46 protein-coding genes and 4 tRNA genes (2 of these 50 only partly in view) are annotated in these 57,671 nt (G+C 59.5%); 23 read left to right on the forward strand and 27 right to left on the reverse strand.

Annotated elements, in window-relative coordinates:
* A protein-coding gene (locus V8J88_RS04760; protein ID WP_338848129.1) for a hypothetical protein crosses the window boundary here: on the forward strand, positions 1-330 show its end. The gene continues 612 nt to the left of window position 1, outside the view; only the last 330 of its 942 coding nucleotides appear in the window; the start codon falls outside the window, past its left edge; it ends in the stop codon at positions 328-330.
* 148 nt (positions 331-478) lie between these two features.
* The gene (locus tag V8J88_RS04765; RefSeq protein WP_338848131.1) at positions 479-4,939 is read left to right on the forward strand and encodes a CHAT domain-containing protein; all 4,461 of its coding nucleotides are present in this window, start codon (positions 479-481) and stop codon (positions 4,937-4,939) included.
* Positions 4,940-5,319: 380 nt separating this feature from the next.
* Here the strand turns inward: V8J88_RS04765 and V8J88_RS04770 are convergent, their stop codons facing one another.
* The 8 genes from V8J88_RS04770 to V8J88_RS04805 all read right to left on the reverse strand — a co-directional run bounded on the left by V8J88_RS04770 (position 5,320) and on the right by V8J88_RS04805 (position 16,796).
* Positions 5,320-7,677 (reverse strand): fibronectin type III domain-containing protein, encoded by a 2,358-nt coding sequence (locus V8J88_RS04770; RefSeq protein WP_338848133.1) that lies wholly within the window; start codon positions 7,675-7,677, stop codon positions 5,320-5,322.
* Between the two features lie 508 nt (positions 7,678-8,185).
* Positions 8,186-9,265: a TatD family hydrolase gene (locus V8J88_RS04775; protein ID WP_338848134.1), complete on the reverse strand. Its 1,080-nt coding sequence runs from the start codon at positions 9,263-9,265 to the stop codon at positions 8,186-8,188.
* A gap of 23 nt (positions 9,266-9,288) precedes the next feature.
* Complete coding sequence (locus V8J88_RS04780) at positions 9,289-10,230, reverse strand: EboA domain-containing protein (RefSeq protein ID WP_338848135.1); 942 nt, start codon at positions 10,228-10,230, stop codon at positions 9,289-9,291.
* Between the two features lies 1 nt (position 10,231).
* A complete protein-coding gene (locus tag V8J88_RS04785; RefSeq protein WP_338848136.1) occupies positions 10,232-11,182 on the reverse strand; it encodes a UbiA family prenyltransferase in 951 nt (316 codons plus the stop codon).
* Entirely contained in the window at positions 11,179-12,399 is a 1,221-nt protein-coding gene (gene eboE, locus V8J88_RS04790) for a metabolite traffic protein EboE (protein ID WP_338848138.1), read from the reverse strand. The genes V8J88_RS04785 and eboE overlap by 4 nt, the downstream gene beginning before the upstream one ends.
* Positions 12,396-13,640, reverse strand: coding sequence for a 3-dehydroquinate synthase (locus V8J88_RS04795; RefSeq protein ID WP_338848139.1), 1,245 nt, complete (start codon positions 13,638-13,640; stop codon positions 12,396-12,398). The genes eboE and V8J88_RS04795 overlap by 4 nt, the downstream gene beginning before the upstream one ends.
* A 68-nt stretch (positions 13,641-13,708) precedes the next feature.
* The gene (locus V8J88_RS04800; protein WP_338848141.1) at positions 13,709-14,800 is read right to left on the reverse strand and encodes a ferritin-like protein; all 1,092 of its coding nucleotides are present in this window, start codon (positions 14,798-14,800) and stop codon (positions 13,709-13,711) included.
* A 16-nt stretch (positions 14,801-14,816) separates the two neighbouring features.
* On the reverse strand, positions 14,817-16,796 hold the full coding sequence (locus V8J88_RS04805; protein ID WP_338848142.1) for a hypothetical protein: 1,980 nt from the start codon (positions 16,794-16,796) through the stop codon (positions 14,817-14,819).
* A gap of 297 nt (positions 16,797-17,093) precedes the next feature.
* On the opposite strand from V8J88_RS04805, the gene V8J88_RS04810 reads away from it, so the two are divergent.
* Complete coding sequence (locus V8J88_RS04810; protein ID WP_338848143.1) at positions 17,094-18,473, forward strand: nucleotide pyrophosphatase/phosphodiesterase family protein; 1,380 nt, start codon at positions 17,094-17,096, stop codon at positions 18,471-18,473.
* Between the two features lie 20 nt (positions 18,474-18,493).
* On the opposite strand, the gene V8J88_RS04815 is transcribed toward V8J88_RS04810, so the two are convergent.
* Positions 18,494-18,886 carry a hypothetical protein gene (locus V8J88_RS04815; RefSeq protein WP_338848144.1) on the reverse strand — a complete coding sequence of 131 codons (393 nt, stop codon included), beginning with the start codon at positions 18,884-18,886 and terminating at the stop codon, positions 18,494-18,496.
* A gap of 48 nt (positions 18,887-18,934) precedes the next feature.
* On the opposite strand from V8J88_RS04815, the gene V8J88_RS04820 reads away from it, so the two are divergent.
* Positions 18,935-19,108, forward strand: a complete 174-nt coding sequence (locus tag V8J88_RS04820; RefSeq protein WP_338848145.1) for a hypothetical protein — start codon at positions 18,935-18,937, stop codon at positions 19,106-19,108.
* Here V8J88_RS04820 and V8J88_RS04825 read toward each other — a convergent pair.
* Positions 19,069-21,126 (reverse strand): S8 family serine peptidase, encoded by a 2,058-nt coding sequence (locus tag V8J88_RS04825; RefSeq protein ID WP_338848146.1) that lies wholly within the window; start codon positions 21,124-21,126, stop codon positions 19,069-19,071. The genes V8J88_RS04820 and V8J88_RS04825 overlap by 40 nt on opposite strands.
* Positions 21,127-21,408: 282 nt before the next feature.
* On the opposite strand from V8J88_RS04825, the gene V8J88_RS04830 reads away from it, so the two are divergent.
* Genes V8J88_RS04830 through V8J88_RS04840 form a run of 3 tightly spaced genes read left to right on the forward strand, consistent with a single transcriptional unit; the run spans position 21,409 to position 26,002 of the window.
* A complete protein-coding gene (locus tag V8J88_RS04830; RefSeq protein WP_338848147.1) occupies positions 21,409-22,545 on the forward strand; it encodes an efflux RND transporter periplasmic adaptor subunit in 1,137 nt (378 codons plus the stop codon).
* A 15-nt stretch (positions 22,546-22,560) separates the two neighbouring features.
* Positions 22,561-25,743: an efflux RND transporter permease subunit gene (locus V8J88_RS04835; protein WP_338848148.1), complete on the forward strand. Its 3,183-nt coding sequence runs from the start codon at positions 22,561-22,563 to the stop codon at positions 25,741-25,743.
* Between the two features lies 1 nt (position 25,744).
* Positions 25,745-26,002, forward strand: coding sequence for a hypothetical protein (locus V8J88_RS04840; protein ID WP_338848150.1), 258 nt, complete (start codon positions 25,745-25,747; stop codon positions 26,000-26,002).
* A gap of 25 nt (positions 26,003-26,027) precedes the next feature.
* On the opposite strand, the gene V8J88_RS04845 is transcribed toward V8J88_RS04840, so the two are convergent.
* On the reverse strand, positions 26,028-26,345 hold the full coding sequence (locus tag V8J88_RS04845) for a hypothetical protein (protein ID WP_338848151.1): 318 nt from the start codon (positions 26,343-26,345) through the stop codon (positions 26,028-26,030).
* A gap of 376 nt (positions 26,346-26,721) precedes the next feature.
* Positions 26,722-27,477: a transporter substrate-binding domain-containing protein gene (locus V8J88_RS04850; RefSeq protein ID WP_338848152.1), complete on the reverse strand. Its 756-nt coding sequence runs from the start codon at positions 27,475-27,477 to the stop codon at positions 26,722-26,724.
* 196 nt (positions 27,478-27,673) lie between these two features.
* On the opposite strand from V8J88_RS04850, the gene cobT reads away from it, so the two are divergent.
* Genes cobT through V8J88_RS04865 form a run of 3 tightly spaced genes read left to right on the forward strand, consistent with a single transcriptional unit; the run spans position 27,674 to position 30,104 of the window.
* Entirely contained in the window at positions 27,674-28,735 is a 1,062-nt protein-coding gene (gene cobT / locus V8J88_RS04855; protein WP_338848153.1) for a nicotinate-nucleotide--dimethylbenzimidazole phosphoribosyltransferase, read from the forward strand.
* Positions 28,732-29,529 (forward strand): adenosylcobinamide-GDP ribazoletransferase, encoded by a 798-nt coding sequence (locus V8J88_RS04860; RefSeq protein WP_338848155.1) that lies wholly within the window; start codon positions 28,732-28,734, stop codon positions 29,527-29,529. Before cobT ends, V8J88_RS04860 begins: the two co-directional genes overlap by 4 nt.
* Positions 29,526-30,104 carry a histidine phosphatase family protein gene (locus V8J88_RS04865; protein ID WP_338848157.1) on the forward strand — a complete coding sequence of 193 codons (579 nt, stop codon included), beginning with the start codon at positions 29,526-29,528 and terminating at the stop codon, positions 30,102-30,104. The genes V8J88_RS04860 and V8J88_RS04865 overlap by 4 nt, the downstream gene beginning before the upstream one ends.
* Positions 30,105-30,114: 10 nt before the next feature.
* On the opposite strand, the gene metE is transcribed toward V8J88_RS04865, so the two are convergent.
* Positions 30,115-32,400, reverse strand: a complete 2,286-nt coding sequence (gene metE / locus V8J88_RS04870) for a 5-methyltetrahydropteroyltriglutamate--homocysteine S-methyltransferase (RefSeq protein WP_338848158.1) — start codon at positions 32,398-32,400, stop codon at positions 30,115-30,117.
* 99 nt (positions 32,401-32,499) lie between these two features.
* Here metE and V8J88_RS04875 point away from each other — a divergent pair, with 99 nt between their 5' ends.
* Positions 32,500-33,387, forward strand: coding sequence for a LysR family transcriptional regulator (locus V8J88_RS04875; RefSeq protein ID WP_338848160.1), 888 nt, complete (start codon positions 32,500-32,502; stop codon positions 33,385-33,387).
* Positions 33,388-33,472: 85 nt separating this feature from the next.
* Here V8J88_RS04875 and V8J88_RS04880 read toward each other — a convergent pair.
* From V8J88_RS04880 to V8J88_RS04890, 3 genes are all read right to left on the reverse strand, one after another.
* Positions 33,473-33,557 (reverse strand) — tRNA-Leu (locus tag V8J88_RS04880).
* A gap of 57 nt (positions 33,558-33,614) precedes the next feature.
* A tRNA-Leu gene (locus tag V8J88_RS04885) sits at positions 33,615-33,699 on the reverse strand.
* 50 nt (positions 33,700-33,749) lie between these two features.
* Positions 33,750-33,834, reverse strand: a tRNA-Leu gene (locus tag V8J88_RS04890).
* A gap of 216 nt (positions 33,835-34,050) precedes the next feature.
* On the opposite strand from V8J88_RS04890, the gene rnr reads away from it, so the two are divergent.
* The 5 genes from rnr to V8J88_RS04915 all read left to right on the forward strand — a co-directional run bounded on the left by rnr (position 34,051) and on the right by V8J88_RS04915 (position 41,078).
* Complete coding sequence (gene rnr / locus V8J88_RS04895) at positions 34,051-36,534, forward strand: ribonuclease R (protein WP_338848162.1); 2,484 nt, start codon at positions 34,051-34,053, stop codon at positions 36,532-36,534.
* A gap of 27 nt (positions 36,535-36,561) precedes the next feature.
* On the forward strand, positions 36,562-37,302 hold the full coding sequence (rlmB, locus tag V8J88_RS04900; protein WP_338848163.1) for a 23S rRNA (guanosine(2251)-2'-O)-methyltransferase RlmB: 741 nt from the start codon (positions 36,562-36,564) through the stop codon (positions 37,300-37,302).
* A gap of 65 nt (positions 37,303-37,367) precedes the next feature.
* On the forward strand, positions 37,368-38,099 hold the full coding sequence (gene cysE / locus V8J88_RS04905; protein WP_338848164.1) for a serine O-acetyltransferase: 732 nt from the start codon (positions 37,368-37,370) through the stop codon (positions 38,097-38,099).
* A gap of 11 nt (positions 38,100-38,110) precedes the next feature.
* Positions 38,111-38,758, forward strand: coding sequence for a YceH family protein (locus tag V8J88_RS04910; protein WP_338848165.1), 648 nt, complete (start codon positions 38,111-38,113; stop codon positions 38,756-38,758).
* Positions 38,759-38,840: 82 nt separating this feature from the next.
* Positions 38,841-41,078: a TOMM precursor leader peptide-binding protein gene (locus V8J88_RS04915; protein ID WP_338848167.1), complete on the forward strand. Its 2,238-nt coding sequence runs from the start codon at positions 38,841-38,843 to the stop codon at positions 41,076-41,078.
* A gap of 153 nt (positions 41,079-41,231) precedes the next feature.
* On the opposite strand, the gene V8J88_RS04920 is transcribed toward V8J88_RS04915, so the two are convergent.
* Together V8J88_RS04920 and V8J88_RS04925 are read right to left on the reverse strand one after the other, a co-directional pair.
* Positions 41,232-41,306: transfer RNA gene (locus V8J88_RS04920), tRNA-Arg, on the reverse strand.
* A gap of 135 nt (positions 41,307-41,441) precedes the next feature.
* Positions 41,442-41,864 carry a CopD family protein gene (locus tag V8J88_RS04925; RefSeq protein WP_338848168.1) on the reverse strand — a complete coding sequence of 141 codons (423 nt, stop codon included), beginning with the start codon at positions 41,862-41,864 and terminating at the stop codon, positions 41,442-41,444.
* Between the two features lie 129 nt (positions 41,865-41,993).
* Between V8J88_RS04925 and V8J88_RS04930 the strand changes: the two genes are divergently transcribed.
* The 6 genes from V8J88_RS04930 to V8J88_RS04955 all read left to right on the forward strand — a co-directional run bounded on the left by V8J88_RS04930 (position 41,994) and on the right by V8J88_RS04955 (position 46,395).
* Positions 41,994-43,199, forward strand: a complete 1,206-nt coding sequence (locus tag V8J88_RS04930) for an acyl-CoA dehydrogenase family protein (RefSeq protein WP_338848169.1) — start codon at positions 41,994-41,996, stop codon at positions 43,197-43,199.
* A 9-nt stretch (positions 43,200-43,208) separates the two neighbouring features.
* Positions 43,209-44,339 (forward strand): acyl-CoA dehydrogenase, encoded by a 1,131-nt coding sequence (locus V8J88_RS04935; RefSeq protein ID WP_338848170.1) that lies wholly within the window; start codon positions 43,209-43,211, stop codon positions 44,337-44,339.
* A complete protein-coding gene (locus tag V8J88_RS04940) occupies positions 44,336-44,797 on the forward strand; it encodes a MaoC family dehydratase (RefSeq protein ID WP_338848171.1) in 462 nt (153 codons plus the stop codon). Before V8J88_RS04935 ends, V8J88_RS04940 begins: the two co-directional genes overlap by 4 nt.
* Entirely contained in the window at positions 44,794-45,282 is a 489-nt protein-coding gene (locus V8J88_RS04945; RefSeq protein ID WP_338848172.1) for a MaoC family dehydratase, read from the forward strand. The genes V8J88_RS04940 and V8J88_RS04945 overlap by 4 nt, the downstream gene beginning before the upstream one ends.
* An 82-nt stretch (positions 45,283-45,364) precedes the next feature.
* On the forward strand, positions 45,365-45,871 hold the full coding sequence (locus V8J88_RS04950) for a DNA-deoxyinosine glycosylase (RefSeq protein ID WP_338848173.1): 507 nt from the start codon (positions 45,365-45,367) through the stop codon (positions 45,869-45,871).
* Complete coding sequence (locus V8J88_RS04955; protein WP_338848174.1) at positions 45,868-46,395, forward strand: hypothetical protein; 528 nt, start codon at positions 45,868-45,870, stop codon at positions 46,393-46,395. The genes V8J88_RS04950 and V8J88_RS04955 overlap by 4 nt, the downstream gene beginning before the upstream one ends.
* Before the next feature lie 51 nt (positions 46,396-46,446).
* On the opposite strand, the gene V8J88_RS04960 is transcribed toward V8J88_RS04955, so the two are convergent.
* Entirely contained in the window at positions 46,447-47,577 is a 1,131-nt protein-coding gene (locus tag V8J88_RS04960) for an IucA/IucC family C-terminal-domain containing protein (protein WP_338848175.1), read from the reverse strand.
* Between the two features lie 823 nt (positions 47,578-48,400).
* Here V8J88_RS04960 and V8J88_RS04965 point away from each other — a divergent pair.
* Entirely contained in the window at positions 48,401-49,117 is a 717-nt protein-coding gene (locus tag V8J88_RS04965; RefSeq protein ID WP_338848176.1) for a hypothetical protein, read from the forward strand.
* A 142-nt stretch (positions 49,118-49,259) separates the two neighbouring features.
* On the opposite strand, the gene V8J88_RS04970 is transcribed toward V8J88_RS04965, so the two are convergent.
* The 8 genes from V8J88_RS04970 to V8J88_RS05005 all read right to left on the reverse strand — a co-directional run.
* Complete coding sequence (locus V8J88_RS04970) at positions 49,260-50,564, reverse strand: DUF58 domain-containing protein (RefSeq protein ID WP_338848177.1); 1,305 nt, start codon at positions 50,562-50,564, stop codon at positions 49,260-49,262.
* Positions 50,561-51,601, reverse strand: a complete 1,041-nt coding sequence (locus V8J88_RS04975; RefSeq protein ID WP_338848178.1) for a MoxR family ATPase — start codon at positions 51,599-51,601, stop codon at positions 50,561-50,563. The genes V8J88_RS04970 and V8J88_RS04975 overlap by 4 nt, the downstream gene beginning before the upstream one ends.
* Positions 51,594-53,042, reverse strand: coding sequence for a DUF4350 domain-containing protein (locus tag V8J88_RS04980; protein WP_338848180.1), 1,449 nt, complete (start codon positions 53,040-53,042; stop codon positions 51,594-51,596). The genes V8J88_RS04975 and V8J88_RS04980 overlap by 8 nt, the downstream gene beginning before the upstream one ends.
* Positions 53,039-54,664, reverse strand: coding sequence for a hypothetical protein (locus V8J88_RS04985; RefSeq protein ID WP_338848181.1), 1,626 nt, complete (start codon positions 54,662-54,664; stop codon positions 53,039-53,041). Before V8J88_RS04985 ends, V8J88_RS04980 begins: the two co-directional genes overlap by 4 nt.
* A complete protein-coding gene (locus V8J88_RS04990) occupies positions 54,664-55,611 on the reverse strand; it encodes a stage II sporulation protein M (protein WP_338848182.1) in 948 nt (315 codons plus the stop codon). Before V8J88_RS04990 ends, V8J88_RS04985 begins: the two co-directional genes overlap by 1 nt.
* Positions 55,608-56,318 carry an RDD family protein gene (locus V8J88_RS04995; RefSeq protein ID WP_338848184.1) on the reverse strand — a complete coding sequence of 237 codons (711 nt, stop codon included), beginning with the start codon at positions 56,316-56,318 and terminating at the stop codon, positions 55,608-55,610. The genes V8J88_RS04990 and V8J88_RS04995 overlap by 4 nt, the downstream gene beginning before the upstream one ends.
* A 118-nt stretch (positions 56,319-56,436) precedes the next feature.
* Positions 56,437-57,069, reverse strand: a complete 633-nt coding sequence (gene ribA, locus V8J88_RS05000) for a GTP cyclohydrolase II (protein WP_338849835.1) — start codon at positions 57,067-57,069, stop codon at positions 56,437-56,439.
* A gap of 129 nt (positions 57,070-57,198) precedes the next feature.
* Positions 57,199-57,671: the end of an alkene reductase gene (locus V8J88_RS05005; RefSeq protein WP_338848186.1), read on the reverse strand. The gene runs 601 nt beyond the window's last position; the window shows 473 of its 1,074 coding nt (coding positions 602-1,074); its start codon lies beyond the right edge, outside the window; the stop codon is at positions 57,199-57,201.

The raw sequence follows: 57,671 nt of genomic DNA on the forward strand, positions 1-57,671 counted from the left end.
GGCGGCAATGGCGTGGCCTACATCGGCGCAGCCGATGGTTCCCTGTGGCAGGGACGGGACGGCAAATGGCGCCAGGTGCGCGCCGGCTGGACAGCCGCCTGGCAAGACATGCAATGGCATCTTGACCGTTTGTGGCTCGCCGCGCCGGACTGCATGCGCCAATGGGACGGCAAACGCATGACATCCGTCAACGACCCCTGGAGCGGCAAACTTTTGCGCGGCAGATTGGACGGGCGCTACGGCTGGCTGCTGCAAGCCGACGCCCAAAGCGTGCGCGCATTTGACGGCCAGCAATGGCGCTTGATTGTGGCGCCGGTGGAAGAATCGTGAATTCCAGCCGCTGCGGGCCGGGCGCGCCGCCTGCGCAGATTCTGGCCTTGCACGGCAGGCAAGACAGGCAGATTCAGCGCCGCAGCCATCGCCAGGCAGTCTATTTATGCCATACTCTTGCTTACCACAACGGCAGGCAGGAGAGCATATGGCAAGCAGCTTGTTTATCTCCCACAGCAGTCAAGATGATGATTTTGTACGGGAATTGCGCACGCAATTGGCGGCGCATGGGGTGGAGGGCTGGATAGATTCACGGCAATTGCGCGGCGGCGATGGCTTGTGGTCGGAAATTGCGGCGGCGATTGAAAACTGTGATGCTTATTTAGCTGTGGTCAGCCCTGCGGGTTTGCAATCGGCATGGCTGGGCAAAGAATTAAAGCATGCGCTTGCCGTGCAAACAGCGCGCAAAGCAGCCGGCCAGGATTGGCGCGTCGTGCCGCTGTCGCTGGATAGCACCCGCCTGGGCGTGCTGGAAGCCTTGTTCAGCGAAGAAATATTGTATGTCCCGGCATCCAGCCAAGCCGGCGGCGTCGCCGCCGCCATCAATCCCATTCTGGTCGCCCTCGGCCTGCGCCTGCCGGCTGATGGCGCCCCCGCTGCGCCCCAGGCTGAAGATGCGCTCGAAGAGCTGGTGCTGGAACTGACTGACTGCAGCATGCAAGAGCAAGACGGCAAACAGCGCGCCGTCGCGCGCGCACGGCTGCTATACAAACCGGCCAAGCCCGGCCAAGCTGAAGTGATCAGCGCCAAAGCCTGGCGCTTGCAAGCGCCAATCGGTCCGATTGAGGCTGAAGATTTGCGCTGGTATCTGGAGAAATACGCGATCTGGCCCGGCAGCGCGTTTGCAGAGCGCAAGGCGCAGATTGAAAGTAAATTGCAACACTGGGGCGGCTTGTTGTACGAGCAAGCGATGCAACAGGCGGTATGCGGCGCGGCGGACTCAGCGCTGTCCCCGCAACTGACGCAACAAGTATTGAGCGCCTGGGCCGCGCTGGGCGATCAAGTCAGCCGGCGTTTTTCCGTATGGGTGGATGGCGAAGCCGAACACGGCGCCAGCGAAACAGAGGTGCGCCAGGCGCGCGAGGCGGCCGGCGCCTTGCTGGCCCTGCCCTGGGAGTTATTGCACGATGGCCGGCGTTTTTTCTTCCAAGGCGCGCACGCCACCCGGGTGCGGCGGCGCTTGCCCGGCACGCGACAGCAAAAACCGCTGCAATTTGATTTGCCGATCAGGGTCTTAGTGCTCAGTCCCCGCCCTGAAAACGCCAGCTGCGACTATATAGACCACCGCATCAGCGCAAAGCCATTGACAGCGGCGGCGCATGCCTTGCCCGGCCAGGTGGATATCCATATTTTGCAAAATCCATCATTCACCGGTTTGGAAGCCGAATTGCGCCGCGCCAAACAGGCCGGCCAAGCCTACCATGTGCTGCATTTTGACGGCCATGGCGTGTATGACCCGCATGTCGGCTTAGGCGGCCTGTGTTTTGAGCACCCGGAAGACAGCGCCAAGTGGGAGCAACGCCGTCACGAATTGATTTACACCGACAAACTCGGCCCGCTCTTGGATCAACACCGGATTGCCCTGGTGTTTTTAGAAGCCTGCCAAAGTGCGACCGCGCAAGACGCCACCGATTCCGTCGCCACCGCCTTATTAAAATCCGGCGTCGCCTCGGTGGTGGCGATGAGCCATAGCGTATTGGTGAGCACCGCGCGGCGCTTTGTCGAAACTTTTTACCACAGCCTGGCCGCCGGTCAGCGCGTCGGCGACGCCATGCTGGCTGCGCAGCAAGACCTGGCGGCCAACACCGTGCGCGGGCGCGTGTTTGGCGAGGGCGACTTTCATTTGCAGGATTGGTTTGTGCCGGTCTTGTATCAAGAGCAGTCCGACCCCGCGCTGTTTCGCCAGCAGCCCGCAGCGCAAACCGTGGCGGATTACCAAACCACGCTCAGGCATTGGCTGGGCGAAACGCCGGCCGCCCCGCCCGGCGGCTTCATTGGCCGCAGCCGCGAATTGCTGGCGCTGCAGCGCCGCTTGCTGGGGGCCGGCATGCGCTATTGCGTGATTGTGGGACAGGGTGGCGAAGGCAAGACCGCGCTGGCGGCAGAATGTGCGCGCTGGCTGCTGCATTCGCAACAGCTGCAGCAAGTCGCCTTTGTTTCGGTGGAATTGCATGCGAATTTGCCAGCGGTGCTGGATGCCCTGGGGCGCCAGCTGGCCGGCGCAGACTATTCGGTGGCGCAATACAGCAATCTGGATGCGCAATGCGCCCCCATCGAACGCGCCCTGCGCGAGCGCCGCACCCTGCTGCTGCTGGACAATATGGAAAGCATCTTGCCGCCGCCCTGGTTAAACACCGCGCCCGCCTTGCAAGAGCAGGCCGGGCAGGAATTAGCCGCCATACTCAGTGTGATGCAGCGCCTGAATGCGGTGGGTGAGAGCCGGCTGATTTTCACCAGCCGCGAAGCCTTGCCCGCACCGTTTGCAGCAGCAGAGGCGCGCATGGATCTGGCGCATTTGGATGTGGCCGATGCGGTGGCCTTGATCGAAGCCGCGCTTGGCGGCGAGGCAGCCGGGGCCGGCGCCGCCGAGCGCGCGCGCCTGGAGCAAATCGAAGCTCTGGCGCACACCGTGCATTGCCATGCGCGCACCCTGGCCTTGCTCGGGCCTAATCTGCGCGCCTGCGGCGTGGCCCAGACTCAAGCGGCATTACAAACCTTAATGGAAAAAATGGCGCGCGACTACCCCGGCGAGCGTGAAAAATCGCTGTTCGCCAGTGTGGAATTATCATTAGCGCGCCTGTCGCCGGCAAACCGGCACAGGGCGCGGGTGTTGGGGCTGTTTCATGGCGCGGTGCAATTGAACATGCTGCGGGCGATGATGGAATGGCCCGAGGAAGAGATAGCCGATTTGGCGCAAGACTTGGTGCAAACCGGCTTGGCCAGACTGAACCCTTACCAGCACCTGAGCTTGCAGGCGGCGCTCTGTCCTTACCTGGCCAGGCAATTGTCTGGCGAAGAAAGCGCAGCATGGGCGCCACGCTGGCAGGCGGTGATGCGGGGCTATGTGGAATTTCTGGTGCAGCAACAAGCCCAAAACGCCGAACTGGCCGCCACGTTGACGGAGCTGGAATTGGCGAATCTGTTTGCCCTGCTGGCGCAGCTGGAAAAGGCTGGCGATGCGGCAGCGATCATAGGCCTTGCCACCCGTCTGCATGGTTTACTGCAAAACTCAGGCAAAACGCAATTAAGCCAGCGCGTGGGCCAGGTGCGCGATGCGGCGCAGGCGCAATTGGGCGCCGGCTGGAGTCATGCGCATTTTGAAGCGGCGCGCACCCGAATTGAACAGAGTTTGGCGGCAGGGCAGATGCCTGCGGCCCTGGCCGGGGCGCAAGCCTTGCTGCAACAAGCGCTGGCGGCCGGGGCCGAGGCTTATCCTGATGCGGATTATGATTGCGCAGGGGCGCATTTTCTGCTTGGGCAGGTGTTGCGCTTCGCCGGCCATGCGCAAGCGGCGCTGCCGTTGCTGCAAGCCGCAGGCCAAGCTTTTATGGCGGCGGCGGCGCGCAGGCCAGCCGATTCTCCCGGTAAGGCGGCAGCAGAGGGCATGGCCTCAAACTGCCTGACTGAGCAAGCGGATTGCCTGTGTGATCTGGGCCAATATGATGCCGCTGCCGCAGCTTACCAAAGCGCCATTGCGGGGGCTGAGCAGCGCGGGGCTGTGCGCAGTGTGGCCGTGGGGAAAGGCCAGCTTGCCACGGTGTATTGGCTGCAAAAACGCTACCAGCAAGCTTTAGAGGCGTATGAAGCGGCGCGCAACAGCTTTGCCGCCTTACATGAGCATGCCAGCGTGGCCACGATTTTGCACCAAATCGGCATGGTGCATGCGCATGCCGGCAAGCCGGAACGGGCGGAAGACGCTTATCGCCAGTCATTGGCGATTGAGGTGCGCTTGGGTAATGCCGCCGGGCAAGCCAGCACGCTGGGGCAATTGGGTAACTTGTACGATGACCATTTACAGCGCCCGGAACAGGCGGTGGTGTTTTATCAGCAGGCCCTGGATATATATATTGCATTGGAAGACAAAGTAAAAGAAGGCATGTTGCACAATAATTTGGCCGATACCTTATGCCGGCTTGGCAATTTACCCGCCGCCCGCGAGCATATTCGCCAGGCAATTGCCTGCAAAGCAGCATTTGGCCATGCTGCCACACCGTGGACAAGTTGGGGCATTTTATTCAAGATCGAAACCGCCGCCGGCAATCACGCCGCCGCCCGGGACGCAAGGCAGCAAGCCTGCGCCCTGTATCTGGCTTACCGCCGAGATGGGGGTGAAAACCACAGCGGGCCAGGGCGCTTGTGCGCCGCCATCCAGACCATATTGCACGCCGGGGACGCGCCGCAAGCGCAAAGCCTGTTGCAGGAATTGGCTGCAGAAAAGGATGATGCCGACAACGTCCCGTGGCAAGCCCTGCTGGCCGCCCTCTTGGCCCTGAGCCAAGGCAGCCGCGACCCCGCTGTGGCGCTGGATGCGCGTTTGGATTATGACGATGCCGCCGAACTCATGCTGCTGCTGGAAAACTTGCCGCCTGTGGCAGAGGCCGGGCAGTGATGCGGCGGCGTTTTTATCCTCAGTCCCTGAGCTGATTGCGCAGGCAGCCGGCTGCTGGCTGCGCCTGTGCGGTGGCGCAGAGGGCTGGATGCTGCTGCAGCAACAGGATTATGTCCGCCGGCTTTGCTTTGATATCCGCATCGGCTAAGTGGATGCCACCCCTCCGGAGGGGGGGAATTAAGCCCTCAGGCTGTACGTGTTATTGCGTGAAGATTGCCGCAGCTTGGTTTGCTATGGCGCGCATGCTGTCATTGCACATTCGGCCACCACATCAGCAGCAAATGTGGCGCAGGATAGGTGCTGGCATACAAATCCGCGCACTCCATAAAAAAACGCCGGCTGCTTGCGCAAGCCGGCGTTTTTCATTCCAACAGTGTTGCTTACATCATGCAGATCTTCACGTTTTGATAACGTGCAGTGCCATAGTTGGAGAAGTCGCTGCAAACCTCGCCGTTACAAGCTTTCACCCAGATGTAGCTCAGCGAGCGCACCATCACGGTTTCATACGTGGTGCTCACAGTGCGCAGCAGGGTGGCGCGGGTCGGATCGTTTACCGAGGCGCGGAACAGGCGATATGAAGTGGCGCCCGGAACAGCGTTCCAGCTGGCTTCGTTTTCACCCACGCACAGATCAACCGGGAGCACGCTCAGGGTCGGCTTGGCCGGGGCGGCTGCCACGGTTACCGGCACGGTGGACGAGAACGGGCCGCAGCCGGAGCTGTTGCAAGCACGCACACGCAGATTGTGGCTGCCCAGGGCCAGGTTCAGATTGGTGGACAGCGCGTTCAGGTTGGCCAAAGTGGTCCAGGCGCCATTGTTGAATTGACCTTGCAATTCATAGGTGGCGACGGTGCCGCTGGCGGCGCCCCAGCTCACAGTCAGGCTGCTGCCGGACATGGCCGGTGCGGAAATCGAAGCCGGTGCGCCAGGCGCCGGCAGGGCTTCCACATTGATCTGACGGGTGCTGCTGATGTTGCCGAAGTTGCGCTTGATCGCGTCCGAAGTCGCGGTCACACGCAGGGTCTTGGCGCCGGTGCTGCTCCAGTTGTGCGCTTGGTAATTCGGTTTGTTGGCGTCGCCGGCAAACGAATTGCTTGTACCATCACCCCAGTCAATCACGTAATTGACCTTGTCTTTGAACGGCACGCAGGAACGCATTTGCACGCTGTAGCCGGAAGTGGTGGCCGGGACAGTGCTGGGGCCGATGATCATCGGGGTCAGCGCGCTGGTGGCCGGGTTGGCGAATTCCTTGAAGTACAGATTGCGGCGCAGTGCGTAGAACGGGGCTTTTTCGCGCAAGGTGTAATCTTCAACCTTGAACACTTCCCAACCGAAGATGGAAATCTTCCAGTCCATCCAGCTCCAGTTTTCTTTACCCACCAGCTGCCATTTGCCGTACAGCGCCAATTGCGCATTCACGTCCAGCACCGAGCTCTTCAAGGTTTCAAGCGTGCCGTCGCCATTCGCGTCGCCGCAGTTATTGCCGCTGTAAGCCCAGTAGGTCGAAGGCAGACCGATTTCCACACCCAGACCGGCGCTCAGGAACCATTGGCTGTACAGATAGCCGATGGCTTCCACCGCCACATAAGGCTTGGCGTCCACTTTCAAGGACACCGCGCTGTTCGAGCCCGGGTTGTTGTTCTGGAATTGCACGGTCGAATTGTTCGAGCCGCTGCAGCTGCTTTGGGTACAGGTGTAATCAAAGCTGTACACACCGCTGCCGGCATTGGTCAGCGAGACCGAGCCGCCCAGGCTGGCGTCAACGTCCACGCCGTAGAACAGCGGCACATGCAGACCCAGCACCACCGGAATCGGGCCGACGAAGAAGGTCCAGGAGTTGTTATACAGCGTGGTTTTCGGCGATCTCCAGTTGTACTTGTAGTTGATCGAGCCGGACAGCGACAACATACTGCTGTTCAGGTTCAAATCACCCTTGGCGCGGATATTGTCAAACCGCACGGCATACGGGATCTTGATACAGGAATTGGCGCGGTAAGAATAGTTGAAGGTGTAATCAATCTTACCTGTCACCGGGAAATCAGCGCCGATGGTGCCGGAGAAGCCGCCGCCGATATTGAAATTTTTGGAGCGGTCTAAATTATTGACATTGAAGCTGCCGCCCTTGGAGCGGGCATACCATTTGCCGCCGCAGCCAAACAAGGTCGGTTGTGCTGCGCCATTGCTCAGCTGTTGCGCGCTCATCACGCCGCCGCTGTCGCCATCCGGCTCGACAAAGGCGCCATATTGCTGTTGCACGGTGCCGGCGGCCATCGCGTCAGCCACGCCTTTATGCACATAGATCACGGTGCCGCTGCTGGCGCTGACATTATTGACGCTGGCCATCATCTGCTTGTTGCCGCTCTTACGCAGCATGATGGCGCTGTTGGAGAATTCATTGGCCAAATCGTTTTTCAGTTCGGCGGGCAAGGGAGCGTTGCTCAAGCCGGAAGACGATTCAATCATGTACATCATGGTTTCGCCGCTCACCGAGCTGGTGCTGGCTACGCCGCTCTTGCTCAGCATTTGCTGTTGCGGCAGGGGCGCCGGCGGCGGGGTGAAAACGCCACCCGGCATGGCTTCATTGGGAACACTCACCAGCTTCCAGCCTGTGCCGGATTGCATGGTTTTGTAGCGGATATTCGGCGATGGTTCAAATTCAACTGCTTGCACTTGTGCGGCAAACAGGAGGGGCAGCACGCACAGACTGCGTTTGAGGGTGAAGACAGAATGTCTTGACATGAAAAAACTCCGTAGAGGTTTGAGGTTGACAGACATCCCGGCTGCTTTTTTCAGGCAACAATGTCCCCTTGCCGCAAAAACAGCAGCAATATGGTTTGAACAGACGTGCGTCACCATCACGCGGTTTGCGCAATGGTTAGGGCCGGCTGGCGGATTTGTTGGACTGGCTGACGGCCATTGCACGCGCCAACGCTTTGCCAGGGATGGCAAATACAGGTGGAACGGGAAATGACCGTACAGGCTGGTCAGCAGATGAGATTGTCTGATTTCGTAAAACAAACTGCCGCAGCAGTGTCGGCAGCTGTTGTATTACGCAATGAATCGTAACATGGCGAAACATATGTGTCCACATAGAAACATCATTTCTTTGTGGAAACCTTGGTGCGCCGAAAATTTCAACCTTGGCTTAATTCAGTCTGCCCCTTTTTACGCAGGCGGCATGACAGTGCAGCCCCATATCGGGCGGCAGCGCACTGGATCAGGCGATCCCGCGCGCTGCAGCTGCCTATCAGACAATCACATCCGGTTGCGCCGGATCAATGCGCGGCGCCTGTCCCCGCAACACGGAATTGCCGCCATATAAAGTGCGTTGATCAATAGGGGATGGGTTAGTCCAGTGCGCTTCACACATTTCGCCATTCAAGCCATACACCGCCAGCGCATTGCTGTAGCAAACCTGAGCGATGACTTCTGCCGGAATGCCGCGTGCGGCCATCAGGCGGGCGGATTTGGCCACCGCCAGCGGGTCGGATACGCCCCAGTCGCAAGCCGAATCGACGATGATGCGCTGCGGGCCGTGTTTTTCCACAATCGCCGCCAGACGCTCATTGCCCATTTTGGTTGAAGGGTAAATCGTGAAAGCGCACCAATAGCCGCGCGCTAACACTTCTTCCAGAGTTTCTTCATTATTGTGGTCGATCACGCAGCGCGCCGGATCAAAGCCGCAGGATTCCAGCACATCCATGGTGCGGCTGGTGCCCTGTTTTTTATCGCGGTGCGGGGTATGGATCATGATTGGCAAATCAAATTCTTTGGCCAGCTCGATTTGCGCGCGCAAGGCGCGTTCCTCTTCTGCGGTTTGTTCATCAAAGCCGATTTCGCCCAAAGCCACCACGCCTTCCTTGGCCAGATAGCGCGGCAACACATCCAGCACCGCATCGGCCAGCGCGCGGTTATTCGCTTCTTTCGGATTCAAGCCGATCGCGCAATAGTGGCGGATGCCGAATTGCCCGGCGCGGAAGCGCTCAAAGCCGGTGATGGTGGAAAAATAGTCGATAAAACTGCCGACATTGGTGCGCGCCTGTCCCAGCCAGAAGGCCGGCTCAATCACCGCCACAATCCCGGCTTTGGCCATCGCTTCATAATCGTCGGTGGTGCGCGCAATCATATGCGCATGCGGATCGATCAAGCGTGCGCCGCTGCCGGCTGGCAAGCGCGCAAATGCGCTTTGATCGGCTTGCAGCGCTTGCATCTCTTGCCACAGTTGCAGCAACATCGCCGGCGTCAGCGTGTTCTGACAACAGGGACAGGCGACGCTTCTGCCGCCAAACATTTCTTCAATCGTGCTGTGATCCACTTCGCTGCTCATATCAACTCACTTTCCAATGCGGTTCATTCCTGCCAGGGGGCGAGCGCCGGCCAATCCGCCAGACTGCCGTCTTGCATCGCGGCGCCATATTCTTGCGCCAGGCGCGCGCGCAGCGCATCCAATTCCGGCGCGCCCGACTCCAGCACCGCGCGCGCCAGCGCGGCGCGCAGGGCGCTGCCGGGCGCAGCCTGTTGCGCCAGGTCTTGCAAGACGGCGCAGATTCTGGCGTCGGGACACAAGGCCAGCATACGCCAGAGTTCTGCGCTGATGGCGCGTCCGGCGGAGCGCCGTTCGCACAATAAATCATACAGAATCGCGCTCAAGGCCGGATTTGCGCGCGCGCTCAAGCCTTGCACCGGCCACAAGGGCAGGTCAAGGAAAAACGTTTTGACCGCCATCTGATTCCAGGCCGCTTCGTCAAACATCGCCAGCGGCCAGGGATTGCGCAAAGCAAACGCGGCAAACACCGGGCGCATGCCATTGCGCACCGCTTCGCGCGCGCGCGGGAGCAAAAGCGGGTGCTGCGGGTAGAGCGCATAGCCTTGATACAGCGCGATTTGCTCTTGGATCTCGCTTTGTTCGGCGATTTGCTCAAGCAGCGCTGCGCAAGCCTCCATCGACGGCAAGTGCGCCAGTGTGCACACAATCAAGCCGCTGCGCGCGGCCTGATCCACACTCCAGCGCGAGGGGTCCCAGCCGGCGCGCGCAGTTTGCGCAGCCTGCAATTGCGCCGCACTGAGCGCCAGATCCGCTTTGCCCAGTTTGCGCGCCGCCAGCCCGAGGGCTTTAAACAGGAGATTCAAGGGACGGTCGGATGGTGTGGCGCTGGCCAGGATCTGGCATTGCGCCAGATACCAGGCCGGATCGCTGGCGCGCGCGCTGATCCATTCTTGCAAACAGCTTTGTATTTGCGGCAATTGCGCGCGCCAGTCGGCCCAGGTTTCGGCGGGGAGCAGGGGATGCATATCAGGTTCCGGGGATGGTGCGTTGGAAAAATAAGGTCAACATCCAGGCCAGGGCGCAGGCGGCGGCGGCCAGCAGCGCGCTGGCGGGCGGCAGCGCGGGCTGGCAGGCCAGCAGCGCCACCCCATCCAGCAGGCTGGTGGCGGCGATCAATTGCGCCACCACCTGGCCGATGCGGGCGCGCGGTTGGGCGCCGCGCCGGATGCTGAATAAGAGCCGCAGCGCTTTGCCCAGCGCGCCCAGCAACAGCGCCAGCATGCAGACAAACAGGCTGTCCAGAATTTGCCATTCCGCAGCGCTTTGCCGCCACCACAGCGCCAGAAAATACAGCGGCGGCAGGGCCAGCGCGGCCAGCGGCCAATTGCGCAGCAGGCGGTGTTGATCTTCCTGTTTCGCGGCGTGACTCAGGCCGACGATGTGCAGCAACAGCGCGCCAGCCGCCGGCAAAATCAGCCAGCCGCCCGGCGCATCCGGATGCAACGCGAGTGCGCTGCCGGCGCATAAATACACCAGGGCGCGGCAACTGCCCATAATCAGGGGACTGACCGGATTGTCTTTATGCCAGACGTTGTAGAGCACGATGCAGCCGGCCAGCAGCGCGCCATATAAAATGCTGGGCGCTTTGCCGGCCTGGCTCAACATCAGCCAGCCGGCCCCCAGCATGGCGAAGCCGGCGGCGAACACGGTTGTACTTTGCGCCTGGCCTGCCGGGATCGGGCGTTGCGGGCGGTCGCGCGCGTCAATCGCGCTGTCATATGCGTCATTTAAATACATGCCGCCGACATAAAACAGGGAAAGCGCCAGCATCAGCAGCAACAACAGGGACGGGTGCGGCATCGCGCCGCCGGCGATGAGCAGGGCCGCCAGCACATTGCTCCACACAGTGGGCAGATTGGAGATGCGGCCTAAGCGCAACCAGACGCTGATTTTGCCTCTTGAGCTGAGGGTGTTCATGACTGCAATTCCCGATAAACGTATTCAAATTCGCGCGCAATCGCTTCTGCTTTGTGCATGCCGCGCAAGGCCGGCGGCAGCACATCCCAGGTATATGTTTCGATTTCCAGATGCGGGCTGATGGCTTGCTCGCGCAACAGGCTTAAAGTTTGCCGTAATTCCTGTCGCGTCGGGCCGATTTGCGCCTCGCCTTCCCAGAATAGCGGGACATGGCAATGAATGCGCCATTCCTGCTGCGGCCATTCTGCGCTGGCGCTGGCCAGCGCTTGCGGCAGATCATTATCGCGCAACAGGCTGGCGTGTTGGCGGCGCACCACTTGATGCAGATACACCCCATCGTCAAAACCCTGCAACTGCGGCGCCAGCTGCGCATGCATGGCTGGAATGCGCAAGGCGTTGGAGAGCTGGATTTTGGCCACGCTCACGCCCAAATCCTGGGCTTGTTGCAAAATCTGGCGCGGTTCTTCAAATTCCACTGCGCTGTGACAGACATCAAAACACAGGCCGAGATGGCGGCGCGCAATCCGCTCGGCCTGATTGATATTGCAGTGCAGGAGTTGCGCCAGCTGTCGCAAATTGCTTGCAGCCAGCCAGTATTGGCGGAAAAAATCCAGCGCATCCGCGCCGTTTTCCAGCAGACAGCCGGGTTCCGGCTCCAGCGCCAGACAAATCCGCTGCCCGGCTTCACGTTCGACTTGCACCAGGGCAAGCACGGCAGCCTGTAATTGCGGCAGCATGGCGGCGATGCGCTCATGATCCGGGCTGGCGTTGCGCCAGCCCAGCGGCACAGTCGAAATGCTGCCGGCTTCGCCCAGGGGCGATAAGCTTGCCAGCACGCGCGCGCAATCGCTGCTGTAGCGCACCCGCTGCGAGCTGCTCCAATCCGGTTCGTACACCTGTTGTTTGACCGGCTTGCGGTGGAATTCGCCATATGGAAAGGCATTGATGCTGAACACATAGGCGCCGAGATTGTCGAGCAGGGCGGCGAATTCCTGCAGCGTGACGCTGGCTTGCAAGGCGGCTGCGGCCTGCGCCGAGAGGCGCAAACCCAGGCCCAGCGGGGCGCGCGGCGCCAGCACGCCGCTGGCTTGCAAGTGTTGTCGCAACAGGGGCAGGTGTTGGCGCAAGCCGGCTTCAATTTCCGCCAGGGTTTCGCCGGCGTGGATATTGCTGCAATAGCCCAGATGCGGTTTGCCGGGCAGCATGGATAATTTCATGACGCCAATCTCCGTTCCGCCACTCCGTTCAATGCCGGCAGGGCTTGTTCATCCTGTCCCTCTTGCCGGGCCAGCCAGTGCAAAGCGTGCAACACCTGTTGCGCATCAATCTGATCGACTTCGCAGGCCTGGCCGATGCCGCGCAACAGGGTGATGCACAGGCTGCCGCCCAGATGTTCGCGAAACTCTTCCAAGCCCTGCAGCAGACATAAGCGGCCTTGCGCATCGCAGGCCGCCAATTGCGCATGCCACAGGCTAAAGCCGAGTTGCCGCAGTAAGCGCCAGATGCGCACTTCCTCGCCTGCCGCCAGCAGGCCGCATTGCACCGCATAGCGCGCATCCAGCACCAGGCCGAGCGCCACTGCTTCGCCATGTGACAGGGCATGGCGGCTTAAGCGCTCCAGCTTGTGCGCAATCCAATGGCCATAGTCGAGCGGGCGCGCGGAGCCGTGTTCAAACGGGTCGCCGCCATGCGTGATCTGGTGTAAATGCAGGTGCGCTGAGCGTTCAATCAGGGCGCTCATGGCGCACGGCTCAAAGCGCGCCAGATGCGCCGCCTGCGCTTCCAGCCAGTGGAAAAACAGGGCGTCGCGGATCAAGGCCACTTTCACCGCTTCGGCCATGCCGGCCCGCTTTTCGCGCGGCGGCAGGCTGTCGATAAAGCAGCTGTCATTGATCACCGCCCAGGGCGGCGCAAAGCTGCCCAAGAGGTTTTTCTGACCATTCCAATTGATCGCATTTTTCACGCCGACGCCGCTGTCTGCCTGCGCCAGCACGGTGGCTGGCAGGCGGATGTGACGCACGCCGCGATGAAACAGGGACGCAGCCAGGCCAACCGCATCCAGCACTGCGCCGCCGCCTATCGCCAGGGCGTAAGAGTGGCGGTCGATGCGGCGCTCGGCCAGGGCGTCGAGCAGGCGCCAGAGTTGCTGCACATCGTTTTTACAGGCTTCGCCGCCGGGTGTGATGATGATGTCGCCGATGATTTCCATATGCTGCGCATGGCGCTGCGCATACGCCTGGATGCGTGCGCACAGCTCCGGCATGGCTTGCGCCACCCCGCTGTCGAGGAAAATGGCGAGGCGCTGGCGTTTATCCGGTTCGCGCCGGCACAAGGCTTGCAGCAAGGCCGGGTTGTCCGGCGCAAACACATCGCGCGTATTAATCAATGGAAAGCTGTATGCCAATTGCAGGGTTTGTTCGGCCTCTGCATTTTCATGTCGCCAATGGGCCAGTTGCATGCTTTCCTCCTCTTGCCAAAAACGCCGGGCGCATGGCTGATTTCCGGCCCGGCTTGCTGCTGTGTTGCTTATGCATGGGTCAACATAAACGGCGGGGCCGCCGCCACGCCAGCGCTGCCGCCGGCGGGGTATTGCGCGACTTGTGCGGCGATCAGTTTGAGCTGATACATCAAGCCCATGGCGGCGTTCAATTGATCCGGCGCGCCATTGAATACGCTGTTCAAACTGCCCAATAACATTTGATAGGTGTTGTAGAAATTTTCACCAAACACCCTTGCCCCGCTGCCTTCGGCATAGTCGGATAAAGCGGCGTTTGGCGCGAAGTTGTAAATCGTGCTGCTGTCCAGGCTCACCGGTGCGCCGCTATATGACCAGCCGGACGGCGCGGCGGCATCGCGCACCAATGTCGCGCCATAGTAAATTTCGCCGAATTTGAAATAGTGTGCATAACTGCCGTCGCAATCCGTGGGCAGCCAGGCGTCGCCGCTGGCGTCCACTCCTTCGCCCTGGTTGATGATGGTTTGCAAGGCCGCGTTGGCGCTGTTTTGATCCACCACATAGCCTTGCGCCGGCGCGCTTTTAACGGGGGGAAACCATTTGCTGATATCCACCTGCTGTGCGGTGCGCGGGCTGGCGAACAGATTCACGCCGCTGGCTTGCACTGCCGCAATCGCCGCCATGATGGCTTGGTAAAACTCGCCGATGGATGCGAATTCGCCCGGCACATGCGGGTCTGGATTGGGCGCGCTTTCGCCTGGCAGGATATCGCTGGTGTCCGGCTTTTCAATCGCCATGAACACCTTGTACACCTGCTCTTTACTGAGCGCAGCCAGGCTGACTTGCAAATTATTGTCCACTTTGCCGGGCAAGGCGCCGGGGTATTGCAATTCATTGGCCAGCGTCACAATGTCGGGATTGGCTCCAATCGCAATCAGGGTGTTGGCGGCTAAGGTCATGTGCAACATTTCTTCTGTCACCACCGATTGCACCAGCGCGGCGGCGGCGCGGTTGCTGCCGCTTTGCACGGAAAACAGCGCGGTCAGATAGGGCGGAATGGTGGAGAGTTCAAGCTGCACCGCCAAATTCAGCGCAGCGACGATGCTTGCCTGGTTTGGCGTGGTTTGCAATTGGCTGAGCAAATCGCGGTTGATGCGTAACATGGTCAGTTTCCTTTTCTCAAGCCTTGCGAGGAGGGACAGCTTGCGCGCCGCCGCTATGCGGGCAGGCAGCGCGTGCGCCGCCGCCACGGGTCGGGCAGCGCTGATTGAACATTTGCAACATGCTGGCCGGCCGGCCCTGGGCTTGCAGCACTTGATCAAAATATTGGATCAGCGCGGCGCGCTTGCTGGAAGATAAGTCGCGCGTGACCGGCATTTGATCCGGGTCGTCAATCGGCTTGTCAAACACAAAGCGCAAGATAAAAGCGTTGGCGTCGGCTTGCGCCTGCTGCGAAAAATCAAACAAGCCCTGGCTCATCACCGGATACAGATTGGCGTATTGCTGCAAAATCGGTTGCACCACTTCCCAGGTGACAGGATTGGGCGCGCTGAAGCTGGAAAACAGCAGCACCGCCAGCACATCAAATTGCTGCTGCACCGTGGTTTGCTGTCCGGCCAGGTTGTAGCTGATCATATACAGCTGGCCATCCATATATGCGCGCGGCGCGCCGAAGCTGGCCGGGCCTTGCAGCGTGATTTGAATTTTGCCCTTGGCGTCGCTTGGCCCGCTGGCGCTGCAGCTGATCGCCCCGACCGGCTGATTATTCACCGGTACGGCGGCTTTCGGCGTGGTTTGCGGCGGGCTGTCGGTTGGTGTGTCGCCATTGTCAGGCAACGGGCCGGTGGGACAGAACACCACTTCCTGTCCTGCCAGCGGCTGGCCGTATTGCGCCACATACACCGTGCTTTGCACTTGATTTTGCGTTGCGTCGTTGGGATCGAGACGGAAGGTGATTTGGTCGGAGCGGATCTCCAGGCCACCGGCCCCCTCGCGCACCACAATGAAGGCGTCGCCGCTGGCGTCCAGCACATTCAAGAGGGCAAATGGTTGATTCGCACAGGCCGCCAACGCAGCGGCTGGCAAGGGCACGCTTTGGATGCCGGAGCCGGCCAATTGCCGGCTTTGCGAATAATCCAGCGCCGCCAGTTTGATATATGCGCTTTTTTCAATCACCGTGTTTTGCTGCGCATTGGCGTCATTCAACAGCGCGAACACCATGTTTTCGCCCATGCTGCTGACCCGGAATTGATTCGGCAGGCTGGTTTGGGACGGATCATAATACAGCGGCATGGCGTTGCTCAAATCAACCTGCAGGGTATTGCCTGTCACCACGCTGGAAAAACAGGTGATCGCCGGCGTACTCGGCGGAATATTTGTGCCGTTGGTGTTGATGTTGGGATTATTGCCATTGGTGGCCCCGCCATTGCCATACGGCATGAAGCGCCGTCCCAGGATGAAGGAGTGCGGCTCATCCGCATACGCCGGGCCAATCGCGCCCAGCAGCACGCCATAGCTGAAATAAGGATCGCCCAGAGTGGCGTCAAAGCCATATGTGGTGAGGCGGATCGAGAGGGTGTTGTTTTGCCCTTGCGAAATCTGCATCAGTGCTTGCAGCACCGCGCTGTTGCTGGCAGCGATTGCCGCCGCATTCCATTGCACATCAGTCAAAATCGACTGAAACATGGCGGAGGCGGCGCTGTCGGCGCTTTCGCCGGAAGTGCGCGAAAACCACAAATCGCGGAAGGCGTTGGCTTCATACTCGCCGGCGAATAACACTTCGCCACTCGCATTGCACAGGGTGATGCCCTGACCATAGATGGAGGAGGCGAGCTGCCAATCCGGATCCAGATCAACCATTTTGCCGGAGGGGCGGTTCAAGGCGTTGCCGACGATCAGACCGATCGCGCCATCCTGGCTGGCGTTGTCCTGCTCTTCGCCCTGCGGCGTCATGACGCTTTTCACCAGGCAATCTTTGAGTGCGAAAATCCCGCTGCCCATCGGATTCCACCAGCCATTAAAGGTGCTGCCTTGTTGCGGAGTTTGAAATGCGGGGTTGAAGGTGGCATTGTCAAAGTGCCGTGGATCGTTGTTGACAGTCGATACATCGGCCTGGAACAAACCGGAAAACGCCAGGCGGGGAAACTGGAGATAACTCATGAACAGCTCCTTGGCTAGGTGGCAGCGGGGCGCATTGGAGGTGCGGCAAAAACCAGTATGCGGGACAGTTTCACAGTCTTCGATTACGCTTGATTACAGGCGGCTTGCCGGCAGGCAATCATTGCTGTATGGCAAAGCGGATCGATCAATCTGTGGCAAGCAGATACCGCGCGAGTATAAGCGGGCGCCGCTGGCGAAAGCGGCTACAATCGCAAAAGCGTCTGCGGATGCGGCTTTTTCGCGACATCCTGCGCCTTTGGTTTGTCCCCTTTTTTCTGCACGGAAAGTATTGATCAGATGCAATCCTTACTGCTGTTGAATGTGGTTGGCTTGACCTCGCATGTACTGGGCGAATTCACGCCGCGCCTGCGCGCCTTTGCCGCCGCCGGCGAGCTGCGCACTTTACGCGGCATCACGCCTGCCGTCACCTGTTCGGCCCAGGCCAGTATGCTGACCGGCCTGACGCCGCAAGAACATGGGATTGTCGGCAATGGCTGGCTGTTCCGCGATTTGGCGGAAATCTGGTTTTGGCGCCAGTCCAACAGGCTGATGGGCGGCGAAAAAATCTGGCAGGCCGGCAAGCGGCGCGATCCGGCCTTTTCCTGCGCCAACTTGTTCTGGTGGTACAACATGGCGTCCAGTCATGATGTCGGGGCCACGCCGCGCCCGATTTACAAGGCGGATGGCCGCAAGCTGCCGGATTGCCTGACCACGCCGGCGCAATGGCGCGATCAATTGCAAGCAAAGCTGGGACAGTTTCCCCTCTTTCAGTTTTGGGGTCCGGCCACTTCCATCGCCTCCAGCCGCTGGATTGCCGGGGCAGCGCGCGACGCCATACAGCGCTTTGATCCCACCCTGAGCCTGGTGTATTTGCCGCATCTGGATTATGACTTGCAACGTTATGGCCCGGATCTGACACACCCTGCAGTGCAGCAATCCTTGCGTGAGATTGATCAAGTGGCCGGCGATTTGATCGACGCGGCGCAAAGCGCGGGACGCAGCGTGATGCTGGTGTCGGAATATGGCATTACGCCAGTCTCCAGAGTGGTGCACTTGAATCGGCATTTGCGCGCTGCCGGCTGGTTGACGCTGCGGCATGAAGATGGCGCTGAGATTCTGGACCCTTCTTCCTGTCCCGTATTTGCGGTGGCTGACCATCAAATCGCGCATGTATATGTGGCCGATGCGGCGCGCGTGCCGGAGGTGGCGCGCCTGCTGGCGCAGATTCCCGGTGTGGCCGGGGTGTGGAGCGGGGCGGCGCGCGCCGAACTGGGTTTGGATCATGCACGTTCGGGCGAGATTGTGGTCTTGGCCGAAGCCGACGCCTGGTTCAGTTATTACTACTGGGAAGATGATGCGCGCGCGCCGGATTTTGCGCGCACCGTGGAGATCCACCGCAAGCCGGGTTACGATCCGGCGGAATTATTCTTTGATCCCGCCATCCGCATGCCTGAACTCGCGGCAGCCAAAAAACTCTTGTTGCGCAAACTGGGCATGCGCACGGTCATGAATCTGATCGGACTGGACGCCTCGATTGTCAAAGGCTCGCATGGACGCATGACCAGCGGGGCGCATGCGCCAGTCTTGATATGTGACAGACCGGACATCTTGCCGCAGCAGGAATTGGGGCTGACGGATATCAAGGCGCTGGCCTTGGCGCGCATATTCGGCGCCTAGGCCGGCTTGCTGGAGGCGGCTTATTCGTCCCAGCTCATATTGATGGCCCCGGCTGCGCCCTGCGCCATCACATACAAACCTTGGCCAACCGGGACGTAAATCGAGGCTGAGGAATTGTAATCATTACCTGAAGCAAAACCATGCACCACAAAAATCGGCCGTTTCCAATTGCCCGGCGGGGACGGGGCGCTGGTGTCTGCAAACAGCGCGGTGGCCCCGCCGGCATACGAGGTCAGGGCGGTGCTGCGGATGTAAATCCCGCGTGTATTTGCCGCCGGCGCAACAATTTCAATCACTTGGTTCGCATTCAGATGGTAATTCACATAATTCACGCCCACGCTATCAGCGGCGTGGACAGTGGCGGGCAGGATGGCAGCGCTGCAGAGCAAGAGGGCGCAAAGCATATTTCGCATGATGATTCTCCAAAAGCTTGATGAATTTGACTGCATTGGTGTTGCTGTATGGAAATCATATTCGCCCAGCGCCGCGCGGCCAATCCAGCTCATCCCATTGCTGGCAGGATTCATCCCCTTGGCGCACAACGCAAAAAAAAACGGCATCCGCAGATGCCGTTTGATTTACCACCTAAAACTGATTACGGCGTAAAGCTGCCGGTCAGCGACATGCCGCTGTAAGCCTTGTAGCCCTTCACCAGCACATAGTAAGTGCCGGCTTTGGCGGTGGCAATCGAACAGGTTTCGGTGTTCGTGCTGCCATCAGACTTGCAGTCATAGCTGCTGGTGGTCGGTGCGCTGCCGAATTTGACATAGATATCCGCATCGCCCGTGCCGCCCGAGGTGACAAACTTGAGCTTGGTCGCGCCAGCCGTCACCGCCATGGTGTAGGTGGTGCTGCTGTTCAATGCGCCGGACAGGCCGGTTTTGGCCACGCCGTTTTGCAACACATTGCCGCCGCTGCTGGCCACGGTCACGGATTGGGTCTTGGTGGCGCTGGCGCCGCCGTTGTCCGTCACCGTCAATTTCACCGTGTAGGTGCCGGCGGCCGCATAGGTGCGGCTGGCCGGGCTGCCGCTGCCGGTTGTGCCATCGCCAAAGTCCCAGCTGCGCGAAGCGATGCTGCCATCGGAATCGGTCGAGGTGTCGGTGAAGGTTGCGCTCAAGCCATTCGTGCTGAAGGTGTAATTCGCCACCGGCGGATTATTCGTCGGCGTGCCGCCAATCGCTTTCAGATATGCGGCATACACGTCGATACGGCCATAACCGGCCACCGGATTCGGATAGGTGGAAGCCGGCACGCCGCCGCAGCTTTGCGTATTCGACACCGGCACAGCGGTGCTGCGCAGCAGGGTGGCGATTTGTTCCGGCTTACCGCGCAGGGACGGGTTGGCGGCGATCAGCAAAGCTGCCGCGCCGGCCACATGCGGGGTCGCCATACTGGTGCCGGAAATCGTGTTGTAAGCACCATTGCTCCAGGCCGAACGCACCGAGGAGCCGGGCGCGCTCAAGTCCGGTTTGGTGCGCGTCGCGCTGGCGACCGGGCCGCGTGAGGAGAAGCTCGACATGGTGTCGGTGGAGGTGGTCGAACCGACCGTCAGCGACGCGTCATACACTGCCGGCGGGTCGCCGATGGTGCTGCAGGATGAACCGTCATTGCCGGCGGCGGCGATCACCATGATGCCGGCGTTGACCACGTTTTGCACAGCGGTTTTCAGTGCGTCTTGCGAGGTGCAGCCTTCCGAGGTGGTGCAGCCCCAGGAGTGGCTGGAGATGTCCGGCGCTTTCGACGGATCAGGGTTTTGTCCGTTGACATCGGTCGGCGCAATCAGCCATTGCAAGCATTCGGTATAGGTGGCCGGGGTGCCGGCGCCGGCAATCATATTGCGGCAGCCTATCCACTTCGCGCCAGGCGCCACGCCGATCTGGTTGCCAGCCCCGTCGTCGCCGACCATGGTGCCGACAGTATGGGTGCCGTGGCCGTTGTCGTCACACGGGGTTTTGGAATTCGGCGCGCAGCTGGAGGAGCCGCTGTGGGTTGCGTCATACCAGTTGTAGTTGTGGTTGACCGATGTGCCATTCCAGCCGCGATACTTGTTTTTGATCGCCGGATGATCCCATTTGTAACCAGTGTCTTCGCCTGCGATCACCACGCCGGCGCCAGTCACGCCGGCGGCCCAGACTTTGGGCGCATTGATTTTATTCACGCCCCATTCCACCCCGGCCAGCGTGGCCAGGGCTTGCGCATTGTTGTCAGGCAGCAGAGGGCGTTTCTTTTGCAGCGTCGGGTTGCCGTAGATGAACACCACATCATCGCGCTCGGCCAGTTCTTCCAGCACGCTCTTGTCGGCTTTGACGTAGATGGTGTTGTTAATCCAGAAGGATTTGTGTTCGATGTCATTCTTTTCCAGCCATGCCAGCACATCTTTTTGCGCCTGGCCATGGGTGTTTTGCAGTTGCTTGACCCACAGATGGCGCTTGTCAAGCCAGTGCATATCCTGTTTCACCACGTTTTTGTCAGCCTGGCCCTTGATTTGGATCAGGGCTTCGAGCGGGCCTTTAACAATGCTTTGTTGTTGCAGCAGGCGGTCGATTTTGGTGACGTGCGCTTGTTGGGGGGATGCCAGGGCGGCGTTTGCGCACAGCACAGCGATGCTTGCAGCCAGCACTTGCCGGCGCAATGAAGAATTGCGGTTCATCTTGTCTCCTCAGATTTTTTTGGATGGGCTTTGCGGTCATTGCCGCAAATTGTCCCGTGGAATGCGCCGGTTGAAACCGGTCTGCAGTTTGATTTTCGCCACTGCAGATCGATTGTGGCATGCGATACCGGGGGTATGTCAACCGCTTTTTATATTGCCTTGCCGCAAAGCCATCAGAAAAAAAACAGGAAAATGCTGCATCAGCACACAGATTCCACGCGCTTTTGGTAAGCTTGCACGGTTTGACTGAATGCCTGCCTCATTTCATTCCCGGAGATTTTGATGTCGCACCGAATAATTTGCGCAGCAATCCTGCTTGCGCTGGCTGCTTGCAAGCCGCAAGAAGAGAAAAAAACCAAAGAAGCCGAACAAGTGCTCACCATCGTCAATGAAGACATCCATCAGGTTAAGTTGGGCAGCTTGGTCAGCGGCCCGGTGGTGACTGGCTCGGTGGTTCCGGAAAAGCGCGCCGATTTGCGCGCTGAAGTCTCGGCCATGGTGTTGCAAGTCTTGAAAGACAATGGCGATGTGGTCAAGCGCGGCGATTTGCTGATGCGCCTGGATGACACCGCGATTCGCGACAGCCTGCGCGCCGCTGAAGCCGGCGTGCGCGCGGCGCAGCAAGCCTTGTTGCAAGCGGAGCGGCAATTGGAGCGTCAGAAAACCTTGCGCGCTTCGGGCATGACCTCGAATCAGGCGCTGGAAGATGCTGAACTGCGGCGCGATGGCGCGAAAAATGATCTGGCGGCGGCGCGTGCGCATGAAGTGCAGGCGCGCCAGCAGCTTACCCGCACCGAAGTGCGCGCGCCGTTTGACGGCATCGTCAGCGACCGCAAATCCTCGGTCGGCGACAGCGCCATGCTGGGCAAGGAGTTGCTCAAGGTGTTTGACCCCTCCAGCATGCGCTTTGAAGGTCTGGTTGCGGCTGACAAAGTGGGGCAGCTCAAAGTCGGCCAGAAAGTCAGCTTTAAAGTGAATGGCTATGCTGAGAATGAATTTTCCGGCGTGATCAAGCGGATTGATCCGAGTGCTGACAGCGTCACCCGTCAAGTCGCTTTGCAGATCAGCTTTGAAGGCAAGGCGCCGGCGGTGGCCGGTCTGTTTGCAGAAGGGCGGATTGAATCCAACAGCCAGACCCGGATTGTCACTTTGCCGGAAAATGTGCTGGTTAAAAGCGGCGACGCCAGCTGGGTTTGGCTGGTGAATGGGGCGCGCTTGGAAAAACGCACGGTGCAATTGGGTGAGCGCGATATGCGCAGCGGCGAATGGGCGGTCAAGGCCGGCTTGCAGGCAGGCGATAAAGTCTTGCGCAATCCCGGCAGCAATGTGCGCGATGGCCAAAGCTTGAAATTCGGCTTGCCGCAGCCGGCCTCAGCTTCCGCCTCAGCTTCCGCATCTGTTGCGGCCAGCGCGCGCTGATTGCGGGAGTGATACATGTTTTTATCTGACTTCAGTATCCGGCGCCCGGTCGCCACCCTGGTCTTGATCATCACCTTGATGTTTCTGGGCCTGCTGGCCTTGAAAAAATTACGCGTCAACCAGATTCCGGATGTGCAACAGCCCATCATCGCAGTCGAAATCGCCTATCCCGGCGCGTCGCCGGAAGCGGTTGAACGTGAGATTCTGAACCGGCTGGAAAAGACCCTGCAAAGCGTGCCGGGCGTGAATAAAATCGAATCGGCTGCGCTGGACAGCTCTGCTGAGTTTGTGATTTTCTTCAATTACTCGAAAAACATGGTCGAAGCCAGCGAGGAGGTGCGCAACAGCATTTCCTCGGTGCGCTACAAAATGCCAACCGAAATGCGCGAGCCGGTCATTACGCGGATTGATCCAAGCGCCGAGCCGCTGGTGCAAATCTCGTTTGCCTCGACCAGCCAGAGCCATTCTGAAATTTCACGGATTGCCGAAGATAAGCTGGCGGATCGTTTCCGCGCGATTCCCGGCGTGTCCCTGGTGGAAGTAAGCGGCGCCTTAAAGCGCGAATTGAGCGTCTTGCTGCGCACCCAGAAGATGCATGAATTCAATGTTTCGCTGGGCGAAGTGGTGGCGGCTTTGCGCGATCAGAACGCGACTGCGCCGGTTGGCAAAATCAAGAGCACGATGGATGAAAAAAGCATCCGTCTGGTGGGGCGGATTGAAAACCCGCGCGAGTTTGAACAAGTCGTGGTGAAACGCAATGGCAGCGATGTCGTGCGCCTGGGACAGATCGCCACCATTCAGGACGGCTTTGCCGATCTGAACCGTTACAGCCTGCGCAATGGCAATCCGAATGTCGGCATTTTCATCACCCGTGCGCGCGACGCCAGCGGGGTGGCGGTGGCCAAACGGGTGCTGCAGGAAATCGACAAAATGAATCAGGAGTTTGTCCCCGGCACCAAGCTTGAAGTCACGCGCAATGGCGGCGAGGAAGCGCAAAACAGCCTCGACAATGTGACCCGCTCGCTGATTGACGGCGCGATTTTGACGGTGCTGGTGGTATTTATCTTCCTCAATTCATGGCGCTCGACGCTGATTACTGCGCTGTCATTGCCGACTTCGGCGATTGCCGCTTTCATCGCCATCTGGCTGTGCGGCTTTACGCTCAACTTCATGACCCTGCTCGGCCTTTCGCTGGCGATTGGCGTGTTGATTGACGATGCGATTGTGGTGCGCGAAAACATTGTGCGTCACTTGAATATGGGGAAAGACCGCAAACGCGCCGCCGCCGAAGGCACGGCGGAAATCGGCATGGCGGTGGCCGCCACCACATTCTCGATTATCTCGGTGTTTATTCCGGTGGCCTTTATGTCTGGCGAATCGGGCGAGTGGTTCCGTCCCTTTGCACTGACAGTGGCGGCTTCCGTGCTGGTGAGTCTGGCGATTTCCTTCACGCTGGATCCGATGCTCTCGGCCTACTGGGGCGACCCGCCCGGCTATCATGAGCAAAAGAAAACCGGCTTGGGAGGCTTGCTTGACCGTTTCAATCACTGGTTCGACAGTTTGTCGCACGGCTATCAGAAAGTGATTGCCTGGGCGCTGCACCACCGGATTTTGATGGCCATTATTGCGGTAGCCTGTTTTGCCGGCGCGATTGTGTTGCAGATTAAAACCGGCGGCAGCAGCTTTTTGCCCAAATCCGACTATGGCCAGATGTTGATTGAAGTGCGCACCCCGTCCTCGGCCAGCGTGCAATATGCGCGCGCCAAGGTGGAAAGCGCGGCGGCGATGGCGCGCAGCATTCCGGAAACCAAGGCTACCAGCAGCGTGATTTTTGTCGGCGGCGGCCGGGTGTATGTCGATATCGGCAAGAGCACCACGGGCCGGCGCAGCATTCAAGTGGTGGCGGCGGAGTTGCGCGAACGTGTGAAAGGTCTGGTTGGCGCGGAGTATGTGGTGTTGGATGATTTGAACAATGGCGCGCGCAAACCGGTGCAAATTGAGTTTTACGGGCCGGATGCGCGCAAGCTCAATGAAATCGCCGACCAATTCATGCTCGATTTGAAAAAAGTCAAAGGCGCCGCCGATGTCGGTTTGTCTGAGCTGGAGCCGAAAGATGAGTTGAAAATCGAACTCAAGCGCGGTCTGGCCAATTCCCTGGGGGTATCGGCGAATGATGCGGCGCAAGCCTTGCGGGTGGCGTTTGCCGGGGTCGAAGTGGGCGACTGGATTGATCCATCGGGCGAAACGCGCGACGTGGCGGTGCGCCTGCATCCGCAAGACCGGGTCAGCCTGGAAAACATCGAACGTCTGCCGATTTCCATCGGCCAGGGCAACAGCATTCCGCTGAGTCAAATCGCCGATATCAGCATCGGCAAAGGCCCGGCCAAGATTGCGCACAAAAACGGCAAGCGCACCATTTCCGTGTCCGCCAATGCGGAAGGACGTTCGCCGGGTGAAATCACGCAAGATGCGGTGGCCTTGGCCAAAACCATCAAATTCCCGCCCGGTTTTGGCGTGGAATTGGGCGGCGATTCACAAACCCAGAATGAAGTTTTCAGCGAAATGGGGATTGCCCTGGTGATGGGGATTGCGCTGATGTATTTGATTCTGGTGATGCAATTCGACTCCTTCACTGCGCCGATTCCGGTCATGCTTTCACTGCCGCTGTCTTTGATCGGGGTGGTGATTGCGCTCAAGCTGACCGGCCACACGCTGAACTTGATGAGCTTCATCGGCATCATCATGTTGGCCGGTCTGGTGGCCAAGAATGCGATTTTGCTGCTCGATTGCGCCCGCCGTGAAGAAGAAAGGGGTATGGAGCGTGAAGAAGCCTTGATGTATGCGGGGCGTATGCGTTTGCGTCCGATTTTGATGACCACCTTCGCCCTGATCGCCGGCATGATGCCGGTGGCCATCGGCGCGGGCGAGGGCGGCGAGTTTTACGCCCCGATGGCCGTCGCGATTATCGGCGGCACTATCACCTCGACCTTGTTGACGCTGCTGGTGATCCCCAGCTTTTACGACAGCATTGAAAAGAGCCGGGATGGGGCCATCGCCAAATACAAAATGCGCGCCATGCGCCGCAATCCGTTTCTGGCCTTCATGCAAACTTTTGTCGAAGCGATTTTGACCTTGCTGATGCTGCGTTTCTGCTATCGCATGGTGTTATGGATGTTTGGCCGGCGTCAAACCGCGTAATATGAAGGGAAGCAGTTGGGGCCGCCTGGTGCGGCCCTTTTTCTTTGGTGGCGATTCAGCTTTGGATGCGGGCGCGCAGGCAAAAAAAAAGCCCACCGGTTCGGCAGGCTTTGAATCTATTTCCAGGAGGAGAATAGAGGAGACGGTTTGCATTATGCGCGCGTATCCGGCGGGAATCCAATTTTTATTTCTTATAAGAAATATAGCGCTGGTGAATACCCTTATAAGATTGCATGATAACCGGATGCATAAAACCTGATAATGCTGAATGTCTCCTCTGCCGCTTAAATCAGCGCCAGCGCCGGGCTGCCATCCTGATAGCTGGCGTGGTAGCAGCGGGTGCATTGCGGGCAAAACAAATGCGCCACTTTTACAGAACGCTGCCGCAGCACCAGCAAGAGATGCTGATCTTCGCAATACGGGCAGGTTTCGCGCATTGCGCCACAGGTTTGAATCTCATCTTCAGTCTGAAATCCATCGTCACGCATCACGCCTTCGATGATATTGGCCGGATTCAATTCGGTCAGCACAAGCACAGGCGGCATCAGATCGGGGTTGCGCATATCAGCGTGGTTTTCTTGCTCCTGGCTTAAAGTATTCATTTCAATAACTCCTGTCAGACAAGTGGCGATCATTCAAACCTGGTGTAAACACGGGAAATCTGCAGCGTGCCGGGCTGGCAGCCCGGGTATCAGAAAAAACCGACTGCGCAAACGGCAGAACGGGGCATATTTCATCGACTTGTTGCATAACAGCCCGGCCGGGCGCGGCAAAGTCGGCAAAATCATTCCCTGCCTGCAGATTTATCGCGAAGATTCTCTGACCCCGACAGCTTGCATGGAGGCGGGCAATTCAGCAGGAACTTGGTCAGGAAGACAAGACGCTGGCCAAGCTTTTTGAGAATATCCTATTTTTTGCCAAGAGCAAGGCAGGCGGTGCGGGATTTTTTTTGCGCCTGTTGTCAGCCAGCCGCAGTGCTCACAGCGCCAGCCCGGCTTGCCGCAGCAGCGCGCCCAGGCGGCCATTGTCCTGGATTTTCTGCATGCCCAGATTGAAGGCTTGCAAAAACTGCTGGTGTCCGGCACGTTTGCGCGAAAAGGCCAGATGTTGCGCCTGTTGCTCCAGCGGCGCGGCATGCCAATCCAGCGGGATGCGTGAATCCGCCAGCCGGCGCGCAATCAGCCAATGGCCCGTGTGTTTTTCCACCAGCGCCAGATCAAGCCGGCCAAGCGCCAGCTTGCGCAGGCTGGTGGCGTCGTCCAGGCTGTCAAACGTATTCAGCTGCAAGCCGGCCAGGGCGGGCGGCAGGGGATAGCCGCGCACAATGCCGATTTTGAAATACTTTAATTCACTCAATTCCTGCCAATTGAATTGCCGGCTTTGTTGTTTGAAAAAGCCCGGTTGCATATTCGCGATCGGCAGGGAATAGGCAAGCGCGGCGTCGTTTTCACGCGGCGGCAAGGCCAGCAAGGCGTCAAACAGGCCGGATTGCACCTCGCTCAAGGCGCGCGCCCAGGGCAGAAAGTGCAGTTGCAAGCCCAGTCCCTGGGTTTGCAGGGCCAGTCGGACAATCTGCGATAACACCCCGCCATGCGCCAGCGTCGGCCCGCTCCAGGGCGGGAAATCAGCCGCCGCCACATGCAAGACATGGCCGCGCGCTTGCGCAGGAAGCAGGCAAGCCAGGCCAGAGGCGAGCAATAGACGGCGGCCTTGCAAGACGGTGAGTGACTTCAAGTGCAAGCTCCCATTCTGCGCGCCGGCGGATGCTGGCGGCTCTTTGCCAGTATTTGCGATTTACGGCCAAAGCTCAAGTGCGGCGCATAAAGGGCAAACCGTGCGATAGCATTGAAACAAGTCGCACACAAGCAATTTGACAGGCGGAAATCCGTCCCGCTACACTGCCCCCTTGCCAACTTGAAGAGGAAGTCTGATGAGCGCACAGCCTATGCCCGCAGGATTATGGGAGATTCCGGCGCGCCACGCGCCCGCACTGGCGCAGCGATTGCAGCATCTGATCGACCATAAAACCAAGCCGCCCGGCAGTTTGGGACAGTTGGAAGCGCTGGCTTTGCAAATCGGTCTGGTGCTCGGAACAGAGCAGCCGCGCATTGCCCAGCCCGGCATGCTGGTGTTTGCTGCGGACCATGGCATCGCGGAAGAGGGCGTGTCGGCTTTTCCGCAAAGCGTGACCTGGCAGATGGTGGAAAATTATCTGGCCGGCGGCGCCGCAGTGAATGTGTTTGCGCGTCAGCATGGTTGCCAGCTGCAGGTGGTGGACGCCGGCGTGAAGCATGAATTCGGGCCGCGTCCCGGTTTGCTGTCCCATAAAATCGCCTGGGGCAGCCGCAATTTTGCGCGTGAAGCGGCGCTCACGCCGGCTGAATGTGAGCAGGCCTTGGCTTGCGGGCATCAATTGGCCCAGGCGCAGCCCGGCAACCTCTTATTGCTGGGGGAAATGGGCATCGCCAACACCAGCAGCGCGGCGCTGTTGATGCATCATTTCACGCAAATTCCGCTGGCGCAGTGCGTCGGGGCCGGCACTGGCTTGGATGCCGCCGGTGTGGCGCATAAGCTGGCGGTGTTGCAAGCCGCGCTGCAATTCCACGGCCCCCGGCGCGATCCGCTGGCTGTGCTGCAAACCTTTGGCGGGCTGGAAATCGCCATGCTCTGCGGCGCCATGCTGGGCGCGGCGCAAGCCGGCAAATTGATTCTGGTGGATGGCTTTATCGTCACCAGCGCCTTACTGGCGGCGCATGCGCTGGCCCCGCAGATTCTCGATTACTGTATTTTTTCACATTGCTCCGACGAGGCGGGACATGCCGCCATGCTCAATTTCCTTGGCGTGCAACCTTTGCTAAAACTCGGTCTGCGCCTGGGCGAAGGCTCCGCTGCGGCGCTCGCCTTGCCGCTGTTGTATTCGGCCTGCGCCTTCCTGTCTGAGATGGCCAGTTTTGACAGCGCCGGCGTGAGCGGCAAGCTGGACCCGGCATGAGCTTCTTGCGCTGGCTGGCGCTGCAAGTGCGCTTGTTCTTCATCGCCCTGCAGTTTTTCACGCGCATGCCGACGCCGGCCTGGGTCGGCTTTGAGCCATCCTGGCTGCAGCATTCGGTGCGCTATTTCACTGCGGTCGGCTTGTTGCTCGGCCTGATCCTGGCCGCTTTGTATGGCCTGCTGTGCGCTTTCTTCAATCCTTTGCTGGCGGTTTTGCTGTCCGGGGCCGCCGGTTTATTGCTGACCGGGGCCTTTCATGAAGACGGCTTTGCCGATATGTGCGATGGCTTTGGCGGCGCTTACACGCGCGAGCGCGCACTGGAAATCATGGTGGATTCGCGCATCGGCGCGTTTGGCGCGATTGGCATTTTCACTCTGCTGGCGTGCAAAATCGGCGCGCTCAGTCAATTTCAACCCTTGCAGGGCATGGGCGCGATTTTGCTGGCCCATCCGCTCTCGCGCCTGGCTTCCTGCAGTCTGATTTGGCGCATGCAATATGTGAAAGGGGAGGGCAAGGCCAAACCGCTGGCGCAGCAAATGAGCCATGCGGAATTCGCCTGCGCTGCGCTGTTTGTTTTGCTGCCATTGGCTTTGCTGTGGCAGAGCGGCATTTTCAGCGCGCCGCAATTGCTGTGCGCGCTGGCGCTGGTGGTGCTGGCGACACTGGAAATGGCGCGCCGCATGCTGAGCAAAATCGGCGGCTATACCGGCGACTGTCTCGGCGCCACGCAGCAGGTGACAGAGGTCTGTTGTTATCTGGGTTTGCTGGCGCACCTGCCCTGGTGTTGCGAATGATGGCGCAGGCGTTTTTGATCCGTCATCCGCAAGTCGAGGGCAGCGGCTTGTGTTATGGCCGCACTGAGCTGGATGTGACAGAACAGGCGCTGCAAGCGGCTTTGGCGCGCTGTTTGCCGGACTTGGCGGCAGTCCCGCCGCTGCCCTTGCTGAGCAGTCCGGCGTTACGCGCGCGCCGTCTGGCGCTGGCAGTGCAAGCGGCGCGCGGCGCGGCGCCATACAGCCTGGCCCCGGGCTTTCAGGAAATCGACTTTGGCGAATGGGATGGCAAGACTTGGGAGCAGATCGGCAAACAAGCGCTGGATGAATGGGCGGCAAATCCTGTGCATTTCGCCGCGCCCGGCGGCGAATCGCTGTGCGATATGGCGCAGCGCGTATTGTTGGCCTGGCGCGATTTACGCCGCCAATTCCCGCAAGGGGCGATCGTGGTTTGTCACGGCGGCCCGATGCGCTTGTTGGCGGCGCAGTGCGCTGATCCCACACTGCAGCAAGCTGCGCAGCTGGCGCAAGCGGCACTCGACAGCGCCTGGCGACCGGAATTTGGCGCCTTGCTGACGCTGCCCTATCCGCCTTAGTTTCAGGCTGTTACGCCGCCAGGGTTTGCGCGCGCAGGCGTTGCGCGGCTTGCACCATATTCCGCAACGCCGGGCGGACTTCCTCCCAGCGCCGGGTTTTCAGGCCGCAATCCGGGTTCACCCACAGGCGTTGGGGCGCAATCCGTTGCGCCGCCAGACGCATCAATTCTTCCATTTCACTCACGCTTGGAATGTTGGGCGAATGGATGTCGTACACACCGGGGCCGAGTTGATTCGGATAATCAAAATTGGCGAAAGATTGCAACAGCTCCATATCTGAGCGTGCGCTTTCAATCGTCGTGACATCCGCATCCAGCGCGGCAATCGCTTCAATAATGTCATTGAATTCTGAATAGCACATATGGGTGTGGATCTGGGTGGCGTCCTGCACCCCGTTGGCGCTGATGCGAAAGGCTTGCACTGCCCACTCCAGATAGTCGCGCCAGGCGCTGCGCTTGAGCGGCAGACCTTCGCGCAGCGCGGCTTCATCAATCTGGATGATGCCAACGCCGGCGCGCTCCAAGTCCAGCACTTCGGCGCGGATCGCCAGCGCCAATTGGCGGCAAGTTTGCGCCAGCGCCTGATCGTCGCGCACAAACGACCAGTTGAGCATGGTGACGGGGCCGGTCAGCATGCCTTTGACCGGTTTGGCGCTCAGGCTTTGCGCGTAGCTGATCCATTCCAGCGTGATCGGCTGTGGCCGGCTGACATCGCCATACAAAATCGGCGGTTTGACGCAGCGCGAGCCATACGACTGCACCCAGCCGTGTTGCGTAATGGCGTACCCCTGCAGATGGCTGGCGAAATATTCCACCATATCATTGCGTTCAGCTTCGCCATGCACCAGCACATCCAGCCCGAGCGCTTCCTGCTCTTGCACGCAGTGCGCAATCTGCGCTTGCATGATGCGGCGGTATTCCTCGCTGTCGATATGTCCCTGGCGGTGGTGGCTGCGCGCCTGGCGGATTTCCGCTGTTTGTGGAAAAGAACCGATCGTGGTGGTGGGCCAGGCCGGCAGTTGCAGCTTGCCGGCCTGCAGCGCGGCGCGCTGTGGAAACGGACTCTGTCTTTGCGCCATCGCCGGGGTGAGGCTGGCCAGCGCTGCTTGCACCTGCGGGTTGTGAATCAGGCGCGAATGGCGTCTGCGCTCAATCGCCGCGCTGTTGGCCACCAGCGCTTCTTGCACCCGGCTGCGGCCATGATTGATGGCTTGCGCCAGAATCTGCAATTCCTCCAGTTTTTGCCGCGCAAACGCCAGCCAGGAATAGATTTCCGCCGGCAAATCCTGTTCCAGCGTCAAATCCTGTGGCGTATGCAGCAGCGAGCAAGAGGGCGCGATCCAGAGGCGTTCGGGCAGCATGCGCGCGACCGGCTCCAGCCACGCCAGCACCGCATGCAAGTCTGTTTTCCATACATTGCGGCCATCAATCACGCCCAGGGACAGTATCTTTTGTTGCGGCCATTGCGCCAGCAGCGCTGGCAATTCGCTCTGATCATGCGCGACATCGACATGCAGACCGGCGCAGGGCAGGCTGGCGGCCAGGCTTGCATTTTCACCCAGGCGTTCAAAATAGCTGGCCAGCATGATCTTCAGCGGCGCCGCGCATAGCTGTGCGTAGGCGGATTGCAGTGCGAGTTTCCATTCATCTTCCAACTCCAGGCACAAAACCGGCTCATCGATCTGCACCCATTGCACGCCGCGCGCAGCCAGTTGCGCCAATAACCCGGCATACAGCGGCAAGAGGCGCGGCAGCAGTGTTTGCAGCAGGCTGATTTTGTCGCTGCCGTCGCGCGATTTGCCCAGCCATAGATAAGTGACAGGGCCTAACAACACTGGCTTGAGCGGGAGTTTGGCGGCCTGCGCCTGTTCAATTTGCGCCAGTAATAATTCCGGGTGCAGGGAAAAATGGCTGTCTGCTTGCAGTTCCGGGGCCAGATAGTGGTAATTGGTGTCAAACCATTTGGTGAGTTCCGCCGCCGCCACATTGCAACAGGCATCTTGTGCGCCGCGTGCGGCGCGGAAGTAGGCCGGCAAGCCGTCGCCATGCGCATAGGCGCGCTGAGGCAGATTGCCCAGCAAATAGCTGGTGTCCAAAACGTGGTCATAAAGCGAAAAGTCGGCCACTGGAATCCAATCCAGTTGCGCTTGCTGACGCCAATGTTGCGCGCGCAATTGCGCTGCGCAATCCAGCAGGGCTTGGCTGTCCTGTTTGCCTTGCCAGAAATTTTCCAGTGCGGTTTTCAATTCACGCTGCGCGCCCATGCGCGGATAGCCGAGATTGTGGGTGATGACCATGATTGCCTCCTTGTGAATGGGGACATCTTAGTCAGTTCTTTGCATGAATAAAAATGGTATTATTTCATCAATCAATCAAATTTTTTCATGGATAGGGCGATGCTGGAGCGACATCATCTGGAAATCATCATGCAAGTGCAGCGCACCGGATCATTCACCGCCGCCGCTGCTGCCTTGTGTCTGACGCAATCCGCTTTAAGTCACAGTGTGAAAAAACTGGAACAGCATGCCGGTTGCGCGCTTTGGTTGCGTGAGGGACGCAGTGTGCATCTGACGCCAGCCGGGCGCCATCTGTTGAGTCTGGCGCAGCGCTTATTGCCGCAGTTTGAGCATGCGGAACAGGTGTTGCGCCAATACGCGCAAGGTTTGCGCGGCTATTTGCGGATCGGGATGGAGTGTCACCCCTGCTATCAGTGGCTGCTGCAACTGGTGGCGCCGTATCTGGCAGCCTGGCCGGAGGTGGATTTGGATGTGCGCCAGAAATTTCAATTCGGCGGCGTGGCGGCCTTGGAAAGTGAGGAGATTGATTTGCTGGTGACGCCCGACCCGCCGGCGCGCGAGGGTTTGCAGTTTGTCCCGGTATTTGATTACGAGCAGGTGCTGGCGATCTCGCCGCAACATCCCTTTGCTGCGCAAAGCTGGATCACGCCACAGCAAATGCGCAGCGAAACCCTGATTTCCTACCCGGTGCCGATTGAGCGGCTGGACATTTACAATCAATTTTTACTGCCGGCAGCCTGCGCCCCTTTGCGCCATAAAACCATTGAGACCACCGACATCATGATGCAAATGGTGGCCAGCGGGCGCGGCGTGGCGGCCTTGCCTTTGTGGCTGGTGCAGGAATATGCGCAAAAATTGCCGATCAAAGCGGTGCGGCTGGGACAGCAGGGCATCAGCAAGCAGATTTTTCTGGGGATTCGCGGCGCGGATGTGGAGGTGGCCTGGTTGCAGGCTTTCATCAAACTGGCGCGCGAGCACAAGATGTGAGTGCGGAAAACTGGCGCTGAAAAAGCGTGCGCACAAACAAAAAAAGCGCCGACTGTTTCCAGTTGCGCTCTAATTGCCGGATTTTTGGTGCCCACGGAGGGACTCGAACCCCCACACCTCGCGGCACATGGACCTGAACCATGCGCGTCTACCAATTCCGCCACGTGGGCATAAATCTGTTGCAAAAGCCGGGAGATTGATGAAAACACTTTACAGTGTTGCGGTGATGGTGCCCACGGAGGGACTCGAACCCCCACACCTCGCGGCACATGGACCTGAACCATGCGCGTCTACCAATTCCGCCACGTGGGCATATCAAAAACCATTGCTTTTGCATCAGAAAACAGCTGCTTCACATCGCTTGGTGCCCACGGAGGGACTCGAACCCCCACACCTCGCGGCACATGGACCTGAACCATGCGCGTCTACCAATTCCGCCACGTGGGCGATGCTGGAAGCTGCTTTGATGTTTTTTCGCAGCGCTTGCGGCGTCGCGAAAGATTGAAATTATATAGCGTTTCAGGCGCTTTGCAAGCAAATCCAGGAAATTTTTATGTTTTACAGGCAAATCTGCAGCGGGATTGCAAAAAAAGCGCGGCGCGCAAGCCACAACTCCGGTACACTTGCGGCTCATGATTATATGTCAAAGCAATAATAAATACAGTGAGTTACCATAAATATGCTATCCCAAGCCGGGAAGATATCCTCGGCATACTGCGCTTGCAGCGCAATCCTGTGAATCTGGACGAATTGAGCGATGCGCTCGGCGTTTCCAGTGAAATCCACGATGGTCTATTGCGCCGCTTGCAGGCAATGCAGCGCGATGGCCAGTTACGCCGCGATAAGCGCGGTCTGTACTCTTTAGTTGAACAGAATGACTTCATTGCCGGCCGCATCAGCAGCCACCGCGACGGCTTCGGCTTTTTGCTGCCCGACGACGGCAGCGATGATGTGTTTCTGCCGGAACGTGAAATGCAAAAAGTCTTGCACGGCGATCAGGTGCTGGTGCGGGTTACCGGCATGGACCGCAAAGGGCGGCCAGAGGGCACGATTGTCGAAGTCACGGCGCGCGCCAACACCCATGTGATTGGCCGTTTGCTGCAGGATAACGGGGTGTGGCTGGTGGCGCCGGAAGATAAGCGCATCGGGCAGGACATTCTTGTATATGGTTCGCCCGGCAAGGCGCGCGCCGGACAGATTGTCAGCATCGAGCTGGTTGAGCAGCCTTCGCGCTACACCCAGCCGGTCGGCAAAATTGTCGAAGTGCTGGGCGAGGTGGATGATCCGGGCATGGAAATTGAAATCGCGGTGCGCAAATTCGGCGTGCCGCATGTCTTTTCCAAAGGCGCGCTGAAGCAGGCCGCCGCGCTGCCGGAAATTGTCGTGCCGGGCGATTTGACGGGCCGGGTGGATTTGCGCGATGTGCCGCTGGTTACGATTGATGGCGAAGACGCGCGCGATTTTGACGATGCCGTCTATTGCGAACCGGTCAAATTTGCGCGCAGCAATGCCTGGCGTTTGATCGTCGCGATTGCGGATGTCAGCCACTATGTGAAACCGGGCGCGCCGCTGGATCACGATGCGCTGGCGCGCAGCACCTCGGTGTATTTCCCGCGCCGCGTGATTCCGATGCTGCCGGAAAAACTCTCAAATGGCCTGTGCTCGCTGAATCCGGCGGTGGACCGCTTAACCCTGGTGTGCGACGCAGTGATTTCGGCCAAGGGCGAAGTCAAGGCTTACCAGTTTTACCCGGCGGTGATTCATTCCGCCGCGCGCCTGACCTATACCGAAGTGGCTGCGATTTTGGGCAACAGCAAGGGTGTGGAAGCGGAAAAACGCGCCGCCATCGTGCCGCAGCTGAATCATTTGTACGGCGTATTCCAGGCCTTGCACAAGGCGCGTGCGCAACGCGGCGCGATCGAATTTGAAACCACCGAAACCTATATTGTCTGTAATGCGAACGGCAAGATTGAAAAAATTCTGCCGCGCACCCGCAATGACGCGCACCGCTTGATTGAGGAATGCATGCTGGCGGCGAATGTTTGCGCTGCCGATTTCCTGCTGCGCAACGGGCAGGAAACCGTGTTCCGGGTGCATGCCGGGCCATCTGAGGAAAAACTCACGCTCTTGCGCAACTTCCTGCAGCAATTGGGCTTGCGCTTGGGCGGCGGCGAGCAGCCCACGGCGCGCGACTATGCCGAATTGATGGAAAAAATCAAACCGCGCCCGGATGCAGTGTTGTTGCAAACCATGTTGCTGCGCTCGATGCAGCAGGCGGTGTACAGCCCGGACAATATCGGCCATTTCGGTCTGGCGTTTGAAGCGTATGCGCATTTCACCAGCCCGATCAGACGTTACCCCGATTTGCTCACGCACCGTGCGATCAAGGCCGTGCTGGCCGGCAGCCATTATCAGCCGCAGGGCATTGATGCGGCGGCTTTGAACACCACCATGCCGGGGCGCGGCAGAAACAAAGGCGGCAAAGACGGCAAAGAAAATAAAGACAAGCCCGTCCAGCCGGGTAAGCCGAAACACGCAGAGGACGATCAACACGCCATCTGGGAAGCGCTCGGTTTGCACTGTTCCTCGAATGAGCGGCGCGCGGACGAGGCCAGCCGCGATGTGGAAGCCTGGCTCAAGTGTTATTTCATCCGCGATAAACTCGGCGAGGAATTTTCCGGCACCATTTCCGGCGTCACCAGCTTTGGCGTGTTTGTTCAGCTGGATGCGCTGTTTATCGAGGGACTGGTGCACATTTCCGATTTGGGACATGACTATTTCGTGTATGACGAGACGCGCCATGATTTGCGCGGGGAAAACACCGGCAAGCGCTATCAGCTGACCGACCGGGTCACGGTGCAGGTCTCGCGCGTTGATCTGGAAGCGCGCAAAATTGATTTGCGACTGGTGGAGCCGGGCGAATCGGCGCAGGATCAGGAACGCGCCGGCCTGGCGCGCATGCGGCGGAAAGCCAGCGTGCCGCAAACCCGTGGCAACGCCCGCGTGGCCAAGGACGAAGAGCTGTTCGCAGCGGAATTGCCGGCGCGCCGCGCGAAAGGCGGCAAGAGCGGTAAAAATGGAAAAACGGCGGCGCGCGCGGTGGCTAAAAGCCCGCGCAAAGCGGCAAAAAGCAGTAAAAAGCGTTGATCACAACGCGCAACAAGGATTGATGGAATGAAAAACAAATTTATTTTCGGCTTTCACGCCGTAACCTCGCGCCTGCGTCATGCTGCTTCCAGTATTGAGGAAATCTATGTCGAAGCGCAGCGCCAGGACCGCCGCATGCTGGATTTGCTGGCGCAAGCCAAAGCCGCCGGGGTGCGTGTGATTATGGCGGAGGGCGTGCGCCTGGATCAGATGGTGGGCACGCGCCGCCATCAGGGCGTGGTGGCGAATGCTGAACCGCTGTCATTGGCGCGCAATCTGGATGAGCTGCTGGACATGGTGCAAGGCCCGCCCTTGCTGATGATTTTGGATGGCATCACCGATCCGCACAACCTCGGCGCCTGCCTGCGCGTGGCCGATGGCGCCGGCGCGCATGCGGTGATTGTGCCGAAAGACCGCGCGGTCGGCCTGAATGCGACGGCGATCAAGGTCGCCAGCGGCGCGGCTGACAGCGTGCCTTACATCACCGTCACCAATCTGGCGCGCACCATGCGCGACTTGAAAGAGCGCGATATCTGGTTGATCGGCGCGGCTGACGATGCGCCGCAGGATTTATACCAGGCCGATTTTGCCGGCCCCTGCGCGATTGTGATGGGATCAGAAGGCGAGGGTATGCGCCGCCTGACCCGTGAAACCTGCGATTTGCTGGTATCGATTCCGATGGCCGGCGCGGTGGAAAGCCTGAATGTGTCGGTGGCCTCCGGCGTGTGCCTGTATGAAGCGCGCCGGCAACGCATGGCGCGTGCATGAGGCATGTGCAGAAAATGCGCTAAAACAGTAAGATGGATATCCGTTCTTATTGATACAGGAAAGCCATGTTCAGCCGCATCAGGGAAGATATCGCCAACATCATGCAACGCGACCCCGCCGCCCGTACGGCATGGGAAGTGTTGACGTGTTACCCGGGTTTGCACGCCTTGATTATGCACAGGCGCGCAAATTGGTGTTGGCGGCATGGGCTGAAGTGGCTGGGGCGCTTTATTTCCCACCTGGCGCGGGTCTTGACCGGGATTGAAATCCATCCCGGCGCCACCATTGGCCGCCGCGTGTTCATCGACCACGGCTTTGGCGTGGTGATCGGCGAGACGGCGGAAATCGGCGACGATTGCACTATTTACCAGGGCGTGACGCTGGGTGGCACCAGTCTGACCAAGGGCGCCAAGCGCCATCCGACGCTGGAGCAGGGGGTGATTATCGGCGCCGGCGCGCAAGTGCTGGGCGGCTTCACCGTCGGCGCTTACGCCAAAGTCGGCTCGAATGCGGTGGTGGTCAAGCCTGTCCCGGCAGGCGCGACGGCGGTGGGCAATCCTGCGCATCTGGTGCAAAAAGATCAACCCAAGGGCGATCATGCCTTTGTCGCTTATGGCGTGACCGGCGATGATCCGATGTCCAAGGCCATGCGCGGCATGCTGGAGCAATTGGCGCTGCAGGAAGCGCGCATCAACGCCATGATTGCGCAAATGAAGGCGGCTGGCATTTGCTGTCAGGAAGTGCCGCCGCCATGCCAGGATTTCGATGCCGAGCGCATCAGTAAAATGGTGGATTGAGGAGGCGTGAGATGAGTGATCAAGAAGAATTCAGCCCTTTTGAAGTGCGCGTATTGGCGGTGCTGGCGGAAAAAGAAGCCATCACCCCCGATAATTACCCGCTTTCCATCAATGCCTTAACCAATGGCTGCAATCAGCTCACCAGCCGCGATCCGGTGATGGAATTATCCGAATCCACGGTGCACGATGTGCTGCAGGGCTTAAAGCAAAGAAAACTGGTCTCGGAAGTGCAGCAAGCCGGCGCGCGCGTGGTGAAATATGAACATCGCATGCGCATCAAATGGAGTTTGGAGCCGGACAAACTGTGTGTGCTCACGCTCTTGATGTTGCGCGGGGTGCAGACCGCCGGCGAATTGCGCAGCCGCAGCACGCGCATGCACGAATTCGCCAGCCTGGCGGATGTCGAAAAAGCGCTCCAGTTCTTGCAGGATAAATATCCGCCGCTGGTGGTGAAACTGCCGCTGGCGCCCGGAACCAAGGAAGTGCGCTACGGCCACACCCTGTGCGGCGAAGCCGCTTTGCAACAGGAAATGCTGGTGGCGGAGCGCAGCAGCCCGGCGCAACTGCGCTCCAGTTTGGAGCAGGAAGTCGCCGCCTTGCGCGCCGAAGTGGCGGAACTGCGCCAACAATTCGCTGATTTCAAAAAACAATTTGAATGAATCAGGCGCCGTTTGCGCGCCGCTTTCCTCAAACACGAACGCCGGCCATGCCGGCGGCGTTTTTTGCACAACCAGGATACGCATGTTTTTCACCGATCCCGCCCTGATTCCCGCCTTCAAACCTGAGCTGCGCCTGCACGCCTTGGATGCGGCGCGCGTGATTTTGCAAAGTGAGCGCAAGCGCAACAGCTTAAGCGCGCCACATCTGCGCGCATTATTGCAAGCGATTGACGGCCAGCGCAGCGTGCAAGCGCTTCTGGCCGGACTGGATGCGCCGGCGGATACTGCGCTGGCCATGTTGGAACAGCTGGCGCAAGCCGGTTATTTGCTGGCGCTCGATGCGCAGCAGGCCGCGCAACTGCAAGCCGCGCCGCAGCAGATTGCATTCTGGAACCTGCTGGGTGCGGATGGCATGCAGGCCGCCAGCCGGCAGCCGCAAGTCGCTTTGCACATCCTGCCCCGGGCGCAGGGACAGACGCTGGCCCCTGAACTGTTGCGTGCGCAGTTACAGCAAGCCGGTTTGACGCTGCAGCAAGAGGCGCGCTTCGTGATTGTGTTGTGCAGCGATTATCTTGATCCCGATTTGCTGCGCGCAGCGCACGAGCTGCAGGCCGCCGGGCGCGTTGCCTTGCCCTGCAAACCGAATGGCGCACAAGCCTTGATCGGGCCGCTTTTGCATCCGCAATTCGGGTCTTGCCCGCATTGCCTGCAATTTTGGATAGGACATAACCGCCCGCTGGAAAAAGTTTTGCAACGCGCACCCGGCGCGCCGCAAGACCTAATGGAAGCGCCATGCGCCGTCACGCCGCACAGCCTGCAAGCCGCTTACGCCATGCTGGCGGCGGCGGCAGCGCAATTGCTGCACACCCAGCAAGACCGGATTCCGCTCAAAGATCATCTGCTGGCGTTTGATTTCGCCAGCTTTACGCAGCAGCGCCAGCGCCTGGTTGCGCGGCCCCAATGTCCGGCCTGCGGCGATGCCGGCTGGATGGCGCGCCAGGCGCAGCAGGCCCCGCGCCTGCAGCATGTGGGCGGGCAATTGCTGCGCGATGGCGGCTACCGCCAGCGCGACCCCGGCGCCACCTGGGAACAATACAAACATCTGGTCAATCCGGTATGCGGGCCGCTGGCCTATCTGCATCCGATGCCGCGCCGTCACAGCGGTTTGCGCAAAGTGTATGTGGCCGGCTATCTGGTCAGCCCGCAGCAGATGCCGGCAGACAACAGCTTCGATAAAATTTGCGCCGGCAAGGGACAGAGTGATGAGCAGGCCCGCGCCAGCGCACTGTGTGAAGCGCTGGAGCGTTACAGCGGGGTGTATCAGGGCGATGAGTTGCGCCGCCGCGCCAGTCTGGCCGACTTGCGTGCGGAAGGCGCTCAGGCGCTGCATTTTAATGAACTGCAGCAATTCAGCGCGCGCCAATATGCCATGCGCGAGCAAATCAATGCCGCCACCCAAGACCGCCGGCGCCAGGTGCCGCAGGTTTTCACCGAAGAGACCGAAATTGACTGGACGCCGGCCTGGTCGCTGCTGACGCGCAGCCAGGTTTGGTTGCCGCTGACCTATTGCTACGCTGAGGCGCCGCCCGCATCCGGCAGCGCCTACGGCATACACAATCCGAACGGCGCAGCCGCCGGCAATGGCTTGGAAGAAGCGATTTTGCAAGCCTTTTTGGAATTGGTGGAGCGCGACGCCACCGCGATCTGGTGGTACAACCGTCTGGCCCTGCCGCAAATTGATCTGGCCAGTTTTGGCGATCCCTATTTTCTGCGTTTGCAGCAGGAATATGCGGCGCTGGGCTGGCGCTTGTGGGCGCTGGATTTAACGCATGATCTGGGCATCTCCGTCTGTGCTGCGCTGGCGTATAAAGAAAGCAGCGGACGTTATGCCATCGGTTTCGGCTGTCATCTGAGCGCACATCTGGCCTTGCAGCGCGCCTTGACCGAAGTGAATCAGTTATTTGACCCGGAAGATGAAAAACTGCAGCCCTGGGATGCGACTTTATTGGGCGATCCGGCCTTTTTGCAGGGACAGGGCGTGCATCAGGCTGCGCAGCTGCCGAGCTGCGGGGGCAAAGATTTGCTGCAGGATCTGGAATTTTGCCTGGACGCATGCCGCAAGGCCGGCTTGGATTTTCTGCTGCTCGATAAAACCCGTCCCGATATCGGCTTATCGGTGGTGCAAGTGGCGGCGCCGGGATTGCGCCATTTCTGGCCGCGCTTTGACGCCGGGCGTTTATATGATGTGCCCTTGGCGATGGGCTGGCGCGAGCGCGCCTTGCGCGAAGAGGAATTGAATCCGGCGCCGTTGTTTTTGTAAGCGCGGGGCTGGCTGGTTTTAAGGCGATGGAATGATTGTTGCCGGTCTGGCAGTGCGCACCCGGATTGCTTTGCGTATCCAGCGGTGTCGGACGCCGGCATATCGCTACGCTCAACCCGGCCTGCGCGCCTGTCTTTTTGTGAATTGCTGTTATGGTCCCCCCGACAGGAATCGAACCTGTATCCCACGCTTAGGAGGCATGTGTACTATCCATTGTACTACGGGGAGGCCGCGCCAAAAGCTGCTGGCAATTATAGTGCATTTGCCGGCTGATTCCCGGTTTGTGCGGCCGGATCTCGCAATGCGCCATCAGGCGCGCGCCGGGCAAAACCGTTTGCCGGGCGCGCGCAAACTCCGCATTCCTTAAAACGGCTTCACCACCACCAAAATCACCGCCAGCAACAGCAATACCACCGGAACTTCATTAAACCAGCGGAACCAGGTATGGCTGCGGGTGCAGGTTCCAGCCATCAATTTTTTCAATAAGCTGCCGCAGGCATGGTGATAGCCCAGAATCAGGGCCACGATAAACAGCTTGGCGTGCAGCCAGCCATTGCCGGGGCCGCGCCCGATGCCATAGCCGGCCCACAGCCAGATGCCGAAACCAATCGCCGGCACTGACAAAATCGTCATAAAACGGTAGAGCTTGTGCGCCATGATGTACAAACGCATGCGCGACGTCGCGTTTTCTTCCATCGCCACATTGACAAAGATGCGCGGCAGATAAAACAGGCCGGCAAACCACGAGACCACGAAAACGATGTGTAAAGCTTTGATCCAGAGCATGATATTCCTTGAAGAGGGCAGTGAAAAAGCGCGCCTATTGTAACGAAAGCGCGAGCCGCGCATGGAAATCAAGTACAATCAATCGAAAATAACAGAACAACCGTGCTTTTTTATGCTCCGGGAGACCGCATGGATCTGCAATACAGCCCCGAACACCAGGCTTTCCGCACCGAAGTGCGCGCCTTCATCGCGCGCGCCTTACCCCCTGAACTGGCGCACAAAGTGCATTTGCACCTGCGCTTATCCAAACAAGATTATTTACGCTGGCATACCATCGTCGCCGCCCAAGGCTGGGTCGGCGCCTCATGGCCGCAGGAATACGGCGGCACAGGCTGGGATCCGATCCGCCGCCATATCTGGGAAGAAGAATGCGCACAGGCCGGCGCGCCCATCATCATGCCCTTCGGCGTGAATATGGTGGGGCCGGTGATTATGGCGTTTGGCTCGCCCGCGCAAAAAGCACACTATCTGCCGCGCATTCTGTCTGGCGAAGATTGGTGGTGCCAGGGCTATTCCGAACCGGGGGCTGGCTCCGATCTGGCTTCGTTGCGCACGCGCGCTGAAAAAGTGAGCGGGCAAGACGGCAGCCAATATTGGTTAGTCAACGGACAAAAAACCTGGACCACGCTGGCGCAACACGCCGATATGATTTTCTGCCTGGTGCGCACCGATCCGCAAGCCCGCAAGCAGGAGGGAATTTCCTTCTTGCTGATTGATATGAAAAGCCCCGGCATCACGCTGCGCCCGATTCATATGCTGGACGAAGAGCACGAAGTCAATGAAGTCTTCTTTGATAACGTCAAAGTGCCGCTGGAGAATCTGGTCGGCGCGGAAAATCGCGGCTGGACTTACGCCAAATATCTGCTCGGCCATGAGCGCACCGGCATCGCAGTGATCGGGCGCTATAAACACGATCTGGCCGCGCTCAAACGCTTAGCCGCGCGCCAGCAAAACCATGGCCGCGCGCTGCTGCAAGATCCGCTGTTTTCGGCCAAACTGGCCAGCCTGGAAATTGAATTGATGGCGCTCGAAGTGACCGTCTTGCGCACCCTGTGCAGCCAGCATCAGGGGCCGGACGCCAAAGCCTCGCTGCTCAAAGTGCGCGGCACCGAGCTGCAACAGGCGATTTACGAATTGCAAATGGAAGCCATCGGCCCGTATGGCTTGCCGTTTGAGCCGGATTATCTGGAGGGCAGGGCAGAGGCGCCGCACACCGGCTTTGCCGATGCCGCCGCACTGGCCGGGCGCTATCTGAATTTCCGCAAAGCCTCAATCTATGGCGGCTCGAATGAAATTCAGCGCAATATCATCAGTCAATTGATTCTCGGCCTGTAAGGAGCGGCGATGGACTTTACTTACTCCACGGAACAGGAACAACTGCGCGAAGCCTTTGCACGCTGGCTTGAGCATGAATATGACTTCGCCGCGCGCCGCGCCATCATCCACGGCGCCGGCGTCTCGGACGCCGCCTGGCAGGGCTTGAGTGAGCTTGGTTTGCTTGCCCTGGCTGTGCCGGAAGAGGCCGGCGGCCTGGGCGGCAATCTGTTTGATCTGGGGCTGGTGATGCAAGAAGCCGGGCGCGCCTTGCTGATTGAGCCGTATTGGGCCACCATCAGCGCGGCCTGGCTGTTGCAGCAAGCCGGCGGCCAGCAAGCCGTCTTGCAGCGCATCGCCCAGGGTGAGGTGAAATGCGCCCTGGCCTGGCAAGAGCGCGCCGCGCGCCATGATTTGCAGCACATCGCCTGCCGCGTCGATGTCAGCGACGAAGGCTTTGTGCTGGATGGCGAAAAAACCGTGGTGATTCACGGCGCGCAGGCGGATTACCTGATTGTCTCGGCGCGCAGCAATGGTGCGCCGCATGATGAAGATGGCGTCAGCCTGTTTCTCGTACCGGCCCACACCCCCGGTTTAAGCCGGCGCGAATACCGCACCCTGGACGGCATGCGCGCCGCCGATATCCTGTTTGAACAAGTCAGCCTGCCGCCCTCCGCCTTGTTGGGACAGGCTGGCGGCGGCTGGGCGCTGTTGCAAGGCGGGGCCGATTTCGCCCGCCTCTTGCTGTGCGCAGAAGCGTTTGGCGCGATGCGCGCGCTGTTTGATGCGACCTTGGAGTATGTCAAAACCCGCCAGCAATTCGGCGCCCCGATTGGCAAATTCCAAGCCCTGCAACACCGCCTGGCGGATATGTATATGCAGCTGGAGCAGGCGCACTCGATTTATTTGCTGGCCTGTGCGCAAGCGCCGCAAGCCAGCGGCGCGGCGCGCGCGCGCCTGGTTTCCGCCGCCAAAGCGCGCATCGGCCAGGCTGCGCGCTTTATCGGCCAGCAGGCGGTGCAATTGCATGGCGGGATCGGCGTGACAGACGAATTGCAAGCCGCGCACTGGTTCAAGCGCTTGAGCATGATTGAAATCAGCCTGGGCGACACCGATTGGCATCTGGCGCGCTTTGCCGCCAGCAGCGCGCAGGAGGCATGATGACCTGGTATTTTGAAGATTTTCAGCCGGGACAGGTGATCGACGCCGGCTGGTGCGGGATGGAAGCGGATGAATTGGACGCCTTTGCGCGGCGCTATGATCCGCAAAGTTTTCACATCGATCCGGCAGCGGCGGCCAACTCGATTTACGGCGGCATCATCGCCAGCGGCTGGCATACCTGCGGCTTGATGATGCGGCAAATGGTGGATACGGTGTTAGGCGATTCCGCCAGCATGGGTTCGCCCGGCATAGACCAGATCCGCTGGTTGGCGCCGGTGCGCGCCGGCGACCGTTTGCATGTCACTGCGCACACCCTGGATGTACGCGCTTCACAATCCAAACCTGATCGCGGCATCGTGCATTGGGAATGGCAAGCTCACAATCAAGACGGCGTATTAGTCGCCACCATCACCAGCAAAGGCATGATAGGCCGTCGCCCGACACAGGAGAAGATATGAATGCCCGCGCCCCCATGCCGGCCCGCGTGTTGAAGCGCGCTGATTTACCCGCATTGATCGGGCAAGAGTTAGCCTGCTCGGATTGGTTTTTGATTGACCAGGCGCGCATCCAGGCATTCGCCGATGTCACCCTCGATCAGCAATGGATACATACCGACCCCGAGCGCGCCGCCGCCAGCCCGTTTGGCGGCACGATTGCGCATGGTTTTTTGAGTTTGTCCCTGGTTCCACATTTCATGCAGGAATTAATCGCCTTTGAAGGGGTGGCCTATGGTTTGAACTATGGTTTGAACCGGGTGCGTTTCCCCAGCCCCTTGCGCGCCGGCAGCCATGTGCGCGCGCACATCACATTAGGCGGGGTGGAGCAAATCGAAGGCGGCGCGCAATTAAGCTGGCAGGTCTTGATTGAAGCGCGCGATTTGAGCAAGCCGGTGTGCGTGGCGGAAATGCTGACGCGCGTGATGTGGCAGGCTGCTGACAGTTAAGCAGGCCAGAGTATCCGCAATGCCGCCACAGCTGTGTCTGTGGCGCCCGCATCACCCCGTCCCGGTGCTATCATTGCGCGCCATGAATACCCGTCTGATCTGTTTCCCGCCCGTGTTTGACGGCGCTTGCCGGCTCTTGATTTTGGGCAGTTTTCCCGGCCTCGCTTCGCTCAAGGCGCAGCAATATTACGCCCATCCGCGCAACCAGTTTTGGCCGATTTTGGGCCGGGTTCTGGGCGAGGAGCTGGCGGCTTTGCCGTATGCGCAGCGCCTGCCGCGCCTGTTGGCGCACGGCGTCGGGGTGTGGGATGTGTACGCGGCCTGCCAGCGCGAGGGCAGCCTGGACGCGGATATCAAACAAGGGCAGGCGAATGATTTCGCCGCGCTGCAGCGTCAGGCGCCGCACTTGCGGGCGGCGTTTTTTAATGGACGCGAGGCGGGCCGCTTTGCGCCGCAGTTGCAGGCGCTGGGCTGGCATACCGCGATCCTGCCTTCCACCTCGCCGGCGCATGCCGGCATGTCTTTTGAAAACAAATTGCAAGCCTGGCGCAGCGCATTCGCGGCTCTGCCGGACCGGGAAAACACATGAACACAATATTCTTAATGGCGGCGGCGCTGAGCGCCGGTTTGATGAATCTGGCGCAGGCCGCGCCGGCGGAATTCCGTGGTTTTTGCGCAGCGGATGAACAAGTGGTGTTTGCCTGCAAACTGCCCAAGCGCAAACAGGTTTCGCTATGCGCCTCGCACGACCTGGGCGCGCAAAAGGGTTATCTGCAATACCGCTTCGGCGAAGCCGGCAAGCCGCCTGAATTGACCTTTCCCGCTGCGCGCGTGCATCCGCGCGGCCAGTTTGTGCAAGGGCGGCAGCTATGGGCTGCCAACGCGATGCACTGGTATGGCTTTGATAATGGCGGCTTTCATTATGCCGTCGGCAGCGCTGGCGGGCGTGATATGGATGTGAGCGGGGTATGGGTCATCAAAGATGGCAAAAAGCGCGCTTTTCTGGCATGCCAGGGCGCGCCGTTTGAGGGCAACGACAGCAAGCTGGAGCAAGCCTTGCAACAAGCCGCGCTGGAGCAGGATACGGTGGCGGTGGATGATTTTCTGCCCTGATCCGGCGCCAGCCAAGCCCACGGCGCGGCATGACGCCATGGGCTTGGCTGCTTATGCCGCTTTGAAGCCCGGACGGCGGCAGCGGAACAGCGGATTGGAGACGCGGCGCAGGCCGTTTTCCTCGCCCAAAAATTTGGCGCGCAGAGGGGAAAACACTTGCACTTGCGGCGCAAACAAATCAAAGCTGGCAAAACGCATCGCCATCTGCGGGCGCGCATCTTGATAGCGGTAGATGCAGGCGGCGACTTGCTGCCAGAAGGTCAGTTCGGGCCAGCGGAAATATTCACGCATGAAAATCGACAATTGGCCGAAATTGCGCATCATCGCCGCCGCATAAAATTGCGCTAAGACCTGGCTGGCGCCGCCGTCGCCCGGTTCGGTGGCGTCGGCGCTTTGGGTCAGGCTGGGTTCGACCCCGGCGCAGGCGGAAAACTGCGCCGCCAGATGCAAACCCGATGGCAATTCTTTTAAGGAAATCCGCACCGGCAGGCCGTTTTTGTGCAGCAACACCATATTCGTGGTGTCGGCCTCGATGCCGATGCCGTGCGCATACAGCAGATGCAACATGGGTTGCAAGGTGGCTTCGAGCAGGGCGTCTATCCATTGCCGTGCGCCGTGTTGCGCAATCCATTCGCCAATCACGGCCTCGCCTTCGGCATCGACGCGCAGCAAATCGCAATATTGCAGGGCGCTTTCGCCATCCAGCAATAACACTTCCTGCAGCGCCAGGCGGCGCTTGCGGTTTAAGCTGCCGGCCATTTCGGCCTGCCATTGCTGTTCTATTTCACGCGCGCGGCGCGCCAGCGCCAGTTCGCATACCCGGCTGATCGGGCCTAATTCACGCACCAGCTCTTGCAGCGAGGCGACCGGGCGCTGACCCAGTTCGCACACGCGCATGATGTTTTCATCCGCTAACAGCACCTGGCCGAAACTGGCCGAGGTGCGTCCGTGACAGCGGTATGCAATCGCCCGCCCTTCCTTGTCGCTGGCTTTGATTTCATAGCAGATCCGGTCATCTTGTGTGGCCAGGACCTGGAAGGGCAGCAATTGTTCTGACATCAGCTCTTGCAGCAGGCGGCGGATCGCCGCCATGCCTTGCAGGCTGAAAGATGCGGTTTGGCCACCGGCTTTGTGCTCGGGCAATAACAAGGGCCAATCTTGCCATTTGACAGCGGCGCTCATACGCGCAGCTCCTTCTGGCGCTGGCCTTTGCTTGCGGGGGCGATATCTCGGTGGGCAAACTGCATCAATTTTTCCTTTGTCGAATTCCGGTTGTATGTGGCGCGCGTTTTTTCGGCGCTGCTTGGGCGCAAGTCAGCCTGCCAAGGGGCGCACAGCGCCTGCTGTTGGCGTGCATGCTGGCGTTACGGCGGGCATGCGTGATGGCGTCTTGCTTGGGGATGCATGCATGGACTGAATCGATTTGCATCGGCAACGGGCGTCGTCGATGGAGGGGGTAAATCTTTTCAGTGGGAATGCATGCCAGGCGTAATGGCCTGTGGATCTGTCCTTTGCCGGTTGGGCCGGCGCCGGAGAATGATTCCGTCAGCTTGCTTTATTGCGCGAGCGACTCGCTGTGGGGGCGCAATGCATTGGCTGCCGAACGTTGCCGCCGCTTGCGCGACGACTGCAGGCTGGCCGCCTGCTGGCTGAGTTGCACTGACTGTCATATAACAAGCTGGTTAGATGGCAGCGGGTAAGCTTATCAGCATTTACCTGTGCAATGACGTCATGATAAACAGGTTTTTCCGATAATTCAATAGAAAATCCCAATCAAATCAAAAAAAATTGATTAATTGAATTAATCAATTTCTGAATTTCAGGTATTTTGCGTGTGAATAGCTGGTTCTCCATCAGTTCTGGCCGCCGCGCCAACACGCCATCCGCCAGCTCCCGGCAGGGCGCGGGCAGCGGCTTGTGAATGCCAATCTGGCGCCATGTTGCCGCTTGCCAATTTTCCGTTTGGCAGGAGTAAAATCAGTCTGTCGATTTTGAAAGGAGAGCAATGATGTTGTCCGTCTTGAATCGTATTTCTGCAATCTGGCTGTTGCTCTGTTGCCTGGTGTGGCCGGCGCAAGCGCAACAAGCCACCTGGAGTTTGCGCAACACCAGCAATCTGACCCTGCATTTTGAAACGTTTGACTACCAGCGCGGCACTTGGAAGCAGCAGGTGATTTATCCGAATCAAACCGTGAACTACAGCTTGAGCCATGGCACAAGCGAGGGCAAGTTCCATATCAATACGCAAGACCGGGGTTTTGTTGAATACCGGGTGGAAGCCGGCCAAAGCTATACCGTGGGCTGGGATCAGCAAAAAGGGGTGTGGGATTTGAAATTCGCGCATGCCGCGCGGCCAGATGTCAATGCGCAGGCGCGCAGCGCACAGCCGCAATATTCTGTGTATAACGCAAGCGATAGCGCGCTGACTTTTGAAACCATGGATCTGGCGCGCGGCACTTGGCGGCAGCAGAGTTTGCAGTCTGGCGAAAGTAAAAATTTCACGATGAGTTCGGGCGATGTGCCGGGCAAGATCCGTATCTTCACCGATGGCCGTGGCCATGTCGAATACGATGTGCGCAATGGCTGGAAATATAAAGTCTTATGGAGCCAGCAAAAAGGCGTATGGGATTTTATGACGGTGCAAAAAGCCGGGCAAAGCGGGCAGTATTCAAGGCAGTCAGGACAGCAATCAGAGCAGGAATGCAGCAATTGCCGGCGTTAGCCTGCTGTTCAGCCGCACCGCCCCCCAAACGCAGGCCGGCTTGAGCCAAGCGATAAGCCGGCGTCCGGCGCCGGTGGCGTCTCAAAGGAGTGCGGGCAGGCCTGATCCGGCACGGTTGGCGTGTTAAGGAATCCGGCCCGCCTTACAAGCGGCCGCTTTCTTTGATGTCCATATAGTGCCGGATCAGCGCTGTGGCCAGCTGGTGCGGCGTCACATCCAGCAATTGCGAACTGTTCAAACCGAGTTTTCTGATCGCATCCATGCGCTGGTTTTGATACAGCAGGCTGGCGCAATGGCGCAGCGCCTGGTCAAAACTTTCCACCTCCTCATGGCTGGCCATGTCCAGCGCCTGTTCGCGCAGTGAGGCGCAAATCACCAGATGGCGGCTGCTGATCAGGCGCACCGCGCTGCGCATGACTTCGTCGTCTTCGTCACGCAAATTGGTGATCAAGACCACAAAAGCGCGCTTTTTCAGGCGCTCCATCAAGTGGGTTGCGGCCAGCAGATAATCCGGGGCCACTTCCTCGGCTTGCAAGTCGTAGGTATGGGCCATTAAACGGTCGAGTCCGGCGCGTCCCTTTTGCGGGGCCAGATAGCGCAATTCGCCGCCAAATGTCATCAAGCCGACGCCATCGCCCTGGCGCTGGGCGATGAAGGCCAGGCTTAACACTGCGTGCAGGGCGTGGTCGAAATGGCTGGTGAGGCCGTCCTTGGCCAGCATGCGGCGCCCGGTGTCAAGCAGAATCATGACTTGCTGGTCGCGCTCTTCCTGATATTCGCGGGTGATCAATTTTTGCTGCCGCGCGCTGGCTTTCCAATCAATCGCGCGTTCGCTGTCGCCGTCGCGGTATTCGCGCAATTGGCGGAAATCTGTCCCTTCGCCCCGGCGCCGCTTGCGGATATGGCCGGCGCTGTTGCTGCGCAGCTCGGTCAAGGCCAGATGGCGGCCAAACAATTGCGCGTAATCGGGGAAGACTTTGACCTCCTGCGGGGCGCCGATGCGCCAGATTTTTTGCCACAGGCCGAGCGGGCTGTACAGGCGCAATTCGGGCGCCTCAAAGCGGGCGTCGCCACGCTGCGCCGGGCGCAGGCGATAGTTGCTCTTGATGTAATGGCCGGGCGCAATCCAGTGTTTGGACGGCTGGCCGTTGATTTCCCAGCCGCTCGGGTAGTGGTCAAATAATTCCAGGCGCAGGCTGCGCGTATCGCGATTATGCAAGACCATGAACACATCATGCCAGCGCCCCACCGCCCACACGCCGGGCGCTTCGCGCTCAATCTCCAGTTGCGGCTGGCGGCGCGCCATGATTGCGTCAAACAGTGCGCCGCCGCACAGCAGCGCCAGCAGGGCGTACCAGCCGGGCGCGGCCCAGGGCAGCCAGTACAAGGGAATGGCCAGCGCGATCAACGCGCCGCACAGGCGCAGCAGCAGAGCAGAGGGGATCATGTGCGCGGCGCCGGGATTTGTTCCACCAGATTGCGCAAAATGTCATCGCTGCGCAAACCATCCAGTTCGCTGTCCGGAGTCAGCGCGACACGGTGGCGCAAGACCGGCAGGCTGGCTTGCTTGACATCGTCCGGCGTGACATATTCGCGCCCTTGCATCAAGGCCAGCGCGCGCGCAATGCGCACCAGGGCGATTGCGCCGCGCGGCCCGGCCCCGACCGCCAGGCCGGGGAAGTCGCGGGTGGCGCGCACCAGTCGCACCGCATATTGCAAAATCGCATCGTCCACCCGGATCTGGGCGCACACCTGTTGCAGCGCGCATACCCCCGCGCTGTTGATTAATGTCTGCACCTGGGACACGTCCAAGCCTTCGCCGCTTTTGCCCTGGGTGATTAAGCGCAGCATGGCGGCTTCTTCCGCCTCGCTTGGATATTCAACTTGCACCTTGATCAGAAAGCGGTCGAGCTGCGCTTCCGGCAAGGGGTAAGTGCCTTCGTTTTCGAGCGGGTTTTGGGTGGCGATCACCATAAACGGCGCTTGCAGCGGGTAGGATTTACCTTCAATCGTGACTTGCCGCTCCTGCATCACTTCCAGCAGCGCGGATTGGGTCTTGGCCGGGGCGCGGTTGATTTCGTCGGCCAGCAGCAGATTGGTGAACACCGGGCCTTGGCGCACCGAAAAAGTCTGTTCTTTCATATTGAATACGGTGTGGCCCATGACGTCCGCCGGCATCAGGTCGGGGGTGAATTGGATGCGCGAAAATTCGCCGTCAAAGGTTTTCGCCAGCGCCTTGCCGAGCAAGGTCTTGCCCAGCCCCGGCACGCCTTCAAACAGCACATGGCCGCCCGCCAGACAGCAGGCCAACAGTTGCCGCACCACGGTTTCCTGACCGATCACGGCGCGCTGGATTTCCTGTTGCAAACGGCGCACCGCTTCAACCGCTTTGGGCAACATCGGGATGCCGCTTGTTTGTCCCTCTGCCGGGGCCATGCCGGGCAGTTCATTGTGGTTGAAGTTGTCTTTGATATTGTCATTCATAATGTTTTCTCAATCGTTGCAAGGTCTGAATTTGGCGCAGGAACAGATGCGGCTTGAGTTCCGCCGGGGCCTGCAAAGCATGTTGCAAAGTCTGCAGACTGAAGCCGCATTCTTGCGCCAGCCAGGGTAATTGCTGATCAGCTTCCAAGTTCCGCCATTGCGGCAGGCGGCGTTGTAAATGTTTTAAGGTGTGTGCACGCGCCTGTTCCAATAAGCGTTGCGGCCCATTCGGCAGACGCCAGAGCCAGATCGCGCTGATGTCGATATGTTCGATCAGGGCGCGCCGCGCCATTTCCGGCGGCGGCAGTTGCGGGCCGAAACGGCGCACAAAACGCCAGAACAGCAGCATCAGCAGAAGCGCGCTCAAAAGCAGGGCTTGCGGGAAGTTTTGCCACAGGCTGGTTTTCCAATCCAGATAACTCAGTTCGCGCACGATGTGCACCTGGCGGCCAGCGCTCAGACTGGCGGCCCAGATCAGTAATTCGGCATGGTCAAAACTGGCCAGATTGCTGTTTTCAAAATAATTTTCAGCAATGATAATGACGCGTCCCCGGCCCTGTTGAAACATGCGCAGGGCGCTGTTGCTGTCGTCGCTGGCGAGCAAGGCCGGATGCGCTTCTTGCGGCTTCAGATATTGGTGATACGGGGCAATCTCTAAGGGGTTGCTCCAATCTGCCGGTTTGAAGACATGCGGTTTGCACAGCTTGATTTTTTCCTGTTTCTTGTCAAGCTTCATCGTGCATTCGACTTTATGCCCGCCGACCACGCTTCCGAATACGGCTTCCGGGTAGGAGCGCAGTTTTTGCCCGATGTTTTGCGCGGCCTTTTCTTCCAACCCTGAAGGCGTCTTGGGTTTGTCCCTGGATTGGGCTGTATCCGGTGCGCCGGTTTTACGCGGAGCGCTGCCTGCATTTTCATGTTTGACGCCGGGGCCGCCGCCGCCATCGCCTGCTGGCGCGGCCTCGCTTTGATTTGCGTCGCTGTCTTGCGCTGCGTCGCCAGCCTCATCCTGTGACGGGGCCGCTTGATCTGATTCGGAATCTGATGCCGACTCAGATTCCGACTCAGATTCCGACTCAGATTCCGGGCTTGCCTGCCCCTCTTTTTCATTGCGGTAGTTGGCTTGAATCAGCAACGTGTTGCCGCGTTCAAGCCAGCGGTTGATGTGTGTAATTTGCTGCGGCGTCATCATGCCATTGCTGGTGACCAACATTGTGCCATCGCTGAGTTGGTCAATGCTTGCCGGCAATTCTTTGTGTTCTTTGACCTGCCAGCCGCGCATTTGCAAGAGTTTGGTGGCGGCCAGCATGTCCTGTTCGCGGAATTTGCGCCAATCCACGTTGTAGCGCCAATACTGCTCAAACATTAAAAACCACAGGCCGATGCCGCAGGCGAGCAGCACGAAACCGATCAGATTGCGGGTGTCGAATGCGCGTTTCATGGGCGCGCTCCATTGTTGCTGAATTCGGCGCCCCAGGCTTGGCACAAAGCTTGTATCCGGCTGTCGTCCGGCCAGAGATTGCCCCAGGCGCCATCGCGCCACAGGGCGGTGCAATCCTGCGCTAATTGCAGACGCGCCGGCGGCAGGGCGCCGCGTTGCGCCGCTGTCTGCGCCTCACGCAGGCAATCGCCTTCAGTCGCGCCGCGCGTCAACAGCAGGCGGTTTTGTTCCACCAGACGGGAAATCGTGGCGCGATACAACAGCGCCAGGGCCTGCCGGCGCTGGCCGGCGCGCCATAAGGCCAGCACTTCTTGCGGCACATCCGGCGGCAGGCTGTCGGGACGGATGTCAAGCCCGCCGATTTCAGTCGCCAGGGGGGCGCTTTTTTGCGGCAGCAGCTTGCGGATCTGGTCGCGGTAATGCCATAGCAGCCAGGCTAAGCCAAGCATGCCCAGCGCCAGCGCGAAGATTTTGAGCACGGCGCCGAGCAGGGATAAATCCGTGTCCGGTTTTTTGTGCGTCATTTCTGACCCTTTGACCATATCGCGCATGCGCCATTCTTTCTCACACTTGAGATTCATCAAGGCCGGATCATTGAGCAAATCTTGTGACTGACGGCGGATTTCCTGCTGACGTGGATTAAGTCCTGCTTGCGGGTCGGGCGTGGTGTCGTTGGTGTGCCGGTGTTCACCATGCCACATGGCTTTTTCTTCGCCATCCTTGCGGATCTGCTCTTCGCATTTTTGCTGATTCTCAACCTTCACCGCTGCTTGCGCATAGGCCGGCAGCGGCGCCGTTTGCAGCCCCAGCAGTGCGCCGGCCAAGGCCAGCGTCAGCAGCAAGCCCGCCGCGCGCGCCGGCTGCGCCGGCGCAGCCGGCAATTGGCGCAGGGCGATTTCCAGATCCCAGGCTTCCAGCGTGGCGCGGCGATTCAGGTAGAGGGTGAAACCGCAGGCGGCGTGCAGCAGGGTGACCAGTCCCAGCGGCAGATAATATGTCAGGCTGGCCAGCAGGATGGTGCTGGCCGAATCCGGCTGTTTTTCAAACAGGATGAGCAGGGCGAAGGGGTTGGCGCCATGTTGCGGGTCGCTGATGAAAATCCCGATCAGGGCGATCAGGCCGATTTGTATCAGCACAGTGGAAATGGAACACATGAAGCCAAACCAGAAAATCGCGCCGCCGGCCCCATCCTGGCCTAAGATCTGACGCCGTTTGCGGCAGGCTGCGCCGCGCTGGTTTTCCAGCTGCCATACGGCGTGAAACAGGGCGCGCTGGGCGCGCCGCAGCCACAGCATATTGATGGCGCCGCCGCGCAATTGCTGCGGAAAAGCGCGCAGCGCCTGGGACACGCTGACTTCTTCGCCAAACACTTGATGCGCCAGCACATACACCACGGCGCGTTCAAACAGCGGTTGGATCACCCAGCCGGCAATCATAAACCAGACCAGATAGTCCGGCAGCCACAGCGAGAGCGCGGTCAGCAGCACGGCGCAGGGCAGCCATAAAGCCCAAAACACATAGTGCACGCGCGGCGCAGCCATGCGCAGCAGGGTGTAACCCAGTTCCAAAGCCTGACGCGGCGGACGGGGGCGCAGATTGAGTTGCAGTTTTTCCAGCTGCATCAAGCCCTCCTGCGGCCGGCAAAAATGAAAAATACAATCACCGCCAGCCACAACAGGCTGCCAAAGGCGATTTTGAAGTAAGGCGGCAAGCTGCTGGCGGAAAAGAATCCCTCAAAAAACGCCGCCACAAACACCATGCTGGCGGCGCCGAAGATGATCGGCATCATTTCCTGCATGGCCGCGCTCAAGGCTTCACGCCGTGGCCGCCGCCCCGGTGAGAGTAACACCCGTCCCATATACAGGCCGGCCTGGCCGCACAGGACGATGCCGTTTAATTCCAGCGCACCGTGGGTGATCACAAACGACCAGAAATTCAAGGCGGTGGCGGGATTGGCGCTGAGCCAGGCTCCCACCACGCCAAAATGCATGCCGTTAAAGGCCAGCATCAGCAGGGTGGGGACGGCCCCGAACAAGCCGCTGGCAAAAGCCACAAAGGAGATGCTGACATTGTTCCAGATGTAGTAGGCGAACATCATGAAGTCTGATTCATCGCCGTTTTTGCGCCGCACAGCATCACTGTAGTTTTCCGTCATCTGCGACAATTCGGCAGGCGGCATAAAGCTGTATGCCCATTCCGGCGACCACCACACCAGCAGCGCCAGGGCCAGCGCCACACCGTAAAACATCAGCATGGCTAAGCTCAGGGCAATCCAGTGCGCGCGCACCCGGCGCGGGAATTCTTCCAGCAGCATGTGGCGCATACTCAGCGCCGCCACAGTTTGATGCTGATACAGCAAGTGGTGACAGGCTTGCACCAGCTCCTGCAATTGTTCGCACAAAGAAGGCGCATAGCCGCGCTGCTGCGCCAGCGCCAGGCATTGGCACAGGCGGCGGTAAGACTGCGGCAGAGTGTGCGCCAGCGGATGTTGCGGATTTTGCAGAATGGCCCGGATGTGACTGAGCAATTCGGCATATTCCGCTTCAAATTGGTTTTGTTTCATGCTCATTGGCGCAATCCTGCAACGATGGCGCGCAATTTTTGCAGCGAAGCTTCGCCGCTGGCGCCGGTCAATCCTTGGGCCAGGCTGGCCAATTCCAGCATACGCTCATGCGAGATGCTGTTTTCTCTCTCAAATAAATCAATTAATACGCGCTGTTGCGCCGGGCTTAAAGGGTAGGGCGGGGCGCATGGCGTGACATCGGTATCGGTTTTTTTGCGCTGCGGCTCTTTTTCGACATGGATCACCAGACTTTGCGCCGCCAGATCGCCCAGGCGGCGGAATTTGGGATCGCTCATCATGCACATCAGGCCGGAGAAAAACATGCCGGGCATGAAATCAGCCACCATCATGATGGCGCGCGTGATGGAGCCGCGCCAGTCTATCGGCATGCCATTGGCGCGCACCACGCGCAGATGCATCAAGCGTTTGCCCGGGGTTTGGCCATGGTTGAACTGTTCAAACAGGGCGGGGTAAAACCACAACACCACAAATTCGCTCAGCATGAACAGGCCTATCCCGGCCTCCTTGCCGCTGAAAAAAATGCCTTTTAGCAAAAAGAGAGAGACTTGAATAATGATCTGATCAATCAGCCAGGCTTGCATGCGGGGAAATGGGCCGGCGGGCGTCAATAAAAGGCGCACCCCTTCCGGGGTGGTTTGGGAGATGCGGCCATCATACACGGTTGGGGCGCGGGTATTATGTATGTGCGACATGTATTTTATGGAATGAAAATTGTGCGCTATTTTGTTGCGCAAACGCATGCATGTCAAGTTGATTCAAGCACGATACCAGCAGGCAGGCCGCGCGCGCAAGCGGCGTTGCGCCGTGTGCTCATTCCTGTTCGTCGCGGCGCAATAAATGCCCGAGTTTGTTGGCTTTGGTGTCAAGATAGTGGCGGTTGTGCGGGTTGGCCTCGATTTCAAGCGGCACCCGCTCGGCAATCTCAATGCCGTGCGCGCGCAGGGCGTCAATCTTGCGCGGATTATTCGTCATCAAGCGCAGGCTTTGCACGCCCAGATGCTGGAACATGGGAGCGCACATTTCATAAGTGCGCAAATCGGCGGCAAAACCCAGGTGCTGATTCGCTTCCACTGTGTCGGCGCCTTGTTGCTGCAAGGCGTAGGCGCGGATTTTATTCACCAGGCCGATGCCGCGTCCTTCCTGGCGCAAATACAGCAGCACGCCGCGTCCTTCCTTGGCGATGGCTTGCAGCGCGGCGGCGAGTTGCGGGCCGCAATCGCAGCGCAGTGAAAACAGGGCGTCGCCGGTCAGGCATTCGGAATGCAGACGCGCCAATACCGGGGCGCCGTCATCTACCGTGCCCAGGCAGAGCGCCAGATGTTCCTTGCCGCTTTGCCGGTCGGTGAAGGCGTGCACCCGGAAAGTGGCCCAGGGCATGGGCAGGTCGCACGCGGCGACAAAATCAATCCCGTCTGAGGCCGGGGTGGGAGCGGTGGACTGCATATTCATACGCGTGATGCCTGTTTGTGCAGGCGGGAATTCGCCAAACCTGAAATTGTAGGGCCAAATCGCATGCAACAGCGGTTTGGCCCCTCAAAAAAGCCCTCTAAAGAGGCGTGATGCAAAACCGGCTTACGCCGCCAGCGGCGGATAGTCGGTATACCCGTGCGCCCCGCCGCCATACAGGGTGGCCGGGTCGAAGGCTGCCAGCGGCGCATTTTGCGCCAGCCGGCTTACCAGGTCAGGGTTGGCGATGAAGGGGCGGCCAAAGGCGATCAAATCGGCTTGCCCTTCCGCCAATTTCTGTTCCGCCATGGCGCGCCCGTAACCATTGTTGGCGATATACACGCCGCCAAACGCCTGTTTCAGCGCGCTCCAGTCGAAATCGGCGTCGCGGCTGCCGCCGGTGGCGCCCTCGATCACATGCAGATACGCCAGGCCGCGCCGGCCCAATTCTTGCGCCACATAATTGAACAGGGCTTGCGGATTGCTGTCAGACATGCTGTTGCCCGGGGAAACCGGCGACAGCCGCACGCCGACCCGCCCGGCGCCGATCGCCTCTGCCGCCGCATCCACCACCGCCAGCAGCAGACGGGCGCGGTTTT

Source organism: Massilia sp. W12 (assembly GCF_037300705.1).
Lineage (GTDB): Bacteria > Pseudomonadota > Gammaproteobacteria > Burkholderiales > Burkholderiaceae_D > JACPVY01.

Bases quoted from the DNA above. Each gene is read 5' to 3' on its own strand.
- V8J88_RS04820 (WP_338848145.1), top strand. From the start codon at position 18,935: ATGGAAATCATATTCGCCCAGCGCCGCGCGGCCAATCCAGCTCATCCC.
- V8J88_RS04910 (WP_338848165.1), top strand. From the start codon at position 38,111: ATGAGTGATCAAGAAGAATTCAGCCCTTTTGAAGTGCGCGTATTGGCG.
- V8J88_RS04810 (WP_338848143.1), top strand. From the start codon at position 17,094: ATGCAATCCTTACTGCTGTTGAATGTGGTTGGCTTGACCTCGCATGTA.
- V8J88_RS04835 (WP_338848148.1), top strand. From the start codon at position 22,561: ATGTTTTTATCTGACTTCAGTATCCGGCGCCCGGTCGCCACCCTGGTC.
- V8J88_RS04950 (WP_338848173.1), top strand. From the start codon at position 45,365: ATGAATACCCGTCTGATCTGTTTCCCGCCCGTGTTTGACGGCGCTTGC.
- V8J88_RS04960 (WP_338848175.1), bottom strand. From the start codon at position 47,577: ATGAGCGCCGCTGTCAAATGGCAAGATTGGCCCTTGTTATTGCCCGAG.
- V8J88_RS04830 (WP_338848147.1), top strand. From the start codon at position 21,409: ATGTCGCACCGAATAATTTGCGCAGCAATCCTGCTTGCGCTGGCTGCT.
- ribA (WP_338849835.1), bottom strand. From the start codon at position 57,069: ATGCAGTCCACCGCTCCCACCCCGGCCTCAGACGGGATTGATTTTGTC.
- V8J88_RS04795 (WP_338848139.1), bottom strand. From the start codon at position 13,640: ATGCAACTGGCCCATTGGCGACATGAAAATGCAGAGGCCGAACAAACC.
- V8J88_RS04955 (WP_338848174.1), top strand. From the start codon at position 45,868: ATGAACACAATATTCTTAATGGCGGCGGCGCTGAGCGCCGGTTTGATG.
- metE (WP_338848158.1), bottom strand. From the start codon at position 32,400: ATGGTCATCACCCACAATCTCGGCTATCCGCGCATGGGCGCGCAGCGT.
- V8J88_RS04935 (WP_338848170.1), top strand. From the start codon at position 43,209: ATGGACTTTACTTACTCCACGGAACAGGAACAACTGCGCGAAGCCTTT.
- V8J88_RS04770 (WP_338848133.1), bottom strand. From the start codon at position 7,677: ATGTCAAGACATTCTGTCTTCACCCTCAAACGCAGTCTGTGCGTGCTG.
- V8J88_RS04775 (WP_338848134.1), bottom strand. From the start codon at position 9,265: ATGAGCAGCGAAGTGGATCACAGCACGATTGAAGAAATGTTTGGCGGC.
- V8J88_RS04765 (WP_338848131.1), top strand. From the start codon at position 479: ATGGCAAGCAGCTTGTTTATCTCCCACAGCAGTCAAGATGATGATTTT.
- V8J88_RS04815 (WP_338848144.1), bottom strand. From the start codon at position 18,886: ATGCGAAATATGCTTTGCGCCCTCTTGCTCTGCAGCGCTGCCATCCTG.
- V8J88_RS04970 (WP_338848177.1), bottom strand. From the start codon at position 50,564: ATGATCCCCTCTGCTCTGCTGCTGCGCCTGTGCGGCGCGTTGATCGCG.
- rlmB (WP_338848163.1), top strand. From the start codon at position 36,562: ATGAAAAACAAATTTATTTTCGGCTTTCACGCCGTAACCTCGCGCCTG.
- V8J88_RS04845 (WP_338848151.1), bottom strand. From the start codon at position 26,345: ATGAATACTTTAAGCCAGGAGCAAGAAAACCACGCTGATATGCGCAAC.
- V8J88_RS04915 (WP_338848167.1), top strand. From the start codon at position 38,841: ATGTTTTTCACCGATCCCGCCCTGATTCCCGCCTTCAAACCTGAGCTG.
- V8J88_RS04930 (WP_338848169.1), top strand. From the start codon at position 41,994: ATGGATCTGCAATACAGCCCCGAACACCAGGCTTTCCGCACCGAAGTG.
- V8J88_RS04780 (WP_338848135.1), bottom strand. From the start codon at position 10,230: ATGCATCCCCTGCTCCCCGCCGAAACCTGGGCCGACTGGCGCGCGCAA.
- V8J88_RS04875 (WP_338848160.1), top strand. From the start codon at position 32,500: ATGCTGGAGCGACATCATCTGGAAATCATCATGCAAGTGCAGCGCACC.
- cysE (WP_338848164.1), top strand. From the start codon at position 37,368: ATGTTCAGCCGCATCAGGGAAGATATCGCCAACATCATGCAACGCGAC.
- cobT (WP_338848153.1), top strand. From the start codon at position 27,674: ATGAGCGCACAGCCTATGCCCGCAGGATTATGGGAGATTCCGGCGCGC.
- V8J88_RS04990 (WP_338848182.1), bottom strand. From the start codon at position 55,611: ATGAGCATGAAACAAAACCAATTTGAAGCGGAATATGCCGAATTGCTC.
- V8J88_RS04860 (WP_338848155.1), top strand. From the start codon at position 28,732: ATGAGCTTCTTGCGCTGGCTGGCGCTGCAAGTGCGCTTGTTCTTCATC.
- V8J88_RS04825 (WP_338848146.1), bottom strand. From the start codon at position 21,126: ATGAACCGCAATTCTTCATTGCGCCGGCAAGTGCTGGCTGCAAGCATC.
- V8J88_RS04995 (WP_338848184.1), bottom strand. From the start codon at position 56,318: ATGTCGCACATACATAATACCCGCGCCCCAACCGTGTATGATGGCCGC.
- V8J88_RS04805 (WP_338848142.1), bottom strand. From the start codon at position 16,796: ATGAGTTATCTCCAGTTTCCCCGCCTGGCGTTTTCCGGTTTGTTCCAG.
- V8J88_RS04975 (WP_338848178.1), bottom strand. From the start codon at position 51,601: ATGAATGACAATATCAAAGACAACTTCAACCACAATGAACTGCCCGGC.
- eboE (WP_338848138.1), bottom strand. From the start codon at position 12,399: ATGAAATTATCCATGCTGCCCGGCAAACCGCATCTGGGCTATTGCAGC.
- V8J88_RS04985 (WP_338848181.1), bottom strand. From the start codon at position 54,664: ATGCAGCTGGAAAAACTGCAACTCAATCTGCGCCCCCGTCCGCCGCGT.
- V8J88_RS04945 (WP_338848172.1), top strand. From the start codon at position 44,794: ATGAATGCCCGCGCCCCCATGCCGGCCCGCGTGTTGAAGCGCGCTGAT.
- V8J88_RS04785 (WP_338848136.1), bottom strand. From the start codon at position 11,182: ATGAACACCCTCAGCTCAAGAGGCAAAATCAGCGTCTGGTTGCGCTTA.
- V8J88_RS04800 (WP_338848141.1), bottom strand. From the start codon at position 14,800: ATGTTACGCATCAACCGCGATTTGCTCAGCCAATTGCAAACCACGCCA.
- V8J88_RS04965 (WP_338848176.1), top strand. From the start codon at position 48,401: ATGATGTTGTCCGTCTTGAATCGTATTTCTGCAATCTGGCTGTTGCTC.
- V8J88_RS04980 (WP_338848180.1), bottom strand. From the start codon at position 53,042: ATGAAACGCGCATTCGACACCCGCAATCTGATCGGTTTCGTGCTGCTC.
- V8J88_RS04925 (WP_338848168.1), bottom strand. From the start codon at position 41,864: ATGCTCTGGATCAAAGCTTTACACATCGTTTTCGTGGTCTCGTGGTTT.
- V8J88_RS04865 (WP_338848157.1), top strand. From the start codon at position 29,526: ATGATGGCGCAGGCGTTTTTGATCCGTCATCCGCAAGTCGAGGGCAGC.
- V8J88_RS04840 (WP_338848150.1), top strand. From the start codon at position 25,745: ATGAAGGGAAGCAGTTGGGGCCGCCTGGTGCGGCCCTTTTTCTTTGGT.
- V8J88_RS04940 (WP_338848171.1), top strand. From the start codon at position 44,336: ATGATGACCTGGTATTTTGAAGATTTTCAGCCGGGACAGGTGATCGAC.